Here is a 57,671-nt window from a genome sequence, read left to right on the forward strand (position 1 = left end):
GAGATCGGCCTCGATGTCGATCGGCCCATCCGGCGTGTTCGCGCGCACGCCCGCCATGGTGTCGCCGCGGCGGATCAGGTCGACGGCTTCCGTATTCATCATCACCTTGAGCGATGCGAACCGTTTGCCGGCCTCGCGCAGGAAATTGAGGAAGTCCCATTGCGGCATGAAGGCGATGAAGGGATATTTCGTATGGAGCCGGCTGAGATCGGCGATGCGCACCTTTGTGCCGCCGAACAGGCCGTCCATCTTCTGCAAGCGCTGATGCGGCAGCTTCAGGAAGTCGTCGATCAGGCCGAGTTCGTCCATCACCTGGAGCGTCGAGGGATGCACCGTGTCGCCGCGAAAGTCGCGGAAGAAATCGGCATGCTTCTCCAGCACCGCGACGTCGATGCCGGCGCGTCCGAACAGATAGCCCAGCATCATGCCGGCCGGCCCGCCGCCGACGATGCAGCATCGGACTTTTGTCGTTCGGTTCGGCGCTTGATCCGATGTCATTGTTGCCACAACGTGCGCTGTCGCTCGGAGACGGGCTAAGCTTAGCTCAGTTCAGCTCGGCCGCAGTCGCAATTCGAGGTCACCTGAGGCTTGCGGCATCGGTGGGCCGCCGAAGGTCCGGTTCCACCAGCCCTAGCGCGGACCCGATCCACAAGGAACCTCTTGGAGCCGTAGCCATACGGATTTTCCCGCTATCCGGACTTGCCTAAGATTCGACTTAAATCATTGGCGAGATCATAAGTTGTATCGCCATAAAAGATCGCGTCGCTCAATGAACGCGGCATTCGAACGAACCAGGTGGGGAAATGCCAATGGCCGAGGCGTTGCAGATCAATTTCGCATTGTGGGGCATGATCGTCTGCGCGGCGATCAAGATCAGTCAGTTCCTGGCGGTAGGTTAGCCGAACACCATCCAGCTGATCGCGGCAAGCGCAGCGCGGGTGATGACGTAGAGCCAGCAGATCATCGCGACGTCGACTGCGGTTAGATAGGCGCCAGCAAAGGCACGCTCGCGCATCGGCGTCTTGCTGCCAGCGAATTTCTCGGCGTCGATGTCCGCGCCCAAGCTGGCCTGATTAGCAGTACCCGACATGTCTCACCTCCGGCGACGGAGTATGGCGCAGGAATGTTGCGTCCAGCCGACAGCAACGTGGAAAGCGCGGGGGCGGTAGCCTGGCAAAAGCGAGATGCCCTGAAATATCTGGCGCGCATTCCGCTGCCGGAACTTGCAAAAAACATAACCTTGCAGGTTCTTCCCAGCCCCGCCACCATTCTAAGGTTGCGCGCGTCACGACGCGGCCGATGATCGGGCGGCGCTAATTGTTGCTGCGGTTCGCGGTGCGAAAACTCTTGATCTCCGAGACGCTGCCGTCGCGGTAGGTCAGCTCCACCGAGACGAACTGCGTGGCGGGGGCGAGCTTCATGTAGAGCGGCATGCCGGCGCTGATCGCGCTGGGGTCACGCATGTCGCAATTCGGCATCTTCAGCACCTGATTGGGCACGGCGGTGTCGATGCCGATGCGCACCTCGCGGATCGCGCAGCGATACGAGACCAGATGCGTGTAGTAGACCAGCAGCCCGTTGAACTCGCGGAACGACAGCCAGCTCGTCGAGGTCATGTCGAGGATCTTGCGCTGGTCGCGGATCAGCGCGGCCTCGGGATCGAACTTGATCGGGAACGGGCCCTGCATGTCGCCGGACTGGTCGACATAGCGGACCTCGATGGTGCCAGCCTGCGCATCCGGCGGCAGCTCGATCGAGGGGTTCGGCATCCGCTTGCGCGTGCGCGGATCGAGCGTGTCGATGAAGCCGGTCTCGCGGAAATCGCCCTGGCCGGCCATCCGCCAGGAAATGCCGAGCGTCGGATCGGCGAAGGAGAACACCACGCTCCAGCCGCCATTGTGGCGCGAGAAGCTCGCGATCGGCGCGTTGGTGGTTTCCTCCTTCGGCACGCGCGGCACCGACACCGGCGGCAGCGCGGCGACCTTCTGCGGCGGCTGCTCGGCGGGGCGCGCGGCGGCGTCCTTGGCCAAGCCGCTGAGGAAAACGTCGTCGACCATCTGGTCGAAATAAACCGGCACCTGCTTGTGCCTGACGGTGTCGGCCATCTCGCTGACCAGGCGGCGGGTGCGCTGAGCCACCTGCACGAGGTTCTCGCCGGGCTGGAGCAGCTCCTTGGCGAAGGTGCGCGTGAACACCGAATTGGGGTTGGCGTCGTCGTTGGACAGACGGTCGAGCGCGGTCTGGCGGGGACCTGCCGAGAACACCGAGAACACGCCTTCGGGCAGCTGCGTCATCGGCGCCAGCCCGCCGCCGCCGGCGACAGCGCGTGTGCCGGCGCGTTCGAACGGATTGTTGCGGCAAGCGTCGAACACCAGGATCGAGGTGCGCGCTTTCTTGTTCTGGAGCCGCTCGACGATGCGGTCGGCGAGGACGGAAGCGTCGCGCACCAGCTCTTCCTGACCTTCGGTCGCCGCCGGCACGTCGGTCGGCAGCAGATAGTTCTGGCCCGCGATCTCGAAGCCGTGGCCAGCGTAGAAGAAGAACGCGGTGTCGCCAGGCTCGATCGCCCGGTCGAAGGCGAGCAGCGTCTCGGAGAATTGCTGACGGTTCTGGTTCTCGGCGACCATCACCTGGAAGCCGAGCTGCTTCAGCGTATCGCCCATGGTGCGGGCGTCGTTGACCGCCTTGAGCAGCTTCGGGACGTTGCGGTAGTCGTTGTTGCCGACGACGAGCGCGACGCGCTTCTCGGCATGCGCGGGCAGCGCCAAGCTGCTCAGGCTCACCGCCAGACCAAGGGCCGCCAGAATTCTGAAAAGCCGACGCGTCATCGAATAAATCTCGTTGCAGAACGGCCGGTCCCCGGCTCCCTCGAACGCTCGTTCATTGAAGCCTCCGCCGCTGATGTGATAGTCGGCCGAGCCATACCGGCGGTTCAAGGGCGCCCGGCTTCGAGCGCCCCGGTTCCGTCATCTGGCCTATGGCAGATTCGGCCGGAATCTGCTTTTTCTAGGGCGTCGCGCTGCAAGCGGGGGCTGCCGTGTATCGCTGGTGTACTGACGAAGTCGAACCGCATGACCGCTTCGACTATTGGCGCGAGGTGCGGGCCAAGGGATTGTTCGGCGTCACCGCCGAGCTCGAGCGCGAACGGCGTGCGGACTTCTTCGGCGAATTCTCGCTGCGCCAGCTCGGCGGCGCCGGGCTCGTCGAGCTGAAGGCCTCGCCCTACACGGTCGAGCGCAGCGCATCCGACATCGCCTACGCCCCTGGCGATTCCATCTGCGTCTACCAGCAACTCGGCAGCGGCGGCTGGTTCGGCGGCATGCGCGCCAGCGAGTTCGCGATTGCCAATGGCAGCTTCGCCACCAGCCATACCGACCTCCCCTACCGCACCACGCCGCTCGGCACCGGAGGCTTCCACCTGCGAATCGTGAAGATCCCGATGAGCAGCATCCCGGCCCAGGACAGGCGCATGCGCGAGCTCGCGCCGAAGACCTTCAACGACCACGCTTTGGCGCCCTTGCTCGCGGCCTGCTTCACCGATCTCGGCGAGGCCGCCGCGGACGAGAGCGCGACCGACGCGACCTCCCTCGTCCAGGCCCTCGCGCATCTGGCACTGATCGAGCGTGGCATCGTGCGGTCCGGCAGCCGCCGCGGACAGGCCGCGCTGCGAACCGCCCGCCTCTCGCAGGCGCGGCACCTGATCGCGCGCCATCTGCAAAACCCCGATCTGACGCCGGCCATGGTGTCCGACCAGCTCGGCGTGTCCGTGCGCCACCTGCACATGCTGTTCGAGGCGGCCGAGAAGAGCTTCTCGCAGACCGTGACCGACGAGCGTCTGAAGCAGAGCCGCCGCCTGATGCGCGAGGCGCCGGAACGGCTGATCGCCGACATCGCGACCTCCTGCGGCTTCGAGAGCCTTGCAACCTATTACCGGGTCTTCAACGCCGCCTACGGCATGGCTCCGGGCGACTTCCGGGCCCAGGGGCCGGAGGGGCGCTAAGCGCGGGTCCTGGCGGTTCCGGCCGGGGCGGAAAACCCCAGACGCACCCGGTATTTGGCTAAAAACCTCAGGTTTTTTAGGGTCTTCCCGCGCCCGCTCCATTGACTTTGGCTGATTCCTGCCTATGTTCCGGGGCGACGCGGCTCAGGTCGAAGACCGATTCCTGATCCTGGCGCTTTGTTCGCGTGAGTCAGCACCCCCAGCTTCTTTGAGAGCGCGCCGTTTCGGGGTGGAGCGCGACAGCCTTATTACCCTCGATTCCGAACGGCGGTTTCGACCAGAGGCTCAATGTCCTTTTCAAATCTCGGACTGTCCGAAAAAGTCCTCGCCGCAGTGGCGGCCACCGGTTACACCAACCCCACCCCCATTCAGGAACAGGCGATCCCCCACGTCCTCGCACGCAAGGACGTGCTCGGCATCGCCCAGACCGGCACCGGCAAGACCGCGGCCTTCGTGCTGCCGATGCTCACCATCCTCGAAAAGGGCCGTGCCCGGGCGCGCATGCCGCGCACGCTGATCCTGGAGCCGACCCGCGAACTCGCGGCGCAAGTGAAGGAAAACTTCGACCGCTACGGCGCCGGCCAGAAACTCAACGTTGCGCTGCTGATCGGCGGCGTCTCGTTCGGCGACCAGGATGCCAAGCTGATGCGCGGCGTCGACGTGCTGATCGCCACCCCCGGCCGCCTGCTCGACCACACCGAGCGCGGCGGCCTGCTGCTCACCGGCGTCGAGCTGCTCGTCATCGACGAAGCCGACCGCATGCTGGACATGGGCTTCATTCCCGACATCGAGCGCATCTGCAAGCTCGTCCCCTTCACGCGGCAGACCCTGTTCTTCACCGCGACCATGCCGCCGGAAATCCGGCGCATCACCGAGGCCTTCCTGCACAATCCGCAGAAGGTCGAAGTCTCCCGCCCCGCCACCACTGCCGTGACCGTGACGCAGGCCCAGGTGCCCGCCGGACGCGAGGCGCACGAGAAGCGTGAGCTGCTGCGCCGCCTGCTGCGCGAGGCCAAGGACCTCAAGAACGCGATCATCTTCTGCAATCGCAAACGCGAGGTCGCGATCGTCCACAAGTCGCTTCAGAAGCACGGCTTCAGTGTCGGCGCGCTGCACGGCGACATGGACCAGCCGGCCCGCATGGCCGCGCTCGACCAGTTCCGCAAGGGCGAGCTGCCGCTGCTCGTCGCCTCCGACGTCGCGGCGCGCGGCCTCGACATTCCCGAGGTCAGCCACGTCTTCAATTTCGACGTCCCCCACCACGCCGACGATTATGTTCACCGCATCGGCCGCACCGGCCGCGCCGGCCGCACCGGCACCGCGATCTCGATCGTGACGCCGCTCGACCAGAAGTCGATGGCGGCGATCGAGAAGCTGATCGGCCAGAGCATTCCGCGCGCCGAGGGCGACTACGAAGTCCACACTGAGGCGACGGACGCGACCGAGCGTCCGCGCGAGCAGCGCGGCCGTGAGCGTTCACGCGGCGGACGCGGCAAGCAGCGGGGTCGCGACCGTGAGCGCAGCCAGGAGCCGCGCGAGGCGCGTGGCGAGGCACGGCACGCCTCCGAAGCACGGCATTCCCCCGAACCGCGAAACGGATCCGAGCCGAGGCATGCGCCCGAGCCGCGCCGCGGTTCGCGCCAACAGGCCCCGACCTCGCATGTGCCGTCGATCGGCCGGCCCGAGCCGCGCCGCCAGCGCGAGGTCGACACCGAGCCGGGCGATCACTCGCATCTTCCGGCATTCCTGTTGCGGCCGGTTCGCTCGCCCGCCGGCGCTTGAGGCGCGATGCTTCAGGTTGGTTGAGACAGACGTCTACACACTTTTTCAGATGCATTCGTGAACGTATATTTACGGGTCGTTCACGATCGTCCGTTAGCCTACGAACATAATTTAAGCATTGCAGCGATCGGCGGCGTACCGATCGCCGTGGGGAATGTTCCGTGGTCAAGGTGCTCGACGAACACGAACGCACGATGGCGTTCGCCGAGGTAGCGCTCGGTCAGATCCGATCGCTTCGGCAGACGGCAATCCCCCGCAATTACGAGATCTGGTACGTCTACGCCACCGGCTACAACGCGCCGCTCAACAAGATCATCAACGAGACGCTGGCGCGCAACGGCAAGCTGACCGAAGCCGATCTCGAGCAGATCTACGAGACCTATCTCTCCCACATCAAGACCACCGACCGCATCGACAAGGTCGGCGCGCGCGTCATCGGCGAGATCGACGACGTGATGAAAGTGCTGGGCGAAGCGCTCGGAATGACCGGCTCCTACGACGCCAGCCTGTCGGGCGCGACCGCGAAGCTGGCTTCGGCCAAGAACCGCGACCAGATCAAGGCGATCGTCGAGACGCTGCTGCGCTCGACCAGCGAGATGCGCGAGACCAACAAGGTGCTGGAAGACCGGCTGACGCTGTCGAAGAACGAGATCAGCAACCTCCAGCAGAGCCTGGAAGCGATCCGCGCCGAGAGCCTGACCGATCCGCTCACGGGTCTCGGCAACCGCAAATATTTCGACCGCATGATCGGCATGGCCGTGCAGAGCGCGCTGGCGAGCGGCGAGCCGCTGTCGCTGCTGCTGTTCGACATCGACCACTTCAAGTCGTTCAACGATTCCTACGGCCATCTCACCGGTGACCAGGTGCTGCGGCTGGTCGGGCTGTCCTTGAAGCAGACCATCAAGGGCCAGGACATCACCGCGCGCTATGGCGGCGAGGAATTCGCGGTCGTGCTGCCCAACACGGCGCTGCGCCAGGCCCTGACCGTGGCCGATCACATCCGCCGCGCGGTGATGGCGAAGGAATTGAAGAAGAAGTCCACTGGCGAGATCCTCGGCCGCGTCACGATCTCCGTCGGCGTCTCCATGCTCAAGGAAGGCGACGACACCGACGCGCTGATCGAGCGCGCGGATGCCTGCCTCTACGCCGCCAAGCGCAACGGGCGCAACCGCGTGATCTGCGAAGCCGATCCGGAGTTCGCGGTCGAGAGCCACAGCCGCGTGGCCTGAGGCGGCTCGTCGCGCGCTTGACTTTCCAATCTGCCGAACGACATCTTCCTCGCTGCCTGAGCATCGAGGATTTGTCGTCGTGCCCCACAATCCGCATGACTTTCACACGCCGCAGCCGTCCTACACCAAGGACGAGCTGCTGAGATCGAGCGAAGGCGGCTATTTCGGTCCGGGCAACGCGCAACTGCCGGCTCCGCCGATGCTCATGATGGACCGCATCACCGAGATCAGCCTGGACGGCGGCACATACGGCAAGGGCCACATCGTCGGCGAGCTCGACATCGTCCCGGGCCACTGGTTCTTCGACTGCCACTATCGCGGTGACGCGATGATGCCGGGAAGTCTCGGCCTGGACGCGATGTGGCAGATGATCGGCTACTGGCTCGGCTGGTCGGGCTCACCGGGCAAGGGCCGCGCCATCGGTGTCGGCGAAGTCGAGGTCACGGGAGCCATCACGCCGCAGACGCGCTCCGTGCGCTACGAGGTCGCCATGCGCATGGTCCGGCGCGGCAAGCTGGTGCTGGGCATTGCCGATGGCCGTGTGCTCGCCGACGGCGTCTGCGTCTTCGTGGCGAAGGATATGCGGGTCGGGCTGACCAAGGCCGTGGATTAGTCCTCAGGTCCCGTAGGGTGGGCAAAGGCGCGTAGCGCCGTGCCCACGATCTCGGCGTAATTATTTCGAGCGGTGGGCACGCTTCGCTTTGCCCACCCTACGCACTGTCTTCTTGGCGGCCTTCTTCGCAACCAGCTTCTTCGGCGCGACCTTCTTCACAGGCTTCACCACCGCTTTCTTCCCCTTCGGCCGCTTCTTCACCTTGGCACGCTGGGCGGCGGCGAGCGCCGCCCTTGCCCATTGTGCAAGCTCGGCGGAATCGTCGAACAGGCGCGCCGGCAGCTCCCAATAGGAGTTGACCGTCACGGTCTTGGCGCGGGTCGAGTACTGGAACGGCTTTGATCCCTCGGCCTCAAACTCCGGAATGGTCACCTCGTCGGCGCGGAAGAACAGGCCGGCGCGCAAGGACAGCGCGAAGTTGGTGCCGTCGGCGGAAATGCCGTAGCCGGAAAACATCTTTCGGATGGTGACGGGGCCGAAATCGGCGAACAGGTCGATCAGGAATTCGCGGTCCATGGCCCAGCTCTCTGCCCGAGGTCGTCCCCGCCTAGTGCGCAATTGCGCACGGGGAGCGGGGACCCATACTCCGAGGCAGGAGTTTAGCGAAGACTGGAAGTTACGCCACGCGGTACGGACACCTCCCACGATTGAGGCATCACGCCGTATGGGTCCTGGCTTTCGCCAGGACGACGGCTGAGTAAACCGCGAAAGCCGGGCTTACCCGTCGATCTTCGCCGGGCGCAGCTCGACCGACTCGCCGCAGCCGCAGGCAGAGATCTGGTTGGGGTTGTTGAAGACGAACTGGGCCTGCATCTTGTCGGCCTTGTAGTCCATCTCGGTGCCGAGCAGGAACAGCACAGCCTTGGGGTCGACCAGGATCTTGACGCCCTTGTCCTCGACCACCTCGTCGGTCGGGCGGATCTCATGGGCGTATTCGACCGTGTAGGACTGGCCGGCGCAGCCGCCGTTCTTCACGCCGACGCGCAAGCCCACGATCTCGGAATCGGCGCGCTGGGTCAGCTCGGTGATGCGCTGGGCAGCGGCATCGGTCAGTCGCATCACCTGCGGGCGGGGCCGCCGGGGCTTGGGTGTCGAAGCTGGTATCGCCTGGGTCATGTTATTTATGTGGTCCGTTGCAGAGCGAATTCAATGCGAGCCGAGACCGTCACCACATGTTGAGCACGAGGCGGGCCTCGTCGCTCATGCGTTCGGGCGACCAGGCCGGCTCCCAGACCACCTTGACGTCGACCACGCCGACGCCGGGGACGCTGGCAACCGCGTTCTCGACCATGGTCGGCAGCTCGCCGGCGGCCGGACAGTTCGGCGTCGTCAGCGTCATCAGCACGTCGACCGAGCGGTCGTCCTTGATCTCGACCTTGTAGATCAGGCCGAGCTCGTAGATGTCGGCCGGGATTTCCGGATCGAACACGGTCTTGAGGCCGGCGATGATCTCGGTGGTCAGGCGCTCGGTCTCCTCCGGCGGCAGCGCCGAGAGGGTCTCCATCGGATTGGCTTTGATTTCGGCCGTGTCACTCATGCGAACAAATCCCGCGCCTTGAGCAGCGCCTGTGCCAGATGATCGACTTCTTCCCGCGTATTATACATGCCGAACGAGGCCCGGCAGGTGGCAGTCACATTGAACCGCTCTAAAAGCGGCATCACGCAATGGGTGCCGGCCCGCACCGCGATGCCCTGGCGGTCGATCACGGTCGCGACGTCATGGGCGTGTGCGCCCTTGAGCTCGAACGAGATCACCGGGCCCTTGCCGCGGGCCGTTCCGATCAGCCGCAGCGAATTGATCTCGCGCAGCTTCTCCTGGGCGTAGGCAGTCAGGTCGGCTTCGTGCGCGGCGATGCGCTCCTTGCCGATCGAATTGACGTAATCGATGGCGGCGCCAAGCCCGACGGCCTCGACGATCGCGGGCGTACCCGCCTCGAACTTGTGCGGGGGATCGCCATAGGTGACGACATCACGCGAGACCTCGCGGATCATCTCGCCACCACCATTGTAAGGGCGCATCGCGACGAGGTGGTCGTACTTGGCCCAGAGCACGCCGATGCCGGTCGGCCCGTACACCTTGTGGCCCGTGAAGACGTAGAAGTCGCAGCCGAGATCCTGGACGTCGACGGGCAGATGCACCGCACCCTGGCTGCCGTCGACCAGCACGGGAATGCCGCGCGCGTGGGCGATTTTGACGACGTCCTTGATCGGCACGATGGTGCCGAGCGCATTCGACATCTGCGTGATCGCGACCAGCTTGGTCTTCGACGTCAGCAGCTTCTCGAACTCGTCGATGAGGAAATTGCCCTCGTCGTCGACCGGCGCCCACTTGATCACGGCACCCTGCCGCTCCCTGAGGAAATGCCAGGGAACGATGTTGGAGTGGTGCTCCATGATCGAAAGGACGATCTCGTCGCCGTCCTTGATGTTCGGGCCACCCCACGACGACGCCACCAGATTGATCGCCTCGGTCGCGTTGCGGGTGAAGATCACTTCCTCAGTCCGGGACGCGTTGATGAACTGCGCCACCTTGGCGCGGCCGCCCTCATAGGCTTCGGTCGCAGCGTTGGCGAGGTAATGCAGGCCGCGATGCACGTTGGCGTATTCGCTCGTATAGGCCTGCGTCATCCGGTCGAGCACGGACTTCGGCTTCTGCGCCGAGGCCGCGTTGTCGAGATAGACCAGCTTCTTGCCGTAGACCTGCATGGCCAGCGCCGGAAAGTCCTCGCGCACGCGCGCAACGTCATAGGCGCCGTTCTTGACTGCGGGATGGGTGCTCATGACCGCCGCTCCAGCCAGCGCTCGGCGATGCCGATCACGTGCTCGCGCAATCCGTCATCGGCGATCTGCTCGATCGCCTCACCGACGAAGGCCTGGATCAGCAGCGCCTGGGCCTGCTTCTCCGGCAGGCCGCGGGCCTTCAGATAGAACAGCAGGCTGTCGTCCAGCGCGCCGGCGGTCGCGCCGTGGCCGCAGGAGACATCGTCGGCAAAGATCTCGAGCTCGGGCTTGTTGTCGGCCTCGGCTTCGTCCGAGAGCAGCAGTGCGCGAGTCATCATCTTGCCGTCGGTCTTCTGCGCGTCGGGACGAACGATGATGCGGCCCTGGAACACCGAATGGGCGCGATCGTCGATCACGGCACGGAAGACCTCGCGGCTGACGCAGTTCGGCACGGCATGATCAACCACCAGCGTGGTGTCGCCATGTTCGGTCTTCTGCAACAGGTTCACGCCATTGGCGGAGAGCTCGCTGCCCTCGCCTGCCAGCGTGATGAAGCCCTGCAGGCGGCTGACGGCCGCGCCTGTGGTCATGTTGAAGAAATTCAGCTTCACATTCGCACCGACCGTGACGAACTGCGAGGTCACGTTCACCGCATCAGGCGCATCGTCCATCAGGCGGATATGCGCGACGTCGGCGTCATCGCCGATCCAGAGGATCACCGCATCGTTGACCTGATAGCTGCTCGCCTTCCCGGCTGCGACGAAGCTCTCGACGACTGTGGCGCGCACGCCTTTGCCGATCCTCAGATGCGAGCGGGTGAACGCGGACGCACGAGCCGCGGTCGCGATGTGGATGACCTGGATAGGCGCAGACAGCTGCGTACCGTCGGCCACCGAGACCACGACGCCATCCGTCGCCATGGCCGCATTGAGCGAGATCACGGCATCGGTCGCGGCAGTCTGGAGGAGGTCACCGGCCGCAGGATTGGCCTCGTTCGCCAGGACCTCGCGCAACGTCTTGAGGCTCACTTCGGACGCGAGCGCCTTGACGTCGGAGAGATCGGCAATAAACACGCCATCGACCAGCACCAGCTTGCGGGCGCCCGCGATCGCGTGCGCCTTCACAGCCTCGGCGGCGCGCTTCAGTGCGGCGGCATCGGGGCTCGCCGCTAGCGGCAGCACCTCGCCGACCAGAGCGCGCAAATCGGTGTATTTCCATTCCTCGATCCGGCGATGCGGCAGGCCGAGACGCTCATAGGTCTCGAACGCCTCGCGGCGCACCGCAACGACCGCCGGCGAACCCGGCAAGCGGCCTTCGGCGCTGGCGAAGAGATCGCTCACCGCACGGCCGTTCCCGGTCTTTGCCACAGCAACGTTCATCACAAAAATCCTTACGCGTCCTCGAACTGGGCGTAGCCGGACGCCTCCAGCTCCAGCGCCAGATCCTTGGCACCGCTCTTCACGACCCGACCGCGCGACATCACGTGCACGAAATCAGGCACGATGTAGTTCAGAAGCCGCTGATAGTGGGTGATGACGACCATCGCGCGCCCCGGCGAGCGCAGCGCGTTGACGCCGTCGGCGGCGATGCGCAGCGCGTCGATGTCGAGGCCGGAATCCATCTCGTCGAGGATGCACAGGCTCGGCTCGAACAGCGCCATCTGAAGCACCTCGTTGCGCTTCTTCTCGCCGCCGGAGAAGCCGACATTGACGCCGCGCTTGAGCATGTCCTGCGGGATGTTCAGCGACTTCGAGACCTCGCGCACCTTCTTCAGGAAGTCCGGGGTGGAATATTCGCTCTCGCCGCGCGCCTTGCGCTGAGCATTCAGCGCGGTGCGCAGGAAGGTCATGGTGGCGACGCCGGGGATTTCGACCGGATACTGGAACGCCAGGAAAACGCCCTTGGCGGCGCGTTCCTCGGGAGCCATCTCCAGGAGATCCTCGCCCTTGAACAGGATCTGGCCGTCGGTGACCTCGTAGCCGGGCTTGCCGGCGATGACGTGCGAGAGCGTCGACTTGCCGGAGCCGTTCGGCCCCATGATCGCGTGCACCTCGCCCTCGTTCACGGTCAGCGTCAGCCCGTGGAGGATCTCACGCTCCTCGACACGAACCTTGAGGTCTTTCACTTCAAGCAAAGCCATCTTGGTATCCAGTCTATTCAATTGATTTTGGAGCGCCGCAGCGCGCCGCGAGGATCGGCGATCAGCCGACCGACCCTTCAAGCGAGATCGAGATCAGCTTCTGCGCTTCCACCGCGAATTCCATCGGCAGTTGCTGCAGCACGTCCTTGACGAAGCCGTTGACGACGAGGCCGACGGCCTCTTCCTGCGATAGGCCGCGCTGGATGCAGTAGAACAGCACGTCCTCGGAGATCTTCGAGGTCGTTGCTTCGTGCTCGAACGTTGCCGACGAGTTCTTGGCCTCGATGTACGGCACGGTGTGCGCGCCGCATTTGTCGCCGATCAGCAGCGAATCGCAGGCGGTGAAGTTGCGCGCGCCGGTCGCTTTCCGGTGCGCGGTGACGAGACCGCGATAGGTATTCTGCGACTTGCCCGCGGCGATGCCCTTGGAGATGATGCGGCTCGAGGTGTTCTTGCCGAGATGGATCATCTTGGTGCCCGAATCGACCTGCTGGAAGCCGTTCGAGATCGCGATCGAGTAGAACTCGCCGCTCGAATTGTCGCCACGCAGGATACAGCTCGGGTACTTCCAGGTGATCGCCGAGCCGGTTTCGACCTGGGTCCAGGAGATCTTGGAACGATCACCGCGGCAGTCGCCACGCTTGGTGACGAAGTTGTAGATGCCGCCCTTGCCTTCCGAATTGCCGGGATACCAGTTCTGCACCGTCGAATATTTGATCTCGGCGTCATCGAGCGCCACGAGCTCGACCACGGCCGCGTGCAGCTGATTCTCGTCGCGCTGCGGCGCAGTGCAGCCCTCGAGATAGGAGACGTAGGAGCCCTTGTCGGCGATGATCAGCGTGCGCTCGAACTGGCCGGTGTTGCGCTCGTTGATGCGGAAATAGGTCGACAGCTCCATCGGGCAGCGCACGCCCGGCGGCACGTAGACGAACGAGCCGTCGGAGAACACCGCCGAGTTCAGCGTTGCGTAGAAATTGTCCGAGGTCGGAACCACCGATCCCAGATATTTCTGCACCAGCTCGGGATGCTCGCGGATCGCCTCCGAGATCGGCATGAAGATCACGCCGGCCTTCTTCAGCTCCGCCTTGAACGTGGTCGCAACCGAGACCGAATCGAAGACCGCGTCGACCGCGATCTTGCGGCGGGCGGGATCTTCCTCGCCCACCTTGGGCTCGACGCCTTCGAGCATGGCGACTTCCCGCAAGGGGATGCCGAGCTTCTCGTAGGTCTTCAGGATCTCCGGATCGATCTCGTCGAGCGAGGTCACCGTCTTCTTCGGCTTCGGCGCCGCGTAATAGTAGATGTCCTGGAAGTCGATCTTGGGATACTCGACGCGCGCCCAGGTCGGCTCGGTCATGGTCAGCCAGCGCCGATAGGCCTCCAGCCGCCACTGGAGCATCCAGGCGGGCTCGTTCTTTTTCTGCGAGATGAATTTTACGATCTCTTCCGACAGCCCCTTGGGGGCCTTCTCGGAGTCGATCAGGGTCTCAAACCCATAACGATACTGGTCGACGTCGATGCGCTTCACGCGCTCGACCGTCTCTTGTACGGCTGGCATTCCATCCTCCGCTCGCGGTTTCAAGGACCGCGGTGGATCAAACTCGGACGAGTATTACGATGTTTTCTGGCCGAAAGCACGCGCTTAGAACCGTTCAAGCCGTGTTTCGTCGCTTACGCTCTAAGTAGGGTATTACCCAGCTTTCGCCAAGCCTCTAACGCCCTATTGATGTCATCTGGTTCTGTGGACCAGCCCAGACTGAGACGCACCGCTCCCTGGGCGACGGTGGCATCATACCCCATCGCCGACAGCACGTGCGACGGCTGGACCTTGCCCGAGGAGCAGGCCGAGCCGGAGGACACGGCGACCCCTTCGAGGTCGAAGCCGATCACGGCAGTCTCGGCCTTCAGGCCGGGTGCGGTAAAAAGAACCGTGTTCGGCAATCGCTCCACGTCGTCCGCGAAGATGGTGCCTCCGGCGACGCCGCGAAGTCCATTTTCCAAGCAATTCCTGAGGGTTATCATCCGCTCCACATCTTCCGGGAGAGTCTGAAGCGCCGCCCTCACCGCTGCACCGAACCCGGCAATGCCTGCGACATTCTCGGTTCCCGCGCGGCGGTTCAGCTCCTGGCCGCCGCCCCGCAGCACCGGCTCCAGCCCGGCGATTCCCTCAGCGACAACCAGTGCGCCGACGCCCTTGGGACCGCCGATCTTGTGCGCAGAAAAGGTCGCAAGGTCCGCGCCTACCGCGTTAATATTGAAAGCAATTTTGCCGAGCGCCTGGATCGCGTCGACATGCAGGAGGCCGCCGACCTCGCGGACGATCCGCGCGGCTTCGGTGACCGGCTGGACCGCGCCGGTCTCGTTATTGGCCGCCATGATCGAGACCAGCGCCGGCGGACCGTCGCCAAGCAGTGCCTTCAGGTGATCGAGATCGATTACGCCCGAGCGCGTGACCCGGATCTGACCGATCCTGTCGGCCGGGAACCGGCCGCCTGCCAGCACCGAGGCATGCTCGATAGAAGAGACCAGCAGCCGTTCGACAGGGCCGCCAGAGGGACCGCGCAGGCCTGGCGACAGCGCCAGCGCATTGGCCTCGGTTCCAGCGGATGTGAAGACAACGTTCCGCGGCAGCGCACCGGTGGCCGCCGCAAGCGCGGCGCGGGCCTCCTCGACCAGCCGTCGCGCCTCGCGCCCCTCGGCATGAACCGAGGATGGATTGCCGACCAGGTCCCAGGCAGCGAGCATCGCGTTCCGCGCTTCAGTGCGGAGCGGTGTGGTCGCATTCCAGTCGAGATAGACGCGGCGCGGCATTGAGTATTATGTTACCTTGCATTGCGGGACCTGGTCGGCCCGCCTCGCTGCCCGACATGGGCCGCCGCCGCTTACTTGGCAACCGTGATTCCGAAACCGCGGCCGGCGATGACGCCGCCATGACGCGCTAACACCTTGCGCCCATTGAGTGATGTTCAAGATGCTTGCTTTTTGCCCCGCAGCCTATGTTAGAACGCGGCCGTCGAGTCACCGCGCGCCATTCGCGCATCACCGCGAGGCGCACGCCTTCTCATCCTTCATTCGCGCTTTCGTCGGCATCAAAGTCGACGAAGCCACAATCGGTTGATTGCCGAGGAACCTCGCTCCAGCACATCAATCAAGAGATCATCGATGCCTGAAGTCATTTTCGCCGGCCCCGCTGGCCGTCTCGAAGGCCGCTATCACCCGGCCAAGCAGAAGAACGCGCCGATCGCGATGATCCTGCATCCGCATCCGCAGTTTCACGGCACGATGAATCATCAGATCGTGTACCAGTGCTACTACGCCTTCGCGCATCGCGGCTTCTCGGTGCTGCGCTTCAATTTCCGCGGCGTCGGCCGCAGCCAGGGCTCGTTCGACCATGGCACCGGCGAACTGTCCGATGCCGCCGCCGCGCTCGACTGGGCGCAGACCATCAATCCCGAAGCGCGTGCCTGCTGGGTCGCTGGCTTCTCGTTCGGCGCCTGGATCGGCATGCAGCTTCTGATGCGCCGCCCCGAGGTCGAGGGTTTCATCTCGATCGCGCCGCCGGCCAATCTCTACGACTTCTCGTTCCTCGCGCCCTGTCCCTCGTCCGGCCTGATCGTGCATGGCGAGAAGGACGCGGTGGTGCCGCCGAAGGACGTCAACACCCTGGTCGAGAAGCTGAAGACGCAGAAGGGCATCGTGATCGACCAGCAGATCATCCCCGGCGCCAACCACTTCTTCGACGCCAAGCTCGAGCCGCTGATGGAGACCATTACGGCCTATCTCGACATGCGTCTCGCCAACGTCCGGTAAGACTCTTATTTGAGCATGATCTATTCGGAAAACCGCTTCACACTTTTCCGGATCATGCTCTGATGGCCGCGTTCGTAGCCCTGCTGCGCGCGGTCAATGTCGGAGGCACCGGCAAGCTGCCGATGACCGAGCTCAAGGCAATGTGCGAAGAGCTCGGTTTTGGAGCCGTGCGCACCTACATCGCCAGCGGCAATGTGGTCTTCACCAGCCGCAAATCGGAATCCGCAATCAAGGCCGCGCTGGAAAAGCGCTTGCACGCCTTCGCCGGCGCGCCGGTCGGCGTGCTCGTGCGCAGCGCTGCCGAGATGGCAGAGGTTCTGGCTGGTAACCCGTTCTCCAATGGCGCCCAACCGCACGGTAGCGATCTTCCTCGACAAGGCGCCGCCCGCGGACACGCTCGCCGGAATTCGCGGTCAGAAAGACGAAGAGGTCGAGCTCGGCCGCCGCGAGATCTACGTGCATTACGGCGACGGCATGGGGACGTCAAAACTCGCGATCCCCGCCGCCAAGACCGGCACCGCGCGCAACATGAACACCATCGCCACCCTGGCGAAGATGGCCGCCGAGCTTTAGGCCAGCTTGAGCGCGGTAATCCCCATCAGTACCAGCACGATACCTACGAGCTTCATCACGCTGAGCGTTTCCCCGAACAGCACGACTCCCATCAGGAACGTGCCGGCAGCCCCGATTCCGGTCCACACCGAATAGGCGACGCCGACCTCTAGCACCTTCAGCGCGCGCCCGAGCAGGAACACGAAGGCTGCGAGCAGCACGAGCGAAGCGATGCTCCACCCCGCCCGCGTGTAGCCTTCTGCGTACTTCATCGAGATCGCCCAGCCCACGTCGAGTGCGCCGGCGATCACCAGCATCAGCCAGGCGAGGGATGACGACACGGCTCAGGCCGCGAGCTTGAGGAGATGCGCATCGTGCCGGACGAGGAAGGCGCGTAGCAGTTGCGGATAGTCCGCCCCGACCGCGGTACGGACGCTCGGGCGCTTCGCGAGCTCGGCGCGCCAGGCGCGGACCTTCGGCACATCCTTGAAGATGCCATGCTCGGTCAGTTCGTCGAACAGATCGAAATAGCGAAAGACCGGCGCGAACACCGCATCGACCAGGCTAAACGCCTCGCCGGCGAAATAAGGCCCGGCGCCGAGCGCGGCTTCCACGCGCGCGAACTTCGCGACAAGCGCCTGACGCTTGCTTTCGAAGGTCGCCGGAACCGTCGTGGTCTCGAGGCCCCAGAGATCACCGAGGATCGCCGAGCCGAACTCCATCCAGGCGCGATGCTCGGCACGCTTCAAGGCATCGGCCGGATGCAGCTTGGCGCCGGTTTGCGTCTCCTCGATGTATTCGCAGATCACGTTGCTCTCGAACAAGGCCACCTCGCCCTTGTCCGTCGTCACCACCAGCACCGGCACCTTGCCGAGCGGCGAGATCTTCAAGAACCAGTCGGGCTTGTTGGCGAGATCGATGTCGATCCGCTCGAACGGAACGCCCTTCTCCTTCAGCGCGATCACGGCGCGCTGCACATAGGGACAAAGCTTGTGGCTGATCAGTTTCAGTGAAGCGGTCATGGCAACGATCCCGGGCGGTTAAATGCAACTGCATCCAAGATAGATGCATTTGCATTCTCCTGTCAAGATCAATGCATTTGCATTAATCGGCTGTAACCTTTGCCCACTCAGGGCCGCGCGATCACCCCGCCCGTCATGGGCATCGGAACGCCCGTGGTGGCCGGATAAGACAGTGGCAGACCCTTGAGGCCGCGGACGGCGAGGAAGCCGAAGGCCTGCGCCTCGATGGCGTCGGAGGCCCAGCCGAGGGTCTCGGCGGCCTCGACCGTGGCGGAGCCCACCCTCTCCCGCAGCATCCGCAACATGGTGAGGTTGCGGGCGCCGCCGCCGCAGACGATCCAGCTCCGCGGCCGCCGCGGCAGCAGCGGGATGACACGGGCGATCGCGGCAGCGGTGAAGGCCGTGAGCGTCGCCGCGCCGTCGGCCGGCGCGACCTCGCCGAGCTTGAGGGTGGCGAAATCGTTTCGATCGAGCGATTTCGGCGGCGGGCTTGTGAAGAACGGCAGCTCCAGCGCCCGTGCGATCCAGGCGTCGTCGACCTTGCCGAGCGCAGCGAACTTGCCCTCCGCGTCGAACGCCTGGTTCATGGTGCGGTACATGAAATCGTCGAGCAGCGCATTGCCGGGCCCGGTGTCGCAGGCGATCAGCGTGTCGTTGCCGTCGATATAGGTGACATTGGAGACCCCGCCGATATTGACCACGACGATCGGCCCTTCGCGCTCCAGCGAATTGGCGAGCGCGCGGTGGTAGACCGGCACGAACGGCGCACCCTGCCCGCCCGCCTCGACGTCGGCAGCGCGGAAATCATGCATCACGGGGATATGGATCGCCCTGGCGAGCGCCGGCCCGTCGCCGATCTGAACCGTCATCCGCTTCTCGGGCCGGTGCAGCACGGTCTGGCCGTGGAAGCCGACGATGTCGATGTCCTCCGGTCGCATCCGATTCTGGGCGACGAAGGCGGCGACCGCCTCGGCATGGGCCAGCGTCACCGCGCGCTCGGCCTCGGCCAGGACGCCGGGGCGGGCATCGCGCCGCGGCAGGTGCACGGCCTCGGACAGCGCCTGGCGCAGCAGATTGCGCTCCGCCGGGCTATAGGGCCGGTAGCTGGACGGTCCGAATGCCTTCACCTGTTTTCCGTCGGTCTCGATCAGCGCGACATCCACCCCGTCCAGCGAGGTGCCGCTCATCAAGCCGAGTGCCGTCAACATCATCTCAAGCGGGCCTCGACGTCCCCTGCCCCGACGCCTGACTTGTATCAAACAAGTACATCTTATAATGCCACAGCGCGCATTTTTGCGGCAGCCCGGCTGACGCTGGTTCCGCAACTTGCCGCAATGATCGTAAAATAAGAATGATCAGGCACGCCGACAGATGACTGCATTTAAATCGGATTTCCTCAACACCCTGCAAGAGCGTGGATTCATCCACCAATGCTCCGATTTCGAGGGGCTGGACGCGCTCGCCGCCAAGGGCGAGGCGACCACCTATGTCGGCTACGATTGCACCGCCCGCTCGCTGCACATCGGCAACTACCTGACCATGATGATGCTGTACTGGCTCCAGCAGTCCGGCAACAAGCCGATCACGCTGATGGGCGGCGGCACCACCATGGTGGGAGATCCCTCCGGCAAGGACGAAACGCGCGCGATGCGCACCGTCGCCGAGATCGAGGCCAACAAGGAATCGATCCGCGGCGTGTTCGCAAAGGTACTGCGCTATGGCGAGGGCAAGAGCGACGCCATCATGCTCGACAATGCGGAGTGGCTGACCAAGCTGAACTGGATCGAGATGCTGCGCGACGTCGGCCGGCACTTCTCGGTCAACCGCATGCTGACCATGGACTCCGTGCGGCTGCGCCTCGAGCGCGAGCAGGAGATGAGCTTCATCGAGTTCAACTACATGGTCTGCCAGGCCTACGACTTCGTCGAGCTCGCCAAGCGCACCGGCTGCCGTCTCCAGATGGGCGGCTCGGACCAGTGGGGCAACATCATCATGGGCGTCGATCTCGGCCGCCGCATGGGCACCCACCAACTGTTCGCGCTGACGACCCCGCTCTTGACCACCGCCTCCGGCGCCAAGATGGGCAAGACCGCGCAAGGCGCGGTGTGGCTCAATGCCGACCAGTTCTCGCCCTATGATTTCTGGCAGTATTGGCGCAACACCGAGGATGCCGACGTCGGCAAGTTCCTGAAGCTGTTCACGACGCTGCCGATGAGCGAGATCAAAAAGCTCGAGGCGCTCGGCGGCTCCGAGATCAACGAGGCCAAGAAGGTGCTCGCGACCGAAGCGACCGCGCTGCTGCACGGCCGCGACGCCGCGAACGAGGCGGCCGAGACCGCACGCCGCACTTTCGAGGAAGGCGCGCTGGCCGAAAGTCTGCCGACGGTGGAAATTCCGCGCGGCGAATTGGACGCCGGCCTCGGTGTGCTCAATGCCTTCGTCAAGGCGGGCCTGGTTGCCTCCAACGGCGAGGCGCGGCGCCAGATCAAGGGCGGCGGCCTGCGCGTCAACGACGAGCCCGTGACCGACGAGAAGATGGCGCTGTCGGCCGGCAATCTGACGCCGGAAGGCGTGATCAAGCTGTCCTTCGGCAAGAAGAAGCACGTCTTGATCAGGCCTGCATAGGCTTATGAGCTTTTGATGCTTGTCAGGGCGCGCCGAAGCGCGCTCCCTGACGGGCAATGGATCAGAACACGCCCAAGCAAGCGACGGCGGAAACCAGCAAGGATAGCGTTGCGACAACGCCGCAAGGCGCCGTGCGCATCGCGCTCACCGTGCTGGCGCTCTGCTTCACGCTCGCGGTTCTCGGCCGCGGGCTCGGCGACAGCTTCACGGTGTTCCTGAAGCCAATCTCGGAAAGCTTCGGCTGGGATCGCGGGCAGATCGTGTCGGTCTATTCCCTCACCTGGCTCGCAAGCGGCCTCACCGCCCCCTTCGTCGGCCGCCTGTTCGACCATTCCGGACCGCGCATCGTCTATGCGCTCGGCCTGCTGCTGCTCGGTGCGGCGTTCCTGATCGCGGCGCACGCCCAGCATCTCTGGCAGTTCCAGCTCTCGATCGGCCTGTGCGTCGGCATCGGCGTCGCTTTCATCGGCATCGTGCCGAACTCGATCCTGCTCGGCCGCTGGTTCGGGCCGCGTCTGCCGACCGCGATGTCGGTGGTGTATTCGGCGATGGGCGGCGGCGTGCTGGCGCTGCTGCCGGCCTCGCAGCTCCTGATCGACCACATCGGCTGGCGCGACACCTACCAGTTGTTCGGTTTCGCAGCGTTGGGCCTGCTGGTGCCGCTGTTGCTGCTGCCGTGGCGCATGTTCGCCGCGGGCTCGCCGCATGTCGTGAAGAAGACCGATCCGAACTTTGTCGACAATGGCTGGACGCTGCTCGGCGCCATGCGCCATCACGCCTTCTGGGCGCTGTTCTCGACCTTCTTCTTCACCGCCGTCGGCATGTATGCGATTGCCGCCCAGATCGTGGCCTATCTGATCGATGCCGGTTTCCCGCCGCTCCAGGCCGCGACAGCCTGGGGTTTTTCCGGCGTCGTGCTGGTGTTTGGAATGCTCGGCGTGTCCGCGCTCGACGGGCTGATCGGGCGCCGGCCCTCGGTGCTGCTGAGCTACGCGATCTCGATCCTCGGCATCGTCCTGCTCTGGCTGTTGCAGTACACTCCGAACATCCTACTGCTGACCGGCTTCGTCGTCTGCTTCGGCAGCATGATGGGCTCGCGCGGCCCGCTGATCAGCGCAACCGCGATGCGGATCTTCCAGGGCAAGCGCGTCGGCACCATCTACGGCACCATCTCGATCGGCAGCGGGCTCGGCTCGGCGTTCGGCTCCTGGAGCGGCGGCCTGATCCACGATGCGACGCACGGCTACAACGCGTTGCTCGCCTTCGCACTTGCGAGCGTGGTGCTCGGGATGATCCCGTTCCTGATCGTGCCCGCCTTGCGGCGCTAGGTTTCGCAGGAGTAACCTAAGCGCATTCGTGTCACCGGAAAATTACGGACGGATGCGATACGAACACGCGCAAAAAATGCGGGCCGCACCTGGCTGAAAGCACATCCTGTGGTGTTTTGTCCGACATGACAAAAATGTCAGCGCAAATTGGGCTTGGGCGCTTGCAGGCTGGAACCGAATGCGGTCCAAGTCGCGCATTGGATGGAGGGCACAAACCAATGGACTTTCCCTATCTCGTTCGCTTTCAACCGGTTCTCTTGAGCCTGTTTCGCTTCATCACCGGCTTGCTGCTGTTCCAGTACGGCGTCGCCAAGCTGTTCAAGTTTCCGGTGCTTCCCTACTTCGCGAACATCCCGCCGCTGATCTATGTGGCCGGTACGCTCGAGCTCGTGCTCGGCGCGCTGCTCATGATCGGCCTGTTCACGCGCCTCAGCGCTTTCATCCTCGCGGGTGAGATGGCCTTCGCTTACTTCATGGGCCACATGTTCAAGGGCGAGACGCCGGTGTTCCTGCCGCTGCTCAATGGCGGCACCGCGGCGATCCTGTTCTGCTTCGCCTGCCTCTATCTCTCGTCGGCCGGCGGCGGCTCGGTCAGCGCCGATGCGGCGATGGGCAAGAAATAACGGCCCGATCGGCGACACGTTCGCGCGGCGCTGACGGACGTGCAGTCGAGGCGCAAATAAACGACGGCACCGGCAGCTTCGCCGGTGCCGCCTACCGCGAGCCCAGCACGTTCCAGATCAGAACGAGGGCCGCGACCAGCAGCACGGACATGATGAGGCGGTGAGCGAATCGGTTCATTGCCACTCCGGCTAAGCCCAATCAGGACCAAAGTCTGAGAACGACGTCCTCCCGCAAAAAAGCGGGAGCGCGGCGATGCATGGCGATTTACCTGCACACTTGCGCATAAGGCGGCAAATGCCGTCCGCGCGATGGGCCGTCGCATGCCTACGTTCATGATTGGTAAGAACTTCATGCTACCGATGCGAGCAATAACAACCGTTCCGTAGAGGCCGCGATGAAGCTGCTCAGTCACCTGAAGATCCGCACCAAGCTGACCAGCATGGTCTGCCTCGCGGCACTCACGGTCACGGCCATCATCGGGGTCTCGGCGGTGCTCAGCAAGAGCCGCATGATGGAGGACCGTGTCCAGCAGATGCGGACTGCGGTGGAACTCCTCTACAACTACGCACAATCGCTCCAGGACGAGGTCACTGCCGGCAAGCTGACGCAGGCCGAGGCGAAAGCCCAGTTCCACCAGCGCGGCCGCCGCATGAGCTTCAACGGCGGCCAGGGCTATCCTGTCGTCTACAATCCCGACACCTCGCTGTTCGTAAACGGCGCCAACCAGCAGCTCGAAGGCAAGATCACAGGTGCCATCGACTCCAATGGCGTCCTGATCGCCGACGCGATCATGAACACCGCCAATCAGAATGCCCAGGGCGGCGTGGCCTCCTACCTGTATCCTCGTCCCGGCCAGACCGAGCCGGTCCGCAAGACCGTGTTCACGCGCAAATTCGCGCCCTGGAACGTCACCATCAGCTACGGCCTTTATGTCGACGACATCGACGCCGACGTCCGTGCCTTGACGCTGGAGCTTGCCGCGATCGGCATCGGCCTGATGCTGCTGATGGCGACCTTGTCCTGGCTGATCGCTCGCGACGTGCTCGGCGCGCTCGACCGCCAGAAGAACCGCATGCAGGAGATCGCCGACGGCGCCATCGACAAGCCGGTCGAGGAGACCGATCGCGGCGATGAGATCGGCCGCATGGCCGAGACGCTCGAAGTGCTGAGACAGACCGCGCTGACGGCACGGAATCTGGAGGCCGAGCAGGTCGCCGCCAAGAGCCGCGGCGAGCAGGAGAAGCGCGAGGCCCTGATCGCGCTCGCCGACCGCTTCGATGCCTCCGTCGGCCAGCTCGTCGGCCTGATGGCCTCGGGCTCCGGCGAACTCGAGACCACCGCCAAGTCGATGTCGTCAACGGCCGAGGGCACCAACCGCCGCGCCGCCGTGGTCGGCTCGGCCGCGACTGAAGCCAGCCAGCGCGTCCAGACCGTCGCGGCCGCCGCCGAGGAGCTCTCCTCCTCCATCACCGAGATCAGCCGTCAGGTCGCGCAATCCGCCGAAGTGACCGGCCGCGCCGTCGACAGCGCGCGCCGCACCGACACCATCGTGCGCGCGCTCTCGGACGGTGCCCAGCAGATCGAGCACGTCGCCGAGCTGATCTCCAGCATCGCGGCACAGACCAATCTGCTCGCGCTCAATGCCACCATCGAGGCGGCGCGCGCCGGTGACGCCGGCCGCGGCTTTGCCGTCGTCGCCTCCGAGGTCAAGTCGCTGGCGAGCCAGACCGCGGAGGCCACCCGCGAGATCGGCGACAAGATCGCCCAGATCCAGGGCGCCACCAGGGAAGCCGTCGACGCCATCGGCGGCATCACCGCCACCATCGAGGAGGTCAGCCGCATCGCCACCTCGATTGGCGCTGCCATCGAGGAGCAAGGCGCCGCCACCGCCGAGATCGCCCGCAGTGTCTCCCAGACCGCGGAGGCGACCAAGGAGGTCACCACCAATATCGGCGGCGTCTCTACGGCAGCCAACGAGACCGGCAACGCCGCCGGCATGGTGCTCGCGGCGGCCAGCAATCTCTCCAAGCAGGCCGAGCAGCTCTCGGGTGAAGTCGGAACGTTCCTCGCAGGCGTGCGCGCGGCGTAAGCTGCGCGACTTCTGTACTGGTCCGAGCGCGACGACGCCTCGGCGAATCGATGCGTCGATCGCACCACCTGAGCACGCACGCGATCCAGCTTTTCTTGGACACGTCGCCGCAGGCGTTGACCTTGCGCCTGCATATGTGTGTCCACGGCTGCGCGAATTGCATCGCGCCTGAACGCGTCATCTCATGCGTTCACGAATGGTAAGAATTTCCTGATACCGCTGCGCGAGAACAAACATTCTACAACCGTTCTCGAGGCCGTCATGACGCTGCTCAGTCACCTGAAGATCCGCACCAAGCTCACCAGCATGGTTGCACTCGCAGCGCTCACCGTGACCGCCCTCATTGTCGCCTCAAGCTATCTCAGCAAGACTCGCATGCTCGACGATCGCGCGCGCCAGATGCAGACCGCGGTCGACCTGCTGCACGGCTTCGCGCAGTCGCTCCAGGACGAGGTCACCGCCGGCAAGATGACGCTCGCCGACGCGCAAGCCGAGTTCAAGCTGCGCGGCCGGCGGATGAAGTTTGGCGGCGGCCAGGGTTATCCCGTCGTCTACACCGCCGACTCAACCGTCATGATGAACGGCGGTGCGCCTCAGCTCGAAGGCAAGAACAACGGCATCAAGGATGCCAATGGCATCGTGATCGGCGATGCCACGGTGAACGTGGCCAAGCAAGCACCTGAAGGCGCCATCCTGTCCTATCTCTTCCCGCGTCCGGGCGAAACCGTTCCGGTTCGCAAGCTGGTATTCGCTCGCCACTTTGCGCCCTGGAACGTCGCGATTGCCTACGGCCTTTATGTCGACGACATCGACGCCGACGTCCGTGCCTTGACGCTGGAGCTTGCCGCGATCGGCATCGGCCTGATGCTGCTGATGGCGACCTTGTCCTGGCTGATCGCACGCGACGTGCTCGGTGCGCTCGACCGCCAGAAGAACCGCATGCAGGAGATCGCCGACGGCGCCATCGACAAGCCGGTCGAGGAGACCGATCGCGGCGATGAGATCGGCCGCATGGCCGAGACGCTCGAAGTGCTGAGACAGACCGCGCTGACGGCACGGAATCTGGAGGCCGAGCAGGTCGCCGCCAAGAGCCGCAGCGAGCAGGAGAAGCGCGAAGCCCTGATCGCGCTCGCCGACCGTTTCGATGCTTCCGTCGGCCAGCTCGTCGGCCTGATGGCCTCGGGCTCCGGCGAGCTCGAGACCACCGCCAAGTCGATGTCGTCCACCGCCGAGGGCACCAACCGCCGCGCCGCCGTGGTCGGCTCGGCCGCGACTGAAGCCAGCCAGCGCGTCCAGACCGTCGCGGCCGCCGCCGAGGAGCTCTCCTCCTCCATCACCGAGATCAGCCGTCAGGTCGCGCAATCCGCCGAAGTGACGGGCCGCGCCGTGGACAGCGCCCGCCGCACCGACACCATCGTGCGCGCGCTCTCGGACGGTGCCCAGCAGATCGAGCACGTCGCCGAGCTGATTTCCAGCATCGCGGCACAGACCAATCTGCTCGCGCTCAATGCCACCATCGAGGCGGCGCGCGCCGGTGACGCCGGCCGCGGCTTTGCCGTCGTCGCCTCCGAGGTGAAGTCGCTGGCGAGCCAGACCGCGGAGGCCACCCGCGAGATCGGCGACAAGATCGCGCAGATCCAGGGCGCCACCAGGGAAGCCGTCGACGCCATCGGCGGCATCACCGCCACCATCGAGGAGGTCAGCCGCATCGCCACCTCGATTGGAGCTGCCATCGAGGAGCAAGGCGCCGCCACCGCCGAGATCGCCCGCAGCGTCTCACAGACCGCGGAGGCGACCAAGGAGGTCACCACCAATATCGGCGGCGTCTCTACGGCAGCCAACGAGACCGGCAACGCCGCCGGCATGGTGCTCGCGGCGGCCAGCAACCTCTCCAAACAGGCCGAGCAGCTCTCCGGGGAAGTCGGCACGTTCCTGGCCGGCGTGCGCGCGGCGTAGCGCGCCACTCAGAACACGAGACATTTGGCACGAAAGCGTCGCCACATTCGTCATGGCCGGGCTTGTCCCGGCCATCCACGTTTTGGCCGAGCTGCACGAAGAACGTGGATGCCCGGGACAAGCCCGGGCATGACGAGCACTTGGGAAAGTAGGTGGCTTACCGCCGCGTGAGGCTGCAACCGTTCGAGAGCTGCCGCGTCGATCCGGTCGAGCCGTCGTTCGATTGCGACGGGAATTCCTCGAACGGCGAGTTCTGCTTGCCGGTGTTGAACTCCATGATCTTCCGCGTCACGCCGGGAAAGATCGCGGAGATCGGATTGACGCGCATGACGGGGGCGGCCGGCGTACCGACGACCTCGTAGGTCACGCCGATCAGTCCCTCCTTGTCGCCGGCCCCCAGGATCAACCCCAGCACCGGAATCTGTCCGAACATGTTGTTCAACCCGTACATCGGCACGAAGGTGCCGCTCATGCACACCTGGTTGCCGGGGTAGTCGATCGAGCCTTCGATGGTGGCGCCGATCATCGGGCCCTTGACCACGCCGTCGCGGATCGTAAGCGCACCGTTCTGCCGGGTGAATTCGGCGCGGAGCGCACTGAACGAGACGCCATTCCCGGTGCCGTTGGGCGCACCGGCGGCGACGCGCTCGAGCTGCGCCTCGCCCTTCACCGTGAAGTCGCGCACGTTGATGAGGCCCTCGCGCGAGGTGTTCGGCTCCGACGTCGGCGGCTCCATCGCCACCACCATCTGGCCGCCGACCGCCTTGGTGTAGGTGTCGGTGAAGCGCAGCAGCGCGCCGGCATTGTTGGTCTGGAGGTAGATCACCTCGCGGTTGCCCTGGGCGCGGCCACCGCGCAGGTCGGCCGCGACCGGCGAGTCGTTGCCGATCTTGCCGCTCAGCGTGACCGCCTTGATGGCCCCGCTGCGCTTCGACATCTTGGCATCGACGCTGCGCATCGCCTCGCCGTTGAAACCCATGACGGCGCCGAGTTTCAGGTCAATGTCGAAATCGACGTTCTTCAGCTTGTTCTTGGAATCGTCCTTGGAATTGCCTGAGATCGCCGATTTCAGGAAGCCGCGGCCGTCGAAGATGTCGCCGCGCATCGTGCCCTTGACCACGCCGTCCTGGCTCCGCTCGACCTTCAGCGATGCCTTGTCGCCGTCGGACGGCGAGTAGGTCGGGAAATTCGCATTCATGAGGTCGCCGTTGGGATCGAGCTCGAGCGAGCCCTTGATCGAAGCGCCGCCGCCATCAATGACGATGTCCTCGAAACGGGTCGACTGCGCCGTCGGCACCACTTTGAAGCTGGCCTTGCCCGACTTGCCCGGCAGCTTGACCCAACCGGGCAGGATGTTGTCGAGCTTGACCGACGTCAGGTCGGCCTCGACGCCGAGCTTGGTGGTCTGGTCGGGACCGCCGGCAATCTTGCCCGACACCTTGATCGGCAGCGAGCCGCTGACGGCCGGGCTCAGATCGAAGCCGAGGCGCGCCCGGCTCGCATCATCCAGCGTCGCCTGCAAGCGGACGTCCGCGTCGCCCTCGGCCGGCTTGCGGTAGTCGAGCGAGGCCGTCTGCCCGTTGATCTTGACGTCGCCCTTGACCTGATAGCCCTGGTTGTTGGCGGTGATCTTGAGGTTGTTGGCCTCCAGCTTCTGGTTCATCACCAGCTTGTCGGCGGAGAAGCCGTTGAGATCGGCGGTGACGGCATAGACGGTGTCGGCCTTGGTCAGCTCGCCCTTGACCGGCAAGCCGAGCTGAATGTTCGCCGTGAACGTCCCCTTGCTGGTGTTGGGATCGACGACCGTCGCGGACAGGTCGCTGAGGCGATCATTGGCGAGCATTTCGGCCGCCGCCGGCACCGGACCGTCGACGCGGAACCTGGTGCGCGACGGCGAAGGCTTGGGCGCCATGTCGGGCACCTCGAAGACGAAATCGGAGATCGTGACCTTGCGGCCCGCAGGCGTATCGGCAATGCCCTGCCCGATATTCACGGTCGCGGTGCGCCCGGTGACGCGCGCCTTCAGATCGGCGTCGTGCACGACAGGCATGCCGTCCACGGGGCGGACCGCGACGCCGCTCGCCACGATGTTGACCGAGAGGCCGTCGTCCGGAATCGGCGGGCCCTTGCGCGGCAGGTTCCTGGTCGGCGAATTGATGCCGATCTCGATGCGCTGAAGCGTGCCGTGCTCGATCCGCTCGATCACCCATTCGCGCAGCTCGGGCACCACGAGCGTCGGCCACATCCGCTTGAGCGCGGAGGCCGACATCGGCGTGCCGGCAAAGCCCAGCGTCAGCCGCGGCTCGCCGGAATAGTCGATGGCGCCGGTGCCGGCGACGCCGATCTCGCCATTGCTGATGTCGGCTTGCGTCAGCAGCATGCGCTTGTGGTCGGTGTCGAAGCGAAAGCCGATCGCAATGCGGTTGAAGACCAGCGGCGGCTCGTTGTCGATGCCGCCGAGCAGGATCGACCCGCCGCTGAAGCCAAGCTGCCAGTCGTTGACGGTGCCGTTCGGCGGCTCGAGATGGGCCAGCAGGGTCAGACGGTTCGCGCCCGAGAGGATCTTGAAAGGTGCGACCAGCACCCGCCGATTGGCGTCCCACTCGATGTTGATCTCGGCCTGGTCGATCGCCATCGGGTAGTCGGGCGTATCGGTGTCGATGATGTTGCCGGTGCCGACCGCGATCTTGCCGCGGAAGAAGGTCGGCACACCGTCGCGGCCGAGCTCGCCTTTGAGCTCGCCGGTCAGCGGCAGATCGGCGGTGTAGGTGAGGTCCTTGACCCGCAGCGCCAGCAGGATGTTGGAGGTCGAGACCTTGTCGGCCTTGATGTCGATCGAGCGCACGCCGTTCTCGGCGGGGCCGATCGTGGCCCGCAGCATCCACGGACGCGCGCCCTCCTCGCCGAGGCTGAGCGTGACGCCGCCACGGCTCGGCCGGCGCAGGCTCAGCGTGATGTTCTCAAAGGTCCATTTGCTGCCGCGCTGCTGATCGTCGACGATCAGGTTGCCGTTCTTCAGGCCGATCTCGTTGAGGTTCTGACCGTCGAGGCCGGTCATGCTCAGGCTGTCGAGCCAGTCGAGGCCCTGAAGGATGCCACTCTGCGCGGTCGCCTGAGGGACCGATTGCGATGCGGCTTGGGATGGGTCTTGGCCCGCAGGCGCGGTCGCAAAGGGCGGCGGCGGAACGCCATTGCGCGGGAAGGTCGGCGGCAGGCCCGCGTCCTTCTTGGACGCAACACCGGTTGCGAGCGGTTTGGCGGTGTCGCCGGCGGAGACGGTGACGGTGCCGTCCGGCGCAATGCGGATCGCGAGCTCGGCGTCCACGAGGTTGAGGCTCTCGGCGCGCAAATGGCCCATCAGGAGACCGGCGCCCGACAGCTTCACCTCGGCCTTCGGCGCGGTGGCAACGATGGCATGATCGTGGTCGCGGACGACGATGTCGCGGATGCGGACGGCGATGCGGACCCGGCCGGCCCGCTCGATCTGGGTGCCGCCGACCTCGACCGTATTGCCGTGACCGATATTGTCCTCGATCGCCGCAGCCAGCCAGGGCGTTGCGATGTCGAGATTGATCGGACCGGCGCCAAGCCGCCACCACAGCGCGCCGAAACAGCCGACGAAGACGACGACGAGGGTGCCTACGACGACGGCGATCCGGCGAAGCCAGCGTCCACGCGGCAGCGCCCGTCGAACCGACGAGAAGCTGTCACCGAACCGAAAGCGCGAACTGGAGCGCGACAGCAGGCGGCGCGCGCGATGGCCCGCCTCCTCCTCCTGATCCTGATCCCAATCGGCCTCGTCCCATTCCGGCGGCTCTTGATAGCCGCCGCGCCGATCGAAGTCCCGATTGTGATCCTGGGGCGACGTATTCCTTGCCATTGCCTCTCGATACAGGCGCCCATCATAGGATTGAGCGCCGCCCGGACCGCAGCCGTCGACGGGGATCGAAGCGCCCCGCCCCGGCGTTGCCGCCATACCTCGAATATTCCTGCTGTTCGTCATTTCGCCCCGGGAGCGCGTTCAACGAGCAGTGGGGTGGTGCGTGGAAATCCTTGTAACCATATTCCGGCGCCGTCAGACTTGCCCAGCCAAGGGCACGAATCCGGCGTGCCGGACGAGAGCTGCAATACCGCTTTGGTTGACCCGCCGAAAGCGTCGAAAGGAAGGCGTATGTCCAAGAAATCCCGAAAGAAATCGTCCAAAACGCCCTCCGGCAGTCCGACGGCCAAAAAGAAGACCCTGAAAACGCGGGCATCCAGTCAAACAAAGCTCGCCAAAACCCGGCGGGCACCGGCCAGCAAATCAACCGCGAGCATAGCAAAGACAGCATCGCATGGGGCCGCATCGAAACAGTTAAATTCCTCCAGATCGGCCGCGGCGGCGAAGGTGGCCCTGGCAGAGGGCGCGAAAGCCCCCGCCTTCCGCCTGCCCCGCGACGGCGGCGATGTGGTCACGCTGTCCGACTATGCCGGCAGCAAGCTCGTCCTGTTCTTCTACCCCCGCGCCGACACGCCCGGCTGCACCAGGGAGGCGATCGACTTCACCCGGCTTGCCGACGACTTCGCCAAGGCGGGCACGGCCGTGCTCGGCATCTCCGCCGATCCGTTAAAGGCCCAGGAGAAGTTCCGCGACAAGCACAAGCTTGGCGTTCCTCTCATCTCGGATGAGAGGCACGAGATGCTCGAGGCCTATGGCGCCTGGGGCGAAAAATCCATGTATGGCAAGAGCTTCCTCGGAATTCTTCGGACCACGATTTTGGTCGGAAGCGACGGCAAGATCGCCAGGATCTGGCGCAATGTCCGGGTCGACGGCCATGCCGATCAAGTGCTCGAAGCGGCAAGAAGTCTTTAACCAGCCCGTTAAGTTCTAACGGTTCCGTTTCCGGAAAATTAACCATGACCGGCCCAGATTGCTGCGGCAATTGAGCCGCAAGGAACCCATCCGACCGGCGCGGGAGTGCCGATGTCGAAAAGTTCTGCCCAATACTCGCAGTACCCCCAGCATCATCCTCACGACCACGGACGGGCCTTCCAGCGCCGTCCTGCCGCCGCAGTGGCGGCGGCGATTCCGCTTCCCGCGACCGACGACGCCTACACCATCGTGCATCACGGCAAGCAGGTCCGGCTCGGGCCCGTGGTGTTCTGGATTGTCGTCGGTACCGTCGTGCTGCTCGGCCTGTGGTCGGCGGCAACCGCCACCTATTTTGCGTTTCGCGACGACGTCCTGACCCGCCTGATCGCCCGCCAGGCCGAGATGCAATACGCCTATGAGGACCGCATCGCCGAGCTGCGCGCTAAGGTCGACCGCACCACCAGCCGGCAATTGCTCGACCAGGAACAGTTCGACCAAAAGCTCGACCAGATCATGAAGCGCCAGACGGCGCTGGAGTCCCGTGCAACGGCGCTCGGCGCCATGCCCGACGTGACCGGATCGATCCCGCGCTCGGCGCCGCAGCGCGGCGATGCCGGTCAGAGCTCGACGCAGGGCACATCCAAACCCTCGCCGATCAGCGACACCGTGATCTTCGTGGCGCCGCCTGATCGCGAGGCGCGGCTCGAGTCGCGCGCGCCGACCGTGGCGGCTGCGCCGACCAGCCAGTTCGCCAAGAACCAGGGCTTTGACAACGTCCTGGTCCGGCTCACGAGCTCTCTCGACCAGGTCGAGCGTCGCCAGATGGCGGCGCTCAGCGCCGTCGAGGACGGCATGGATTCGCGGATGCGCCGGATGCGCGGGGTCGTCAGCGATCTCGGTTTGAACCTCGCCAATCTCGAAGCCGCCGTGCCGCGCTCCGCGATGGGCGGGCCCTTCGTACCCGTCAAACTGACCGGCAATGTCGGGCCGTTCGAGAAGCAGCTCTCTCGCATCAACACCACCCGCGCCGAGATGGACCGGCTCAATCGCACGCTGGCGCTGGTGCCCTATCGCAAGCCCGTCATCGGCGAGGTCGAGTTCACCTCCGGCTTCGGCGTGCGCAGCGATCCCTTCCTCGGCCGACCCGCGATGCATACCGGGCTCGACTTCCGCGCTGCGACGGGCGATCCCGTCCGCGCCACCGCCTATGGTAAGGTGGTCTCCGCCGGCTGGTCCGGCGGTTATGGCCGCATGATCGAGGTCGATCACGGCAATGGGCTTTCGACCCGCTACGGCCATCTCTCCGAGATCAGCGTCAAGGTCGGCGAGATCGTCAAGATCGGCCAGGTCGTCGGTCTCGTCGGCTCGACCGGCCGTTCCACCGGTCCGCATCTGCATTACGAAACCCGCATCGACGGCGAAGCGGTCGACCCGCAGAAATTCCTGCGCGCCGGCGTGCGCCTCAGCGCGGGCTAAAGCACGATCCGGACCCGAAGGGCCGCCCGAGCGCAAAGTGCGCAGCGGTTTTCCCTCGCGACAAACGCGGAACGCGTTTGCGCGGAGATCATGCCCAGCATGGTGCTGCAGGCAAAGACCGAACGCAACGAGATCAGCCGGCCGTGACTACTGGCTGCGCTCGTGGCCGACCTCGCCGGTGATGACCTCGCCGAACAGCTCCCAGGCCTGCCCGTTGAAGCGCATCAGCTGCATCTGCTCGATCGGGAAATAATCGTCCGGCGAGGTGTTGACCATGATGCCCGGCAGCATCAGGTCGGTGTGAAAACCCTTCAGGTTCGCGGCCTGCTTGATGACGTTCTCGCGCGTGAGATTGTCGCCGCACTGCTTCAGCACCTGCGCCATCGCCTCGGCCTGCACATAGCCATAGACGTTGTTGGCATTGGCCTTGTCGCCATCGGCGTAATACTTGTCCATGAACGCGCGCCAGTTCACCACGGCGGGATCCTTGTCCCAGGTCGGATCGGTCGGATCCTTCAGATAGACCGTCGAGATGATGTCCCTGGAATACTCCAGCCCGGCCGGCTTCAGCACCGATGCGACCGAGGTCGCAGTGTTGGCCAGGAAAAATTTCGGCTTCCAGCCGAGCTCGCCCACTTTCCGGATCGCCTGTGCCGAACCTTTCGGCGCGGCCCATGAGAAGAAGATGTCGGCGCCGGAATCGTGCAGGGCCACGATCTGCGAGTCGATCGAGGGATCGCTCACCTCGTAGGATTTGTCGGCGATGATCATGCCGGCCTTGTCACCGAGCCCGTCCTTCAGGCCCTTGAACTGGTCCTTGCCGGCATCGTCGTTCTGCCAGAACACCGCGATCTTGCTGTTCGGAAAATGGTCGCGGATTATTTTGCGTAGATCCTCCCCTCGCTCTGGTAGTTGGGCTGGAAGCCCATGGTCCAGGGGAAGTTCTTGGGATCGCCGAATTTGGTGCCGCCCGAGGCGACGAACAGCTGCGGCACCTTCTTCGCATTCATGTATTTCATGATCGCGGAATTGGAGGGCGTGCCGAGCGGCTGGAAGATCAACAGCACCTCATCGCTCTCGACCAGCTTGCGCGCCTGCTCGATCGCCTTCGGCGGCGAATAGGCGTCGTCATAGCTGATGAAGTTGACCTTGCGGCCGTTGATGCCGCCCTGCTCGTTGATCATCTTGAAGAATGCGGCTTCGGTCTTGCCGATCACCCCATACGACGACGCCGGCCCGCTATAGGGCATGATGTTGCCGATCTTGATTTCGGTGTCGCTGGCGCCGGGATCGTATTTCTTCTGCGCCGAGGCCGGCGTCGCGGCGATCACGCCGGCGACGAGAATGGCGAGGGCAGCAAGGTTTTCGCGACGACCCGGCATTGGTCTCTCCCCTGTTTTGTAGTCTTGTTTTGCTGGGAGTGTCGCAAGCAGGCTTGACGCTGGCAAGCGATACGATTTTCCGCGGCATGAAACGCTGGATCGGGAACTTAAGCGATATGACGCAGCAGGCCGAGCGCGCGTCCGTCAATCACCAGCAACGCGCTGCCGATGATGATCGCGCCCGCGATCTCCCGCGCAGAGATCGGCTCGCCCAGCACCAGCCATCCCAGCAGGATGGCGGTGACGGGAATGAGCAGCGTCACCAGCATCACATTGGTTGCCCCCGAGCGCTGAATGATTTGAAAGAAGACGATGTAAGCGAGCGCCGTTGAAAGCGCGGCGAGACCAAGAATCGCCAGCCAGGTCGCGACGCCCGGCATTGCCAGATGCCATGGCTGCTCCACCGCGCCGGCAACGACCGCCATCATCACCGTGGACGCCATCAGCTGAAACGTCGCCGTTCCAAGCGGCGGCGAGTCCTTGAGCAGCCGCCGCGCCGCCAGCGCCGCGAAGCCGTAACTGAGGGCACCTGCGAGGCAAAGCAGGATGCCGAGCCCCTGCCCCGGTCTCGTCTCGATGCCCCATCCGCGCAGGATGACCACTCCGACGACGCCCAGCGCCACGCCGGCCACCCGTCGCATCTGCAAGGCCTCCTCGCCGGCCGCTGCCATCACGATCACCGTGAATAGCGGCGTCGTGGCATTCAGGATCGAGGCGAGTCCGCTCGGAATGAAGGTCTGGCCAATCACGATCAGCGAGAACGGAATGACATTGTTGAGCAGCCCGATCGCGATGAACGGCTTCCAGCCGGCGGTGTCCTTGGGAAAACTGATGCCCTGCATGCGAAGGAGTGGCAGCAGAATGGCTGCCCCAAGCGCGACGCGCAAAAACACCAGCGTCAGCGGCGGCAACTCCCGCAGCGCCGCGCCGTTGAAGAAGAACGAGCCGCCCCAGAGGATCGAGAGCACTGCGAGCAGCGACCAGTCTCGCGCGTCGATCCGGTTGTCGTTCGGGGGCATACGTCTCGCCTCAGTGGCCGAGCCTGTCGCCTAGAGCATGATCCGGAAAAGTGCGCAGCGGTTTTCCGAAAAGATCATGCGCAAACAACAAACTAAAGCGCGATGACGATTCATCCTGATCTCATCGTGCTTTAGGACGGCACAGCCAACTTTCCCACCCGATTTCCGAGAACGTTATGAGGTCCGTCGCGTCCGGGCATCGCCGGCGATGTCGGCGACCACCGCGCCGATCACCAAAGCTCCGCCAATGAGCGCGTGCACGGCCGGCACTTCGCGAAACGCAGCCCAGATCCAGAACGGCATCAGCGGCGTTTCCAGAGTCGCGATCAGCGAGGCTTGCCCTGACGGCAAGAGGCGCGAGCCGAGCATGTAGAAGGTCAGGCCGAGCGCGACCTGGAGGCACCCGAACATCGCGAGGATCGCAAGGCCGTTGCTGCCGACATGGGCGATGTCGTGGGCGAACGGCAGGCTGACGAGGCTTCCCAGGAAGTTCGAAAGCGCAGCCGCCGCCACCATCGACGTCTCGCGGTGGCGCCGGACCACCACCGTCATGGCGGAGATGGCGATCACCATCAGGCAGCTCAGGGCCAGGCCGCCAATATCAGCGCCGGCTTGCACGCCGCCGACCGTGATGACGACGCCGGCAAAGGCGATCAGGCTCGCAATGAGCGTGCGCCACGTCGCGGCTTCGCCAAGCCAAAGCCAGGCCAGCGCCGCGGCGACAAAGGGCTGGGTTGCGATCAGTACCGCGACATTCATCACCTTGGTCATCTGAAGTGCGGGGATGAACGAGACCATGCCGATGGTGGACAAGGAGGCGACGAGCAAACCACCCCTCCCCGGCACCACCAATTGCCACAGAGCCGCACGGCCCTGCATCGCGACGAGAAACACGCTGATCAGGCTGCCCGCGAACACGCCGCGCCAAAACAGAATGGTCCAGGGGGCGAACGGCAGCAGGCGGGTGAAGAACGGTGCCGTGCTCCAGGCAACCGCAGCGGCGATGACGAGGGCAATGCCGAGACCGCGTTCCGAACGAGGCTGCCCCATGTCGATGTGTCCGGCTAGGACGGCTTCTTCGGCCGCGACACCAGCTCGATCATCCTGCCCTCGTCGTCATCCGGCATGGCGGCCTTCGCCTGCGCGTAGGACTCGACCGCGGCGCGTGACACCAGCGGCTTGTCGGCAAGCAGGCTTTCCGCGAGCCTCACCGCGTAGGCTGCATCCTTGTGCCGCAGCGCTGCGGTGAAGGTCGCCCCGGAGAAATCGCGGGCGACCATGCGCCTGGAGTGACGCTGCACCTGGGGGCTCGCGGCGACGCCCGCCTGGATCGAGTCCAGCACGAGGTTCATGTCGAGCCCGGCCTGCTCGGCGATCGCCAGCCCTTCTGCGAGCCCGGCGATCTGGATCGCGCCCATGAGATTGTTGATCAGCTTGTAGACCGTGCCGGAGCCGACCGCGCCGAAATGACGGATGGTCGAGCCGATCGGTTCGAGGAACGGCCGCGCGCGTTCGAGATCAGCCGCGTCCGCACCGACAAGCAACGTCAGCTTCCCGGCGGCCGCCGCGTCCGGCAATCCCGTCACGGGGCAATCGATATAGATCAGCCCGCGCGCATTGAACTCGCGGCCCATCTCGCGGGCGTGGTCATAGGAGACGGTGGAGCATTCGATCGCGATGGTGCCGGCCTTCGCCGTCTTGGCCGCGCCGTCAGGACCGAGCCAGACCGCGCGCGAGGCCTCGTCGTCGGCAACCATGGTCACGACTGCGTCGGCATCGATCGCGGCATCCTCCGGCGAGGTCGCCCAGTGCGCACCGCGCGCGATCAAATCTTCCGCCTTGGCCTTGCTGCGATTCCAAAGCGTCACCGTGAAGCCGGCATCGAGATAGCGGCCGGCCATGCCATGGCCCATCCGCCCAAGCCCGATGAAGGCGACGCGGGTCATCGCTAATCCACGTCCTCGATTTCGCCGCTCGTGGTGCCGAAGGCGCGCTGCGCCAGCGTCGCGGCCATGAACTCGTCGAGATCGCCGCCGAGCACGCCCGATGTGTCGGAGGTCTGCACGCCCGTGCGCAGGTCCTTCACCATCTGGTAGGGCTGGAGCACGTAGGAGCGGATCTGGTGACCCCAGCCGATGTCGGTCTTGGCGGCTTGGTCGGCGGCGGCCTTCTCCTCGCGCTTCTTCAGCTCGATTTCATAAAGGCGGGCGCGCAGCATGTCCCAGGCCTGCGCGCGGTTCTTGTGCTGGGAGCGGCCGGCCTGGCAGACCACGGCGACGCCGGTCGGAATGTGCGTCAGGCGCACCGCGGATTCGGTCTTGTTGACGTGCTGGCCGCCGGCGCCGCCCGAGCGCATGGTGTCGACGCGGACGTCGGATTCCTTGATGTCGATTTTGATGCTGTCGTCGATGACGGGAAACACCTGCACGCTCGAAAACGAGGTGTGCCGCCGCGCGTTGGAATCGAACGGCGAGATGCGCACCAGGCGGTGCACGCCGGCTTCCGTCTTCAGCCAGCCATAGGCGTTGTGGCCGGAGACCTGGATGGTCGCGGACTTGATGCCGGCCTCTTCGCCCTCGGACTCCTCTAGCACCTCGACCTTAAAGCCGTGGGTGTCCGCCCAGCGCGTGTACATGCGCAGCAGCATCTGCGCCCAGTCCTGGCTCTCGGTGCCGCCGGCGCCGGCATGGACCTCGAGATAGGAATCGAAGCGGTCGGCCTCGCCCGAGAGCAGCGCCTCGAGCTCGCGCCGCGCGACTTCCTTCTTGAGGTTCTTCAGCGCCACTTCGGCCTCGGCCACGACGCCGTCATCGCCCTCGGCCTCGCCGAGCTCGATCATGCCGATGTCGTCTTCGAGCTCCTGCTCGACCTTGCCGATACCGGAGAGCGAATCCTCAAGCGAGGTGCGCTCCTGCATCAGCTTCTGGGCTTTCTGGGGATCGTTCCAGAGGTTGGGATCTTCTGCGAGCTTGTTCAGCTCAGCGAGGCGCGCCGTCGATTTCTCGACGTCAAAGATGCCTCCTCAGCAGCCCGACTGACTGCTTGATCTCTTCTACCAACCGTTCGATTTCGGCGCGCATGTGGCTCTCTGGTCTCGCGGAATCCCGCGTGCATTTCGAGATGGGGATGTAGCGGCGGCGGCTGCAAAGCGCAACCGCCGGAACCGCGATCGTCAGCCTTATCCGCGGCTACCACAGCCCGCCGGTGCCCGGCCGCATGAGGAAGCCGGAATCCGGCTGCTGCTGCTGCGAGGCCGGCATGCCGCCGCGCGCGTCGGCGTCGGCCACACCGATGACCGCATAATTATCCGGCGGCGCCGTGCCCGGCTTGAAGGCTTCGAGGATGGTTCCGCCGGTCTCGCCGGGGCCGGCGCGCATGCCGGTCTTGGCGACGACGCGCACCAGCTTGATGCCGGCCGGCACCTTGAACGGAACGGCGGGCTTGTCGGCGAGCGCGAGCTTGAGGAAATCGCGCGCGATGGGCGCGGCCAGATGGCCGCCGGTCGCGGCGTTGCCCTTACCGAGCGCGCGCGGCTTGTCGTAGCCCATATAGATGGCGACGGCGACGTCGGGCGAGAAGCCGACGAACCAGGCGTCCTTGGCCTCGTTGGTCGTGCCGGTCTTGCCGGCGATCGGCTTGCCGACCTCCTTGACCACGGTCGCGGTACCGGCCTGCACCACGCCTTCCATCAGCTCGGTGATCTGATAGGCGGTCATGGAATCCAGCACCTGCTCGCGGCGGTCGATCAGCTGCGGCTCGGGCTGGTTCTTCCAGCCGCCGGGTGCGTCGCAGCCGCGGCATTCGCGCTGGTCGTGCTTGAAGATGGTGTGGCCGTAACGGTCCTGGATACGGTCGATCAGGGTCGGCTTCACGCGGCGGCCGCCATTGGCGAGCATCGAATAGGCGGTCACCATTCGCATCGCAGTGGTCTCGCCGGCGCCGAGCGCGTAGGACAGATAGTTCGGCAGCTCGTCATAGACGCCGAAGCGGCGGGCATATTCGCCGATCAGGGGCATGCCGATGTCCTGCGCAAGGCGCACCGTCACGGTGTTGAGCGACTGCCGTAGCGCGTTGCGCAGCGTCACCGGCCCCTGGAACTTGCCCGAGGAGAAGTTCTCCGGCCGCCACACGCCGGCGCCCTGGCCCTGGTCGATTTCGATGGGCGCGTCGAGCACGACGGTCGAGGGCGTGTAGCCGTTGTCGAGCGCGGCCGAATAGACGATCGGCTTGAACGACGAGCCCGGCTGCCGGTAGGCCTGCGTGGCACGGTTGAACTGGCTCTGGTCGAACGAGAAGCCGCCGACCATCGCGAGCACGCGGCCGGTCCAGGGATCCATCACCACCATCGCGCCGGACACTTCGGGGATCTGGCGCAAACGGTACTGGCCTTCGACCGGCTGTCCTTCCTTGCTGTAGAGCGGATCGGCATAGATCACATCGCCGGGCGCCAGCACCTGCGCCACGGACGTCGGCGTCTTGCCCTTGGCATTGCCCTGGGCCGCCCTCGCCCAGCGCACGCCGTCGAGGGTGACGAGGCCGGTCTCGCGTTGCTTGCTCACGGCGCCGCCGAGCTCACGGCTCGGCTGGAAGCCGATGCGCGCCGACTGATCGCTGGTCTCCAGCACCACCGCCATGCGCCACGGCGAGATGTCGGACAGCGACTTGATCTCGGCGAGCTTCACGCCCCAGTCGCCGGAGATATCGAGCTTGCTCATGGCGCCGCGATAGCCCTGCTGCTCGTCATAGTTCACGAGACCCGAGACCATGGTCTTGCGCGCCATGACCTGGATCTTCGGATCGAGCGTGGTGCGGACCGAGAGACCGCCCTCGTAGAGTTTCTTCTCGCCGTAACGCTCGAAGATGTCGCGGCGGACTTCTTCGGCAAAGTATTCACCGGCGAAGGTGTGGGCGCCGCCCGAACGGTTGGTGACGGCCAGCGGCTCCTTGCGCGCCTTGTCAGCGTCGGCCTGCTTGATCCAGCCGTTCTCCAGCAGACGGTCGATGACGTAGTTGCGGCGCTCGACGGCGCGATCACGGTTGCGGACCGGGTGCAGCGTCGCCGGCATCTTCGGCAGGGCCGCCAGATAGGAGGCTTCCGCCACGGTCAGCTCGTTCACCGACTTGTCGAAATAGACCAGCGAGGCAGCCGCGATGCCGTAGGCGCCGAGGCCGAGATAGATCTCGTTCAGGTACAGTTCGAGGATCTTGTCCTTCGAATAGGTCTTCTCGATGCGCATCGCCAGCAAGGCTTCCTTGATCTTGCGCGAGAAGGAGACCTCATTGGTCAGCAGGAAGTTCTTGGCGACCTGCTGGGTGATCGTGGAAGCACCCTGCGGACGGCGGTTGGAGCCGAAGTTCTGCAGATAGAGCACGCCGGCGCGCGCCATGCCGGTGTAATCGATGCCGCCATGCTCGTAGAAATTCTTGTCCTCGGCCGCGAGGAAGGCGTTGATCACGAGCTTCGGCACCGCCTGGATCGGCAGATACAGCCGCCGCTCCTTGGCGTATTCGCCGAGCAGAGAACCGTCGACCGCATGCACGCGGGTCATCACCGGCGGCTCGTAATCCTGAAGCTGAGAGTAGTCGGGCAAGTCCTTGGAGAAATGCCAGATCAGGCCTGCCACGGCTCCGACACCGACAAGGAACACCACCGTTCCCGCGGCGAACAGGAAGCCCATGAACCGCACCAGCAAGCGCATTATCTGTTTATCCGTTCAAACCCTGGATCAGTCCAGTATCAGCCCCATAGGACCTAAAAACTGGCACCTAAAACTGGTGCCAACCTCACGTCGCGAATTCACCGGCCTACGCAATCACATGAAGGCCGAGCCTAAAGACGCTTGCCGAGCGGGATTCTCTCCGATTCCGGAACCCCCTGCGGCATTTTTATAAAGCGCCCGCTGTGGCCAAACTAGGGCTTTTGCGGCGGGACGGAAAAACCCTTTCAATTCGAGGGACCTGCCGTGGCCAGTCGCTTGGCCAGGAACCCGTCGATCGCCTGTGCCATCGCGCCTACAGCCTTGGAGCGCCAGCCCTCGGACACCAGGTGCCCGAGATCGCCCTTGTTGGAGACGTAGCCGATCTCGACCAGGACGGACGGGACGTCGGGTGCTTTCAGGACCCGGAATCCGGCCGACTTTAGGGGATGCTTGTGCATCCGTACGCTCGACTTCATTTCGCTCATCAATAGGCGGGCGAAACGGTTTGAAAACGTGCGGGTTTCCCGCTGGGTGAGGTCGATCAGGATGTCGGCGACATCGGTCGGCTCTTCCGCCAGATTGAACCCCGCGATGGCATCCGCCCGGTTTTCCGCATCCGCCAGCCGCTGCGCCTCGGCGTCGGAGGCCTTGTCGGACAGCGTGTAGATGGTGGCGCCCTGCGCGTCACCCTCGGCCTTGGGCAGCGCGTCGGCGTGGATCGAGACGAACAAGGCCGCTTTCAGGTTACGGGCGATTTTGGTTCGGTCATTGAGCGGGATGAACGTGTCGTCGTCCCGCGTCATCACCACACGATATTTACCGGCCTTTTCGAGCCTGTCGCGGAGCGCCAGGCCGAAGGCCAGCACCAGATTCTTCTCGCTCTCGCCGCTCGACTGGGTGCCGTTGTCGATGCCGCCATGGCCGGGATCGATCACGACCACCGGACGGCCATCGGCCTTCTGCTGCGCCGTTTCCGGCGCGGGGGCAGCCGGAACCGTCGCCGGCGGCGCATCGGCGATCGCGGGCCGCAGCTCCGGACGCTTTTCCGCAGGAATCGTCGGCACGAAAGCGGTGCGGTCGACCTCCTCGAGCTCGAGCACGAGCCGCGCCGGCTGACCGTTGGCCGCCTCCAGCACGTAGGAATTGGCGATCTTGGCGGGTCCCGTCAGGTCGAACACGATTCGCGAGCCGCCGGGCATGACGAGGCCGTAACGGAAGGCCTTGACCAGCCCCCGCCCCCCAGTCCCGGTGCCGGCGGGCAGCTGAAAATTGAGCTGGGGCACGTCGACCACGACCCGATACGGGTCGGCCAGGGTCACGGTGCGGAAGGTGACGGTCTGATCGAGGTCGAGGACGAAGCGGGTCTGCTTGGCATCACCGGCGAGGCGCGCGGCCGAGGCGATCGGAAAATTCGCCGCTGCTATAGCGGGTTGCGGCTGGCTTTCCGCCGCCCTCAGACGCCAGGAATCAGCGCCCGCCAATAGTGCAGTGCACAGCAGCGCGCCACCCAGCAAAACCCTTTGATTTGTGCGGCTCGCCACCGATTCCGTGCCTCCGAGCGGCCCTTTTAACGCAATAGAACCACAGGGTTAATCGAACCTTAATGACAAAAATGCGAAACTCGCCGACTGTGACCGCCGTGCGACGCTCCCTTGCACGGTTGGCCCATTCCACGTATGTACGGAATGCTGACGGCCGATATTTCCGGTTGTGTCGCATTCAGCCTCCCGGTGCAGCGCCGGAGCTCCCAAGGTTTTGGGAATTCCTGCGTTTTCCGTTCCCCTCTAAGACCAGCGCGGTGCGCGGCAGCGAGGTGGAATGGGCTAAAGCCCCGGTGGCGGACGGTCCCTGGTTACCTCAGCGTGTCCGGGACGGTTCTGACAGCGGCGTGACCATTTACCCGGTCCCTTAATCCCAAGGGAGCGGTTCGTAATCCCAAGGCGAGCGCGCTCGCGCCATGCCTGGCCAGCAGCAACTGATTGAGGGGCGGCCCCGCCGCCCAATGCTTCATACGGGCCGACGCTTGATGCGCCAGACTGTGCCGACGAATTCTGAAGGACCGTTCGCGACGCTGCGGAGTGACAATCCCGCGCGCCGCCTCGGTCCCGAAGCTTCCGGTTCGGCAAGGCGCGAGAGACGGCGTTTCGGCCTTCCCCTCACCCCCGAATCAGGTGGACCGTCGCGTCACCCGGCAGCGCAATTCGCGCCCACGGTCGATCGCGCCCGCCGCCGCCAAGAGTTAAGACATGCCCAACAAGATGTTGATCGATGCCACCCACCCGGAAGAGACCCGGGTCGTCGTGGTCCGCGGCAATCGCGTCGAAGAGTTTGATTTCGAGACCGCGCAACGCAAGCAACTGCGCGGGAATATCTATCTCGCAAAGGTCACAAGGGTCGAACCCTCGCTCCAGGCCGCTTTCGTCGAGTATGGCGGCAACCGCCACGGCTTCCTCGCCTTCAGCGAAATCCATCCCGACTACTACCAGATCCCGGTCGCCGACCGGCAGGCGCTGATCGAGGCCGAGGAACAGGCCCATCGCGAGGCCGAGGAAGAGAGCGAGAACCGCTCCCACGGCCGCCGCCGCTCGCGCCATCGCAACGCCCGTCGCCGCGGCCACGGCGAGCGCGTCCGCAGCGACATCGTCGAAGGCCTCGAGGCCGGTGCCGATCCCGCGGCACAGCCGGTCGAGGGCGAAGCCCTGCACACCGAGGGCGCATCGCACGAGGGCGAGCACCTGCACGCAGACGCGGAGCATCACGGCGAGCACGAGGGCCACGAGCATCACGACCATGGCGATCATGATCACCACGACCATGACCATGAAGCCCATGGGCACGACGACCACCATCATGCCCATGATGACGATCACGCGCACGATCATGACGACCACCATCATGACGACGAGCACGACCATCACGGCCATGATTATGCCGCCGAGACGCCAGCGCTCGGCGCCGAGCCCGTGGTCGCAACCGAGACCGCTCCCGAGCCGCAGGAAGCCCAGACCTTCGAAGCTCACGCGTCCGAAGCACATGCCGAGGCTCTGGCCGAAGCCGTGACGGCCGCCACGGAACCGGCCGATGCCGTCTACGCCGCCGGCGATGTCGCCGAGGCACCGCACGCGGAGGCCGCGGACGGTGAAGACGACGAGGACGAGGACGGCGAGGAAGCCGAAGAGGAAGTCGTCGAATCCGTCGGCGGCGACGACGTGCTGGAGGAAGTGCCCGAACGCACCTTCCGCCCGCGCCGTCAGTACAAGATCCAGGAAGTCATCAAGCGCCGCCAGGTCATGCTGGTGCAGGTGGTCAAGGAAGAGCGCGGCAACAAGGGCGCTGCGCTGACCACCTACCTCTCGCTCGCCGGCCGCTACGCCGTGCTGATGCCGAACACCGCGCGCGGCGGCGGCATCAGCCGCAAGATCACCAGCGCCCAGGACCGCTCGCGCCTGAAGGAAGTGGTGCAGGACCTCGACGTGCCCGAGGGCATGGGCATCATCCTGCGGACCGCGGGCGCCTCCCGCACCAAGCCGGAGATCAAGCGCGACTTCGAGTACCTGATCCGGATGTGGGAGACGGTGCGTGACCTGACGCTGAAGTCGCAGGCCCCGACCCTCGTCTACGAGGAAGGCTCGCTGATCAAGCGCTCGCTGCGCGACCTCTACAACAAGGAGATCGACGAGATTCAGGTCGCCGGCGAATCCGGCTACCGCGAAGCGCGCGACTTCATGAAGATGCTGATGCCCGCCAATGTCAGCGCGGTGAAGCAGTATCGCGACGGCCAGCCACTGTTCTCACGGATGGGCGTCGAAAGCCAACTGGATGCGATGTTCTCGCCGACCGTGCAGCTTCGCTCCGGCGGCTATGTCGTGATCAACCAGACCGAGGCGCTGGTCTCGATCGACGTCAACTCCGGCCGCTCGACCCGCGAGCACCATATCGAGGACACCGCGCTCAAGACCAATCTGGAGGCGGCCGAAGAGGTCGCCCGCCAGCTCCGCCTGCGCGACCTCGCCGGCCTGATCGTCATCGACTTCATCGACATGGACGAGAAGCGCAACAACCGTGCGGTCGAGCGCAAGCTGTCCGATTGCCTGAGGCAGGATCGCGCCCGCATCCAGGTCGGCCGCATCTCGCATTTCGGCCTGCTCGAGATGTCGCGCCAGCGCATCCGCGCCAGCGTGCTGGAATCTTCGACCGACCCGTGCCCGCATTGCGGCGGCACCGGCCATGTCCGCTCGGTGTCCTCGGTGGCGCTCCAGCTGCTGCGCGGCCTCGAAGAGATCCTGATGAAGGGCGCGACCCATAATCTCGTGGTCCGCACCCGCACCGACGTCGCGCTCTATGTGCTGAACCACAAGCGCGGCCATCTGCGCGACCTCGAAAACAGCTTCAAGGTCACGCTGTCGATCATCGCCGATCCCAGCGTCAGCGGCCCGCAGGCCTATCTGATCGACCGCGGCGAGCAGGTGCATACGCTCGAAGCCGCGAAGGCGCTGCTCGCAGCGCAGGCAGCCGCGAGCCCGCCGCCGCTGGCTGAAGACGCCTATGACGACGAGGAGTTCGATCCGGAGCTGGAATCCGAGGTCGAAACCGAGGAGAGCGAAGGTCTCACTGAAGAACAGGCTGCCGGCGAGGCCGGCTCCGAGCAGGACGGCCAGCGCCGCAAGCGCCGCCGTCGCCGGCGCGGCCGCGGTGGCCAGCGCGACGGCGAGCTGCGCGAGGACAGCCCGCCCACCCTTCCCGAGGCGGCCGTGGCTGCCGGCGAAGGCGAGGACGATTCCGAATCCGAGCAGGACGGCGAGGAAGGCGAGGAGCAGGCGGCCCGTGGCGAGCAGCAGGGCGGCGGCGAGCGCCGGCGCCGGCGTGGTCGCCGCGGCGGACGCCGTCGGCGTGGCGGTGGCGAGGAAGGTCTCGCCGGCTCCATCGGCGACGAGCTCGCGGCCAATGTGCCGCCGGAAGCGAGCGACGCAGTCGCCGATTTCGACAGCTTCGGCAACGAAGCTGCGCCCTCGATCGCACAGGCCGAGCACGTTGCCGAGCCGCAAGCTGCTCAGCCTGAACCGCTTGTCGAGGTGCAGCCCGAGGTGCCGGCCCAGCAGGAACCCGCTCCGAGTACAGCGGCCGAAGAGTCCGCCGACGACAAGGCCGCGCGACGTCGCTCCACGGTCCGGGAGAAGGTGAGCTTCCTGACGAGCAGCCAGAGCGAGCCCACAACGCCGGTTGCGCAGGCGAGCGAACCGGTCGCTCCGCCCGCGCCGGCCCCTGAGCCCGCGCCGGAAACGACGATCGAGACTCCGGCCGCGCCGCGCCGCGCCGGCTGGTGGTCACGGCGCTTCGGCGGCGGCGAGTAACAGGAACATCCAGATGAAACCGCCCGGCCAAACCGGGCGGTTTTGATTTGGCGAGGTCAGTGTCGATGCAAAGTGCGATCGTTCTCGGCGGCGGCATGATTGGAGTCAGCGCCGCGCTGCACCTGCGGCAGCGCGGCTGGGCTGTCACGCTCGTCGACCGCAGGGAGCCCGGCCGCGAGACCAGCTACGGCAATGCCGGGATGATCCAGGCCGAAGCGGTGCGCCCCTATCCGATGCCGCGCGACCTCGCCTCGCTGCTCAAGATCGCGACCGGCCGCACCAACGACGTGCGCTACAGCCTGTCGTCGCTTCATCTCCATATCGAGCCCCTGCTCCGCTATTGGTGGCATTCCGCGCCGAAGCGGCACCGCGAGGCCATCGACGCCTGGGCGCGGCTGATCGCCTACGCGACGAGCGAGCACGACATCCTCATTCGCGAGGCGCACGCGGACAATCTCATTCGTCGCGCCGGATACCGGCATCTGCATCGTGACGCAGCTTCGTTCGATCAGGCCGTTAAGGCCGCGGAAGACGACGCGCGCGAATTCGGCGTGAGGTTTCGCGCGCTCTCGGGAGCCGAGCTCGCCAAGGCCGAGCCGATCCTGCGCGACGACCTCCCCGGCGCAATCCACTGGCTCGACACCTGGACCGTGTCCGATCCCGGCGCGCTGGTCACCGCCTATGCCGAGCTGTTCGAGCGCCTCGGCGGCAACATTGTGCTCGGAGACGCCCAGAGCCTGCAGCAGACCGCGACCGGCTGGTCGGTCAATACCGACAAGGGACGCATCGACGCCCCCCACGCCGTCGTGACGCTCGGACCATGGTCGCCCGATCTGCTGCACAAGTTCGGCTACCGCATTCCGCTGGTGCGCAAGCGCGGCTACCACATGCACTATGCCGGCGGCGCGTCGCTCGATTTGCCGCTCGTCGACAAGGGCCGCGGCTATGCCATGGGACCGATGGCCAAGGGTATCCGCATCACCACCGGCGCGGAATTGACCGGCATGGATGCGCTCGCAACGCCGGTGCAGCTCGCCAGCGCCGAGGCCTCCGCGCGCGAGCTGATCGATCTCGGCCAGCGCGTCGAGCCGGATCCGTGGTTCGGCACGCGGCCCTGCACACCCGACATGCTGCCGGTGCTCGGGCAGGCTCCGCGCCATCCCGGCCTCTGGATGAACTTTGGCCACGGCCACCAGGGCTTTACGCTCGGACCCGCGACCGGACGCCTGCTCGCGGAGATCATGAGCGGCGAGCCGCCGGCGATTGATCCCGCGCCTTACCGGCCGGAACGGTTCTAGCCCACTGCGTTCGCGGCAAGCACCGCGAAGCGCGGACGAAATCCGCATCAGCGGTTCGTGCCATTCGCGGGGCCGTCAGTCAGCGCGCGCGGTGAGCAGCTTTTTGATCCGTTCGGCGTCTTCCGCCGTCGCCGGGTTGTAGACGATCATGCTGAGATCGGAGCGGCCCTCGACGTTGAAGCTCGAATATTCGAACGACATCACGCCGTGAAGGGGATGCCGCAGCCGCTTGATGCCGTCACCGTGGTGGCGGACGTCATTGTCGCGCCACAGCGCCGCGAATTCCGGGCTGGTGCGGCAGAGTTCGTCGACGAAATCGGCGACATGCGAGACCGCGCCTGCGCGCGCGGCGTCGGCCCTGAACGCCGCCACCACGAAACGGGCCACGCTGTCCCAATCGTACTGCGCAGCGCGCACACGCGGATCGCAGAAGATGAAGCGCAGGATGTTGCGCTGGCCCGGCGGGATCGCACCATAGTCCGTCAGCACGACGCTTGCGGCGCGATTCCAGGCAACAACGTCCCAGGTCGCGGTCCGCACTAAGGCCGGGCTGAATTCGAGCGCGTCGAGCACGCGCTGAAGCCGCGGCGAGACGCCTTCAGTGGCCTGGTAACGCACCTCGGGCGGCCGGCCGAGCCCGATCAGGAACAGATGCTCGCGCTCGACATCGGTCAGCATCAAGGCGCGGGCGATGCGACGAGCACGTCGGCCGAGGGCGCCCCGCCCCGACCCTGCTCCAGCCATGTGTACCAGGTCGGGCTGATATTGGCGCGCTGCGCCACCTCCTCGCGGCGTAGCCCGGGCGTGCGCCTGCGGCTGCCGGAAAAGCCGAACGCTGTGGCATCGAGCCGGGTGCGGCGGTCCTTCAGGTAGGCGCCGAGCAGGTTTTCAGCGGTGGCGGTCTCGCTCATCCTGTTAGCCATTATACCCTGATAAAGTCACTACTTTACCCGGATAATCCTAGCGCGGATGGTCGTCTCCACCAACCCTCGACCGCTCTCTGGAGATTGCTCATGCATGTTTTCGTCACCGGCGCCACCGGTTTCGTCGGCTCCGCCGTCGTTGCCGACCTGATCGCCGCCGGCCACCGCGTCACCGGCCTTGCCCGGAACCGTGAAGGTGCAGCCGCCGTCGCTGCGATGGGCGCCGAGGTCCATCGCGGCTCGCTGGAGGACCATGCCTCCTTGCGCAGCGGCGCGGCTGCTTCCGACGGCGTGCTTCACCTTGCCTTCAACCACGACTTCTCGAAGTTCGCCGAGAATTGCGAGCTCGACCGCCGCGCCATCCTCGCGCTTGGCGAGGAGCTGAAGGGCTCCGAACGTCCGCTCATCGTCACCTCGGGCGTGGCGTTGCTCGCGCCCGGACGCGTTGCGACCGAGGACGATGCGGCGGCGCGCCACTTCCCACGCGTCTCGGAAGCCACGGCCGAAGAGCTCGCCGAACGCGGCGTGCGCGCCGGCATCGTGCGGCTGCCGCCCACGACCCATGGCGAGGGGGACCACGGTTTTGTGCCACGCCTGATCGCGATCGCGCGCGAGAAAGGCACTGCCGCCTATCTCGGCGATGGCAGCAACCGCTGGCCAGCCGCGCAGCGCTTCGATGCCGCGCGCGTCTACCGGCTCGCGCTGGAGCGAGGCGCATCTAGCGGCCGCTATCACGCCATCGCCGAGGAAGGCGTGCCGTTCAAGGTGATCGCGGAGGTGATCGGCAAGAGGCTCGGCGTGCCCGTGGTCTCGAAGACGCCGGATGAAGCGGCGGCCCATTTCGGCTGGTTCGCGCGGTTCGCCGGCATCGACGTTCCGACCTCCAGCGCGAAGACCCGCGCCGCACTCGGCTGGGAGCCGAAAGAGAAAGGGCTGATCGAGGATCTCGACCAGCCCTATTACTTCAAGGTTTGACGGCGCGCAGCGCCATCGCGCTCAACTGGCAGATCAGTCCGTCGTGACGGCCGTTTCCATGTCGGTCGGATCGATCTGCCGGGCGAGGTTCGCGTTGAGCTTGTCGCGGTCGAGCTCGCCTTCCCACCAGGCGACGATCACGCAGGCAACGCCGTTGCCGCACAGATTGGTCAGCGCGCGGCATTCGCTCATGAACTTGTCGATGCCGAGCACGATCGCCATGCCCGGCACCAGGCGCGGATCGACCACCGCCAGCGTCGCGGCCAGCGTGATGAAGCCCGCGCCGGTGATGCCGGAGGCGCCCTTCGAGGTCAGCATCGCCACCACCAGGATGGTGAGCTGCTGGCCGAAGGTGAGATCGAAGCCGAGCGCCTGGGCGATGAAGAGCGTCGCCAGCGTCATGTAGATGTTGGTGCCGTCGAGGTTGAACGAATAGCCCGTAGGCACCACGAGGCCGACCACCGACTTCGAGCAGCCGAGCCGTTCCAGCTTCTCCATCAAGGACGGCAGCGCGCTTTCGGACGACGAGGTGCCGAGCACGATCAAGAGCTCGTCCTTGATGTAGGCCAGGAACCTGAAGATCGAGAAGCCCGCAATCCGCGCGATGATGCCGAGCACCACGAACACGAACAGCGCCGCGGTCAGGTAGAACGTCGCGATCAGGCCGACCAGGTTGAGGATTGCGCCCGTGCCGAACTTGCCGATGGTGTAGGCCATCGCGCCGAAGGCGCCGATGGGAGCTGCGCGCATCACGATGGAGATGACGCCGAACACGGCATGCGCGGCGTCGTCGATGAAGCTGCGGATAGTGTGGCCGCGCTCACCAAGGCTCATGATGGCGAAGCCGAACAACACCGAGAACAGCAGCACCTGGAGGATCTCGCCCTGCGCGAAGGCGCCGACCACGGTGTCGGGAATGATGTGCAGGACGAAGTCGACCGACCTCTGCGCCTCGGCCTGCTTGGCGTAGTTGGCAACCGCCTGCGCGTTGGCGGCGGCATTGCCGAAGCCCGCGCCCGGCCTGACGACATTGCCGACAATGAGGCCGATCACCAGCGCGAAGGTCGAGACCACCTCGAAATAGACCAGCGCCTTGACGCCGATGCGGCCGACCTTCTTGGCGTCCTGGATGTGCGCAATGCCGGATACGACGGTGCAGAAGATGATCGGCGCGATCACCATCTTGATCAGCTTGATGAAGCCGTCGCCCATCGCTTTGATCCACTCATTGGTGGCGAGCGACGGCCAGAGCCAGCCGACGATGGCGCCGAGCACGATGGCGATCAGCACCTGGACGTAGAGAACCTTGTACCACGGCTTGGATGCGGTCGGCGCGACCGGCGCCCCCGCCATCGTTGTTGTCGTCATTGTTTCACTCCCCCTCAAAAATCAGAGCCAGCCAAGATCAACTTGGCCGGCTCTGTCAATTGGAACTGCTCGTTTTGGCGCGCTTTACCCGCGGCGATCGACGAGCCGGCGTGCCGCCGGCATCAGCGTCGCGCCCAGCGCGTTCTTGACCAGTGAGGCCGCGATGAACGGCGCAAGGCCGACCTGCCAGGCCTTCGCGGCGCCGAGACCGAGGCCAAAGGCGAGCCAACCGAACCCGGCCGCCAGTATGACGATATGACCGACGGCCATGGCCGCAAACAGCAGCACGACGCTGCGATCCCAGCCGCGCTCGGCGAGCCAGCCGGTGACGAAGGCGGCGCCGATGAAGCCGAACAGATAGCCGGCGGTCGGGCCGACCAGCGGTGCAATTCCACCGACCGGGCCGGCGAACACCGGCAGCCCCATCGCGCCTTCGGCGAGGTAGGCAATCATGGTTGCGCTGCCAAGACGCCAGCCATAGGCGGCGCCGATCATCAGCACGACCAGCGTCTGCAGGGTCATGGGCACGTAGGGCAGCGGCAGGTTCACCTTGGCTGACAGCGCCATCAGGGCGGTGCCGAGCGCGATCAGCACGACGGCGCGCAATGCGCCGACGCTTTCGCCCGGCCGGGTCGGCCACATCAAGGCGGCGAGAGGAGAATGCGTGGCAGTGGTCGGGATCGAACGGTCAGACAAGTTGAACTCCGCAAAAGGCTGTCGAAAACTGGCGCGATCATTTAAGCCACTCAGCAATCCGGTCAACTGCCTCCCGCATCTCGTCCGGCGAGCGCGCATAGGAAAAACGAATGAATGAGCGGCCGTGGATGGGATCGAAATCGAGCCCTGGCGTCGTGGCAACGTTCGCCTGCTCCAGCATCTGCTTGGCGAACTCGAAACTGTCGGAGGTGAAGTCCGAGACGTCGGCATAGAGGTAGAAGGCGCCGTCGGCCGGCAGGAACTTGCGTAGGCCCGCCTTGGGCAATCCCTCGATCAGGATGCGCCGGTTCTCCTGATAGCCGTGCTTGATCTCCTCCATCTCCGCTGCGCCGTCGAACGCCGCCTCTGCCGCGATCTGCGACAGCGCCGGCACCGAGATCGACAGGTTCTGCTGGAGACGCTCGATCGGGCGCGCCAGGATCTCCGGCACCACCATCCAGCCGACGCGCCAGCCGGTCATGCAAAAATACTTCGATAACGAGTTGATCACGAGTGCGTGCTCCGACAGCGCCGCCGCGGTCACCGCAGGAAACGCATAGTCGAGCCCGTGATAGATCTCGTCGGAGATGAAGCGGATGCCGGCGCCTTCCGCCGCCGCGATCAGGCTGGCGAGCGCCTCGCGGGACATCATCGTGCCCGTCGGATTGGCGGGACTGCCGACCAGCACGCCCTTCAGCGGCGCCTTGCGATGGGCGGCGAGCAATGCCTCCCCGGTCAGCGCATGGCGCGTCTCGTCCGTGGTCTCGATCAGCACCGGCTCGCAGCCGAGCGCGGTGAGGATGTGGCGGTACGGCGGATAGCCCGGCACCGTCACGGCGACGCGGTCGCCCGGCTCGAACATCGACAGGAACGCCAGGATGAACCCGCCGGACGAGCCGGTCGTCACCACGATCCTGTCAGGGCTGACGTCACAGCCATAGGCGTCGCGATAATGCCGCGCGATGCGGGCGCGCAACGACGGGATGCCGAGCGCCGAAGTATAGTCGATCCGCCCCGCTTCCAGCGCCGCATGGGCGGCCGCGATCGCCGTCTTTGGCGCGCCGGCCGCGGGCTGGCCGACCTCCATGTGGATGACATGGCCGCCGGCGGCCTCGATTCGGGCCGCCGCGGCCATCACGTCCATCACCATGAACGGGGGAACATCGCTGCGGCGGGAGGGCTCGAGCCACTGCCCCAACCGGTTCCTCAATGTCGCATCGTGCATCGATTTCTGCTATTTCGCTGGCGGACCGGTCCGTCCGGTCCGGGAAACGGGGCGCTTGCGCCCCAGACTGGCCGCATTGTACGGCTCATAAGGGGGTACGGCTCACAAGGGCATATCGCGTATCCGGTCCGCCGCCAATCGCCAAAAACCAATCACCAAACTGCTTTGCTAGACCGTTTGACCCAGACCGCCTGATGTTGCTCCAGATCGCATTGCGCAGGAAGGCCTCCGCCCTCACCGCCATCGTCACGGCCGCAGCGATCGCGCTGTTGCCGGTCCCGGCCGCGCACGCGCAGGCCAAGGGGCCGCAGGTCCTGCGCGACACCGAGACCGAGCAGCTCCTGCGCGAATATACCCGCCCGATCCTGCGCGTCGCCGGTCTGGAGAAGCAGAACATCCAGATGGTGATCCTCAACGAAGCCTCGTTCAACGCGTTCGTCGCGGACGGCCGCCGCATCTTCGTCAATTACGGCGCGATCCTCCAGTCGGAGACGCCGAACCAGATCATCGGCGTGCTCGCGCACGAGACCGGGCATCTGGCCGGCGGCCATCTGTCCAAGCTGCGCGAGCAGCTCGCCACCGCGCAGACCCAGATGATCATCGCGATGCTGCTCGGCGCCGGCGCAATCGCCGCGGGCAGCACCCGCGGCAGCAGCAGCGCCGGCAATAACGGTCTTGCCAATGCCGGCGCGGCGGCAATCGCCGGCCCGCAGGAGATGATCCGCCGCTCGCTCTTGTCCTACCAGCGCCAGCAGGAGGAGAACGCCGACCGCGCCGGCGTGAAATTCCTGACCGCGACCCAGCAGTCGCCCAAGGGCATGTACGAGACCTTCAAGCGCTTCACCAGCGAGAGTCTGTTCGCCGCGCGCGGCGCCGACCCCTATCTGCAGTCGCACCCGATGCCCGCCGAGCGCGTCGCCGCGCTCCAGGAGTTCGCCAGCTCCAGCCCCTATTGGGACAAGAAGGACGATCCGGCGCTCCAGCTCCGCCACGACATGGTGCGCGCCAAGATCTCCGCCTTCATGGAGCGCCCGGAGACGGTGTATCGCCGCTATCCGCAGACCAACGACAGCCTCCCGGCGCGCTATGCCCGCGCCATCAGCACCTATCTGCACGGCGATCTGCGCAGCGCGCTCGCCCAGATCGACGCGCTGATCCAGGTCCAGCCCAACAACCCGTACTTCTACGAGGTGCGCGGCCAGGCCCTGCTCGAGAGCGGCAAGCCGGCCGACGCCATCGCTCCCCTGCGCAAGGCTGTCGCACTCTCCAACAACGCCCCCCTCATCGAGATGTTACTTGGGCAGGCTCTGGTTGGAACCGATAATAAGGCCTACACGGACGATGCCGTTCGGATTCTCCGTGCCGCGGTGGCACGGGAGCCCGAGGCCCCGCTCGGTTACACCCAGCTCGCGATGGCCTATGGCCGGAAGGGCGACTATGCCGAGGCCGATCTCGCTTCGGCGCAGGCCGCTTACCTGCGCGGCGACAACAAGACCGCCCGCGAGCTTGCCACGCGCGCGAAAACCCGTTTCGCCGTCGGCACGCCCGGATGGGTCAAGGCCGACGACATCGTGGCGTCAAAGCCGCCGCGCAACTAGGTCGAACGCAACTAGGTCAAACTAAGTAAGACGACGCCTGCTACCACGACGTCACGACACCACAATCAGTCCGCCGGGACGTTTTCCGAAACCTGCTTTGGATAAGAGGATTTGCCTATGCCTTCGCTGCGCCTGCTTGCTCCCGCGCTGTTTGCGCTCGCCATGTTCGGCGCAGCCGCGCCCGCGTCGGCCGACAGCTTCTCCGATGCCCAGCGCACCGACATCGAGGCGATCATCAAGAACTACCTCGTCACCCATCCCGAGGTGCTCGAGGAGGCCATGACCGAGCTCAGCAAGCGGCAGGCCGATGCCGAAACCAAGAAGCACGAGGCCAGCATCGCACAGAATTCGGATGCGATCTTCAACTCGCCGCGCCAGGTCGTGCTCGGCAACAAGGACGGCGACGTCACCTTCGTCGAGTTCTTCGATTACAATTGCGGCTACTGCAAGCGCGCCATGGGCGACATGCTCGACCTCATGAAGAGCGATCCGAAGCTGAAGGTCGTGCTGAAGGAATTTCCGGTGCTGAGCCAGGGCTCGGTCGAAGCGGCGCAGGTCGCGGTCGCCGTGCGCATGCAGGATCCCACCGGCAAGAAATATCTCGACTTCCACCAGAAGCTGCTCGGCGGCCGCGGCGCGGCCGACAAGGCGCGCGCGATGCAGGCGGCCAAGGAAGCCGGGCTCGACACCGCAAAAATCGAGAAAGACATCGCCAGCCCCGAAGTGCGCGCCACCATCGAGGAGAACTTCAAGCTTGCGGAGGCGATGGGCATGAACGGCACGCCGAGCTACGTGATCGGCAAGCAGATCGTGATCGGCGCCGTCGGCCTCGAAGGCCTCAAGGAGAAGATCGGCGTCGCCCGCTGCGGCAAGGCGACTTGCTGACAAAGCGATCGCGCGTCTCACAACTCACGCATGCGTCGAGGCCGGCTGAAAAGCCGGCCTTTTTCGTTGGCCGATAGCGGCGCGAATCCGGCGCGCGCATTCATCTCGCGTTTAGGAAACAAATGCCCCGGAACAGGCGAAGTTCCGGAACAACTCAAATCTCCTTTCGTTGTCGGCGCGGGCAATGACGCAAATGAACACGTGAGGAGAATTCGATGTTGAACCGCTTTATGATCTCGGTTGCCACACTCGCGCTGGTCGCGGGCACCGGTCTGGCGAACGCACAGGACAAGGGCCGCGACGCTGGCGGCGCTGGCTCGCAACAGCAGATGCAGCATTCACAGCCGTCTGGCGGCGCCGCAGAGCGCGGCTCGATGGGCAAGGAATCTACCCATGAGAAGGGCACCGTCGGCCAGGCCGGCGGCGCTATGAAGCAGGGCGGAGCCGAAGAGAAGTCGGGTGCAATGGAGAAGTCCGGCACCGCCGAAAAGTCAGGCGGAATGGACAAGTCCGGCGCGATGAACAAGAACGCGGCCGACGAGAAGGCTGGAGCGAAGGGTGAGCACGCCCAAGGTGCGCAGGATAAGGCCGCGCAGGACAAGTCGAAGAGCATGAGCTCCGAGTCCTCGACCACCAAGTCCGACTCCACCAAATCGGGCACTAAGGACATGAAGGCCGAGGACAACAAGGCCGGCGGCGCCGCCAAGAGCAACAATGCCGAGAGCCGTCCGGCTGCGACCGACAAGTCCCAGACCACGACCGGCGCCGCTTCGGCGACCGCGACCGCCGCGCCGCCGCCCGAGAAGCGGACCGAGATCTCGACGGCGATCAAGTCGACCAAGATCGAGGAGACCACGAACGTCAACTTCAACATCTCGGTCGGCGCCGCGGTCCCAGCGTCCGTCCGCTTCCATCCGCTGCCGCCCCGGATCGTCGAGATCTACCCGGAGTGGCGCGGTTATGAAGTGATCTTCGTGCACGGCCAGTACGTGATCGTCCGTCCGCAGACGCGCGAGATCGTGTACATCATCGAAGGCTAAGGCCGGACAGCGGCAAGCTCAGGGGGCGGGCAGCGATGCCCGCCCCCTTTGCATTCGGCCGGCAGCCATGCTTTGGACTGGTTAACAAGCAATTTCCGTAGTTTCCGCACAGGTTTTTGCGCAACGGATGAGGTGCCTGAACCCGCCTCGGAGGTCCTTCAAGGCTTCCCCTCACGCGCTTTGTTACCTATAACCCCCGCCACGCCGAAGCACCTCTTTTCCGGGATTTGAATGGCTGAACCTGCAACCGACACGATCCTCGTCCTGAACGGGCCGAACCTCAACATGCTGGGGACGCGCGAGCCCGAAAAGTATGGCCATGCGACGCTGGCCGACGTCGAGGCGCTGTGCCGGGAGACGGCAGCACACTTCGGCCTCAAGGCCGACTGCCGGCAGTCCAACCGCGAAGGCGAGCTGATCGACTTCATCCACGAGGCGCATGCGCGCAAGATGAAGGGCATCATCATCAATGCCGGCGGCTATTCGCACACCTCGATCGCCCTGCACGACGCGCTGCTCGCGGTGCAGATCCCGACGGTCGAGGTGCATGTGACCAACATCCACGCCCGCGAGAGCTTCCGTCACCATTCCTACACCGCGCGCGCGGCCTTCGCCTCGCTGTGCGGTTTCGGCATCGAGGGCTACCGCCTCGCCATCCAGGGCCTTGCCGCCAAGCTCGGCATCAAGCCCAACGCCTGACGCTCCCTCATCACACAGAACATTCGGATCAAACAACATGGCGCGCCAGCCAGACGACAAAGCAGCCGCAAAGTTTTCCAGCGAGGATTCCGCGCTCGTCCGCGAGCTCGCTCTTCTGCTCGATGAGACCAGCCTCACCGAGATCGAGATCGAACGCGCGGGCCTGCGCCTGCGCGTCGCCCGCAACATCAGCGTCGCCGCGACCATGCCGATGCCGATCGCGGCCGCTTCCGCCGCGCTGCCGATGGCGGCAAGCGTCGCCGCTGCGCCCGCTGCGGCCGCAGCCGACCTGTCGAAGCATCCGGGTGCGGTGACCTCGCCGATGGTCGGCACCGCCTATTGGGCGCCGGAGCCAGGCGCAAAGCCGTTCATCGAGGTCGGCAACAAGGTCTCGGTCGGCCAGACCCTGCTGATCATCGAAGCCATGAAGACCATGAACCAGATCCCCTCGCCGCGATCAGGCACGGTGACGCAGATCCTCGTCGAAGACGGCCAGCCGGTCGAGTACGGCGAGCCGCTGGTCATTATTGAATAAGCGAATGGCGAATGGCGAATAGCGAATGGTGCCCGTCTTGCCCCTCGCTATTCGCTACTCCCTATTCGCCCGCTGAGGCACCATGTTCGACAAGATCCTCATAGCCAATCGCGGCGAGATCGCACTTCGCATCCTCAGGGCCTGCAAGGAGCTCGGGAT

The 57,671-nt window shown here is 65.2% G+C and carries 45 protein-coding genes and 3 pseudogenes (2 of these 48 cut by a window edge); 22 read left to right on the forward strand and 26 right to left on the reverse strand.

The features are described from left to right. The 3 genes from AAFG16_RS27120 to AAFG16_RS27130 form a co-directional block, all read right to left on the reverse strand. Positions 1–498, reverse strand: the 5' portion of a protein-coding gene (locus AAFG16_RS27120) for an FAD-dependent oxidoreductase (RefSeq protein ID WP_342730215.1). The gene continues 750 nt to the left of window position 1, outside the view; the window shows 498 of its 1,248 coding nt (coding positions 1–498); the start codon lies at positions 496–498; its stop codon lies off the left edge, out of view. A gap of 397 nt (positions 499–895) precedes the next feature. After that, a complete protein-coding gene (locus AAFG16_RS27125) occupies positions 896–1,090 on the reverse strand; it encodes a hypothetical protein (protein WP_342730217.1) in 195 nt (64 codons plus the stop codon). Between the two features lie 223 nt (positions 1,091–1,313). Beyond that, positions 1,314–2,828, reverse strand: coding sequence for a caspase family protein (locus AAFG16_RS27130; protein WP_342730219.1), 1,515 nt, complete (start codon positions 2,826–2,828; stop codon positions 1,314–1,316). A gap of 209 nt (positions 2,829–3,037) precedes the next feature. Between AAFG16_RS27130 and AAFG16_RS27135 the strand changes: the two genes are divergently transcribed. From AAFG16_RS27135 to fabA, 4 genes are all read left to right on the forward strand, one after another. Beyond that, the gene (locus AAFG16_RS27135; RefSeq protein ID WP_342730221.1) at positions 3,038–4,000 is read left to right on the forward strand and encodes a helix-turn-helix domain-containing protein; all 963 of its coding nucleotides are present in this window, start codon (positions 3,038–3,040) and stop codon (positions 3,998–4,000) included. A 288-nt stretch (positions 4,001–4,288) separates the two neighbouring features. Beyond that, a complete protein-coding gene (locus tag AAFG16_RS27140) occupies positions 4,289–5,782 on the forward strand; it encodes a DEAD/DEAH box helicase (RefSeq protein WP_342730223.1) in 1,494 nt (497 codons plus the stop codon). A 161-nt stretch (positions 5,783–5,943) separates the two neighbouring features. Then, positions 5,944–7,011: a GGDEF domain-containing protein gene (locus AAFG16_RS27145; RefSeq protein ID WP_342730225.1), complete on the forward strand. Its 1,068-nt coding sequence runs from the start codon at positions 5,944–5,946 to the stop codon at positions 7,009–7,011. A 79-nt stretch (positions 7,012–7,090) separates the two neighbouring features. Next, positions 7,091–7,624, forward strand: a complete 534-nt coding sequence (gene fabA / locus AAFG16_RS27150) for a bifunctional 3-hydroxydecanoyl-ACP dehydratase/trans-2-decenoyl-ACP isomerase (protein ID WP_342730227.1) — start codon at positions 7,091–7,093, stop codon at positions 7,622–7,624. A gap of 60 nt (positions 7,625–7,684) precedes the next feature. On the opposite strand, the gene AAFG16_RS27155 is transcribed toward fabA, so the two are convergent. The 8 genes from AAFG16_RS27155 to AAFG16_RS27190 form a co-directional block, all read right to left on the reverse strand. Continuing rightward, on the reverse strand, positions 7,685–8,140 hold the full coding sequence (locus tag AAFG16_RS27155) for a TfoX/Sxy family protein (RefSeq protein ID WP_342730229.1): 456 nt from the start codon (positions 8,138–8,140) through the stop codon (positions 7,685–7,687). A gap of 201 nt (positions 8,141–8,341) precedes the next feature. Further along, a complete protein-coding gene (locus AAFG16_RS27160) occupies positions 8,342–8,740 on the reverse strand; it encodes an iron-sulfur cluster assembly accessory protein (protein ID WP_342730231.1) in 399 nt (132 codons plus the stop codon). A gap of 49 nt (positions 8,741–8,789) precedes the next feature. Beyond that, complete coding sequence (locus AAFG16_RS27165; RefSeq protein ID WP_027557857.1) at positions 8,790–9,161, reverse strand: SUF system Fe-S cluster assembly protein; 372 nt, start codon at positions 9,159–9,161, stop codon at positions 8,790–8,792. After that, entirely contained in the window at positions 9,158–10,405 is a 1,248-nt protein-coding gene (locus AAFG16_RS27170) for a cysteine desulfurase (RefSeq protein WP_283079436.1), read from the reverse strand. The genes AAFG16_RS27165 and AAFG16_RS27170 overlap by 4 nt, the downstream gene beginning before the upstream one ends. After that, positions 10,402–11,724: a Fe-S cluster assembly protein SufD gene (gene sufD, locus AAFG16_RS27175; RefSeq protein WP_342730237.1), complete on the reverse strand. Its 1,323-nt coding sequence runs from the start codon at positions 11,722–11,724 to the stop codon at positions 10,402–10,404. Before sufD ends, AAFG16_RS27170 begins: the two co-directional genes overlap by 4 nt. Positions 11,725–11,735: 11 nt before the next feature. After that, positions 11,736–12,485, reverse strand: a complete 750-nt coding sequence (sufC, locus tag AAFG16_RS27180) for a Fe-S cluster assembly ATPase SufC (protein ID WP_283079438.1) — start codon at positions 12,483–12,485, stop codon at positions 11,736–11,738. Positions 12,486–12,546: 61 nt separating this feature from the next. Then, entirely contained in the window at positions 12,547–14,043 is a 1,497-nt protein-coding gene (gene sufB / locus AAFG16_RS27185; protein ID WP_028146302.1) for a Fe-S cluster assembly protein SufB, read from the reverse strand. Between the two features lie 113 nt (positions 14,044–14,156). After that, complete coding sequence (locus AAFG16_RS27190) at positions 14,157–15,296, reverse strand: cysteine desulfurase family protein (protein ID WP_342730242.1); 1,140 nt, start codon at positions 15,294–15,296, stop codon at positions 14,157–14,159. A gap of 351 nt (positions 15,297–15,647) precedes the next feature. Here AAFG16_RS27190 and AAFG16_RS27195 point away from each other — a divergent pair, with 351 nt between their 5' ends. Together AAFG16_RS27195 and AAFG16_RS27200 are read left to right on the forward strand one after the other, a co-directional pair. Further along, positions 15,648–16,295, forward strand: a complete 648-nt coding sequence (locus tag AAFG16_RS27195; RefSeq protein ID WP_018641706.1) for an alpha/beta hydrolase — start codon at positions 15,648–15,650, stop codon at positions 16,293–16,295. Positions 16,296–16,357: 62 nt separating this feature from the next. Continuing rightward, a pseudogene (locus AAFG16_RS27200) lies at positions 16,358–16,868 on the forward strand (DUF1697 domain-containing protein). Here AAFG16_RS27200 and AAFG16_RS27205 read toward each other — a convergent pair. The 3 genes from AAFG16_RS27205 to AAFG16_RS27215 all read right to left on the reverse strand — a co-directional run bounded on the left by AAFG16_RS27205 (position 16,865) and on the right by AAFG16_RS27215 (position 19,080). Then, positions 16,865–17,188, reverse strand: a complete 324-nt coding sequence (locus AAFG16_RS27205) for a multidrug efflux SMR transporter (protein ID WP_342730244.1) — start codon at positions 17,186–17,188, stop codon at positions 16,865–16,867. The pseudogene AAFG16_RS27200 and the gene AAFG16_RS27205 overlap by 4 nt on opposite strands. A gap of 3 nt (positions 17,189–17,191) precedes the next feature. After that, a complete protein-coding gene (locus AAFG16_RS27210; RefSeq protein WP_342730246.1) occupies positions 17,192–17,869 on the reverse strand; it encodes a glutathione S-transferase family protein in 678 nt (225 codons plus the stop codon). A gap of 107 nt (positions 17,870–17,976) precedes the next feature. Further along, positions 17,977–19,080 carry an anhydro-N-acetylmuramic acid kinase gene (locus tag AAFG16_RS27215; protein WP_342730248.1) on the reverse strand — a complete coding sequence of 368 codons (1,104 nt, stop codon included), beginning with the start codon at positions 19,078–19,080 and terminating at the stop codon, positions 17,977–17,979. A gap of 160 nt (positions 19,081–19,240) precedes the next feature. Here AAFG16_RS27215 and tyrS point away from each other — a divergent pair, with 160 nt between their 5' ends. The 5 genes from tyrS to AAFG16_RS27240 all read left to right on the forward strand — a co-directional run bounded on the left by tyrS (position 19,241) and on the right by AAFG16_RS27240 (position 26,491). Further along, the gene (gene tyrS / locus AAFG16_RS27220) at positions 19,241–20,494 is read left to right on the forward strand and encodes a tyrosine--tRNA ligase (RefSeq protein WP_027557830.1); all 1,254 of its coding nucleotides are present in this window, start codon (positions 19,241–19,243) and stop codon (positions 20,492–20,494) included. A 56-nt stretch (positions 20,495–20,550) separates the two neighbouring features. Further along, positions 20,551–21,822 carry an MFS transporter gene (locus AAFG16_RS27225; RefSeq protein ID WP_342730250.1) on the forward strand — a complete coding sequence of 424 codons (1,272 nt, stop codon included), beginning with the start codon at positions 20,551–20,553 and terminating at the stop codon, positions 21,820–21,822. A 218-nt stretch (positions 21,823–22,040) separates the two neighbouring features. Next, the gene (locus AAFG16_RS27230) at positions 22,041–22,445 is read left to right on the forward strand and encodes a DoxX family protein (RefSeq protein WP_283079444.1); all 405 of its coding nucleotides are present in this window, start codon (positions 22,041–22,043) and stop codon (positions 22,443–22,445) included. 395 nt (positions 22,446–22,840) lie between these two features. Further along, positions 22,841–24,535, forward strand: a complete 1,695-nt coding sequence (locus AAFG16_RS27235) for a methyl-accepting chemotaxis protein (RefSeq protein ID WP_342730253.1) — start codon at positions 22,841–22,843, stop codon at positions 24,533–24,535. A 261-nt stretch (positions 24,536–24,796) separates the two neighbouring features. Beyond that, a complete protein-coding gene (locus AAFG16_RS27240) occupies positions 24,797–26,491 on the forward strand; it encodes a methyl-accepting chemotaxis protein (RefSeq protein WP_342730255.1) in 1,695 nt (564 codons plus the stop codon). A gap of 157 nt (positions 26,492–26,648) precedes the next feature. Here the strand turns inward: AAFG16_RS27240 and AAFG16_RS27245 are convergent, their stop codons facing one another. Further along, on the reverse strand, positions 26,649–30,467 hold the full coding sequence (locus AAFG16_RS27245; RefSeq protein WP_342730257.1) for a DUF3971 domain-containing protein: 3,819 nt from the start codon (positions 30,465–30,467) through the stop codon (positions 26,649–26,651). Positions 30,468–30,662: 195 nt separating this feature from the next. On the opposite strand from AAFG16_RS27245, the gene AAFG16_RS27250 reads away from it, so the two are divergent. Further along, positions 30,663–31,343: a peroxiredoxin gene (locus tag AAFG16_RS27250; RefSeq protein ID WP_342740980.1), complete on the forward strand. Its 681-nt coding sequence runs from the start codon at positions 30,663–30,665 to the stop codon at positions 31,341–31,343. 111 nt (positions 31,344–31,454) lie between these two features. After that, complete coding sequence (locus tag AAFG16_RS27255; protein WP_342730259.1) at positions 31,455–32,819, forward strand: peptidoglycan DD-metalloendopeptidase family protein; 1,365 nt, start codon at positions 31,455–31,457, stop codon at positions 32,817–32,819. A 147-nt stretch (positions 32,820–32,966) separates the two neighbouring features. Here the strand turns inward: AAFG16_RS27255 and AAFG16_RS27260 are convergent. From AAFG16_RS27260 to AAFG16_RS27290, 7 genes and pseudogenes are all read right to left on the reverse strand, one after another. Beyond that, positions 32,967–34,201, reverse strand: a pseudogene (locus AAFG16_RS27260) (ABC transporter substrate-binding protein). 107 nt (positions 34,202–34,308) lie between these two features. Beyond that, entirely contained in the window at positions 34,309–35,220 is a 912-nt protein-coding gene (locus tag AAFG16_RS27265; protein WP_283079450.1) for a DMT family transporter, read from the reverse strand. Between the two features lie 174 nt (positions 35,221–35,394). Then, positions 35,395–36,270: a DMT family transporter gene (locus AAFG16_RS27270; protein ID WP_342730261.1), complete on the reverse strand. Its 876-nt coding sequence runs from the start codon at positions 36,268–36,270 to the stop codon at positions 35,395–35,397. Positions 36,271–36,284: 14 nt separating this feature from the next. Further along, positions 36,285–37,166 carry an NAD(P)-dependent oxidoreductase gene (locus tag AAFG16_RS27275; RefSeq protein WP_342730263.1) on the reverse strand — a complete coding sequence of 294 codons (882 nt, stop codon included), beginning with the start codon at positions 37,164–37,166 and terminating at the stop codon, positions 36,285–36,287. A gap of 2 nt (positions 37,167–37,168) precedes the next feature. Then, positions 37,169–38,300, reverse strand: a protein-coding gene (gene prfB / locus AAFG16_RS27280) for a peptide chain release factor 2 (protein ID WP_342730265.1) whose coding sequence is annotated in 2 segments (ribosomal slippage) — positions 37,169–38,230 and positions 38,232–38,300 — 1,131 coding nt in all. Because the reading frame shifts where the segments join, the coding sequence is not laid out codon by codon here. Positions 38,301–38,408: 108 nt separating this feature from the next. Beyond that, positions 38,409–40,919, reverse strand: coding sequence for a penicillin-binding protein 1A (locus tag AAFG16_RS27285; protein WP_342730267.1), 2,511 nt, complete (start codon positions 40,917–40,919; stop codon positions 38,409–38,411). A gap of 245 nt (positions 40,920–41,164) precedes the next feature. Further along, positions 41,165–42,460, reverse strand: coding sequence for an N-acetylmuramoyl-L-alanine amidase (locus AAFG16_RS27290; RefSeq protein ID WP_342730269.1), 1,296 nt, complete (start codon positions 42,458–42,460; stop codon positions 41,165–41,167). A gap of 705 nt (positions 42,461–43,165) precedes the next feature. On the opposite strand from AAFG16_RS27290, the gene AAFG16_RS27295 reads away from it, so the two are divergent. Both AAFG16_RS27295 and AAFG16_RS27300 read left to right on the forward strand, forming a co-directional pair. Next, positions 43,166–46,270, forward strand: a complete 3,105-nt coding sequence (locus tag AAFG16_RS27295) for an Rne/Rng family ribonuclease (RefSeq protein ID WP_342730271.1) — start codon at positions 43,166–43,168, stop codon at positions 46,268–46,270. A 65-nt stretch (positions 46,271–46,335) separates the two neighbouring features. After that, entirely contained in the window at positions 46,336–47,568 is a 1,233-nt protein-coding gene (locus AAFG16_RS27300) for an FAD-binding oxidoreductase (protein WP_283086980.1), read from the forward strand. A gap of 75 nt (positions 47,569–47,643) precedes the next feature. Here the strand turns inward: AAFG16_RS27300 and AAFG16_RS27305 are convergent. Further along, positions 47,644–48,479: pseudogene (locus AAFG16_RS27305) on the reverse strand (helix-turn-helix transcriptional regulator). A 102-nt stretch (positions 48,480–48,581) separates the two neighbouring features. Between AAFG16_RS27305 and AAFG16_RS27310 the strand changes: the two are divergent. Beyond that, complete coding sequence (locus AAFG16_RS27310) at positions 48,582–49,466, forward strand: SDR family oxidoreductase (RefSeq protein WP_342730273.1); 885 nt, start codon at positions 48,582–48,584, stop codon at positions 49,464–49,466. Between the two features lie 33 nt (positions 49,467–49,499). Here the strand turns inward: AAFG16_RS27310 and AAFG16_RS27315 are convergent, their stop codons facing one another. From AAFG16_RS27315 to AAFG16_RS27325, 3 genes are all read right to left on the reverse strand, one after another. Next, positions 49,500–50,834: a dicarboxylate/amino acid:cation symporter gene (locus AAFG16_RS27315; RefSeq protein WP_283079459.1), complete on the reverse strand. Its 1,335-nt coding sequence runs from the start codon at positions 50,832–50,834 to the stop codon at positions 49,500–49,502. Positions 50,835–50,918: 84 nt separating this feature from the next. Continuing rightward, on the reverse strand, positions 50,919–51,476 hold the full coding sequence (locus tag AAFG16_RS27320) for a biotin transporter BioY (protein WP_342740981.1): 558 nt from the start codon (positions 51,474–51,476) through the stop codon (positions 50,919–50,921). 91 nt (positions 51,477–51,567) lie between these two features. Further along, positions 51,568–52,755: an aminotransferase class I/II-fold pyridoxal phosphate-dependent enzyme gene (locus tag AAFG16_RS27325; RefSeq protein WP_342730275.1), complete on the reverse strand. Its 1,188-nt coding sequence runs from the start codon at positions 52,753–52,755 to the stop codon at positions 51,568–51,570. Positions 52,756–52,949: 194 nt separating this feature from the next. Between AAFG16_RS27325 and AAFG16_RS27330 the strand changes: the two genes are divergently transcribed. The 6 genes from AAFG16_RS27330 to accC form a co-directional block, all read left to right on the forward strand. Then, complete coding sequence (locus tag AAFG16_RS27330; RefSeq protein ID WP_283079461.1) at positions 52,950–54,353, forward strand: M48 family metalloprotease; 1,404 nt, start codon at positions 52,950–52,952, stop codon at positions 54,351–54,353. Positions 54,354–54,470: 117 nt separating this feature from the next. Then, positions 54,471–55,238 (forward strand): DsbA family protein, encoded by a 768-nt coding sequence (locus AAFG16_RS27335; RefSeq protein ID WP_283079462.1) that lies wholly within the window; start codon positions 54,471–54,473, stop codon positions 55,236–55,238. A 215-nt stretch (positions 55,239–55,453) separates the two neighbouring features. Next, entirely contained in the window at positions 55,454–56,278 is an 825-nt protein-coding gene (locus AAFG16_RS27340) for a DUF1236 domain-containing protein (protein ID WP_283079463.1), read from the forward strand. A 231-nt stretch (positions 56,279–56,509) separates the two neighbouring features. Then, positions 56,510–56,977: a type II 3-dehydroquinate dehydratase gene (gene aroQ / locus AAFG16_RS27345; RefSeq protein ID WP_283079464.1), complete on the forward strand. Its 468-nt coding sequence runs from the start codon at positions 56,510–56,512 to the stop codon at positions 56,975–56,977. Between the two features lie 37 nt (positions 56,978–57,014). After that, positions 57,015–57,512, forward strand: coding sequence for an acetyl-CoA carboxylase biotin carboxyl carrier protein (gene accB / locus AAFG16_RS27350; protein ID WP_283079465.1), 498 nt, complete (start codon positions 57,015–57,017; stop codon positions 57,510–57,512). A gap of 82 nt (positions 57,513–57,594) precedes the next feature. Further along, positions 57,595–57,671 carry the 5' portion of an acetyl-CoA carboxylase biotin carboxylase subunit gene (accC, locus tag AAFG16_RS27355; protein ID WP_283079466.1) on the forward strand. The gene runs 1,282 nt beyond the window's last position, so the window shows 77 of its 1,359 coding nt (coding positions 1–77); its start codon is at positions 57,595–57,597; the stop codon falls past the right edge of the window.

It is taken from the genome of Bradyrhizobium sp. B117 (assembly GCF_038969555.1).
Lineage (GTDB): Bacteria > Pseudomonadota > Alphaproteobacteria > Rhizobiales > Xanthobacteraceae > Bradyrhizobium.

Excerpts from the sequence above, each read along its gene's own strand:
- accB (WP_283079465.1), top strand. The coding sequence starts at position 57,015 with ATGGCGCGCCAGCCAGACGACAAAGCAGCCGCAAAGTTTTCCAGCGAG.
- sufD (WP_342730237.1), bottom strand. The coding sequence starts at position 11,724 with ATGAACGTTGCTGTGGCAAAGACCGGGAACGGCCGTGCGGTGAGCGAT.
- AAFG16_RS27330 (WP_283079461.1), top strand. The coding sequence starts at position 52,950 with ATGTTGCTCCAGATCGCATTGCGCAGGAAGGCCTCCGCCCTCACCGCC.
- AAFG16_RS27125 (WP_342730217.1), bottom strand. The coding sequence starts at position 1,090 with ATGTCGGGTACTGCTAATCAGGCCAGCTTGGGCGCGGACATCGACGCC.
- AAFG16_RS27235 (WP_342730253.1), top strand. The coding sequence starts at position 22,841 with ATGAAGCTGCTCAGTCACCTGAAGATCCGCACCAAGCTGACCAGCATG.
- AAFG16_RS27295 (WP_342730271.1), top strand. The coding sequence starts at position 43,166 with ATGCCCAACAAGATGTTGATCGATGCCACCCACCCGGAAGAGACCCGG.
- AAFG16_RS27165 (WP_027557857.1), bottom strand. The coding sequence starts at position 9,161 with ATGAGTGACACGGCCGAAATCAAAGCCAATCCGATGGAGACCCTCTCG.
- AAFG16_RS27250 (WP_342740980.1), top strand. The coding sequence starts at position 30,663 with ATGTCCAAGAAATCCCGAAAGAAATCGTCCAAAACGCCCTCCGGCAGT.
- AAFG16_RS27130 (WP_342730219.1), bottom strand. The coding sequence starts at position 2,828 with ATGACGCGTCGGCTTTTCAGAATTCTGGCGGCCCTTGGTCTGGCGGTG.
- AAFG16_RS27335 (WP_283079462.1), top strand. The coding sequence starts at position 54,471 with ATGCCTTCGCTGCGCCTGCTTGCTCCCGCGCTGTTTGCGCTCGCCATG.
- AAFG16_RS27310 (WP_342730273.1), top strand. The coding sequence starts at position 48,582 with ATGCATGTTTTCGTCACCGGCGCCACCGGTTTCGTCGGCTCCGCCGTC.
- AAFG16_RS27190 (WP_342730242.1), bottom strand. The coding sequence starts at position 15,296 with ATGCCGCGCCGCGTCTATCTCGACTGGAATGCGACCACACCGCTCCGC.
- AAFG16_RS27240 (WP_342730255.1), top strand. The coding sequence starts at position 24,797 with ATGACGCTGCTCAGTCACCTGAAGATCCGCACCAAGCTCACCAGCATG.
- AAFG16_RS27300 (WP_283086980.1), top strand. The coding sequence starts at position 46,336 with ATGCAAAGTGCGATCGTTCTCGGCGGCGGCATGATTGGAGTCAGCGCC.
- AAFG16_RS27340 (WP_283079463.1), top strand. The coding sequence starts at position 55,454 with ATGTTGAACCGCTTTATGATCTCGGTTGCCACACTCGCGCTGGTCGCG.
- AAFG16_RS27155 (WP_342730229.1), bottom strand. The coding sequence starts at position 8,140 with ATGGACCGCGAATTCCTGATCGACCTGTTCGCCGATTTCGGCCCCGTC.
- AAFG16_RS27285 (WP_342730267.1), bottom strand. The coding sequence starts at position 40,919 with ATGCGCTTGCTGGTGCGGTTCATGGGCTTCCTGTTCGCCGCGGGAACG.
- AAFG16_RS27230 (WP_283079444.1), top strand. The coding sequence starts at position 22,041 with ATGGACTTTCCCTATCTCGTTCGCTTTCAACCGGTTCTCTTGAGCCTG.
- AAFG16_RS27225 (WP_342730250.1), top strand. The coding sequence starts at position 20,551 with ATGGATCAGAACACGCCCAAGCAAGCGACGGCGGAAACCAGCAAGGAT.
- AAFG16_RS27215 (WP_342730248.1), bottom strand. The coding sequence starts at position 19,080 with ATGATGTTGACGGCACTCGGCTTGATGAGCGGCACCTCGCTGGACGGG.
- aroQ (WP_283079464.1), top strand. The coding sequence starts at position 56,510 with ATGGCTGAACCTGCAACCGACACGATCCTCGTCCTGAACGGGCCGAAC.
- sufB (WP_028146302.1), bottom strand. The coding sequence starts at position 14,043 with ATGCCAGCCGTACAAGAGACGGTCGAGCGCGTGAAGCGCATCGACGTC.
- AAFG16_RS27140 (WP_342730223.1), top strand. The coding sequence starts at position 4,289 with ATGTCCTTTTCAAATCTCGGACTGTCCGAAAAAGTCCTCGCCGCAGTG.
- tyrS (WP_027557830.1), top strand. The coding sequence starts at position 19,241 with ATGACTGCATTTAAATCGGATTTCCTCAACACCCTGCAAGAGCGTGGA.
- AAFG16_RS27255 (WP_342730259.1), top strand. The coding sequence starts at position 31,455 with ATGTCGAAAAGTTCTGCCCAATACTCGCAGTACCCCCAGCATCATCCT.
- AAFG16_RS27210 (WP_342730246.1), bottom strand. The coding sequence starts at position 17,869 with ATGACCGCTTCACTGAAACTGATCAGCCACAAGCTTTGTCCCTATGTG.
- AAFG16_RS27320 (WP_342740981.1), bottom strand. The coding sequence starts at position 51,476 with ATGTGGCCGACCCGGCCGGGCGAAAGCGTCGGCGCATTGCGCGCCGTC.
- AAFG16_RS27170 (WP_283079436.1), bottom strand. The coding sequence starts at position 10,405 with ATGAGCACCCATCCCGCAGTCAAGAACGGCGCCTATGACGTTGCGCGC.
- AAFG16_RS27270 (WP_342730261.1), bottom strand. The coding sequence starts at position 36,270 with ATGGGGCAGCCTCGTTCGGAACGCGGTCTCGGCATTGCCCTCGTCATC.
- AAFG16_RS27195 (WP_018641706.1), top strand. The coding sequence starts at position 15,648 with ATGCCTGAAGTCATTTTCGCCGGCCCCGCTGGCCGTCTCGAAGGCCGC.
- AAFG16_RS27275 (WP_342730263.1), bottom strand. The coding sequence starts at position 37,166 with ATGACCCGCGTCGCCTTCATCGGGCTTGGGCGGATGGGCCATGGCATG.
- AAFG16_RS27325 (WP_342730275.1), bottom strand. The coding sequence starts at position 52,755 with ATGCACGATGCGACATTGAGGAACCGGTTGGGGCAGTGGCTCGAGCCC.
- AAFG16_RS27245 (WP_342730257.1), bottom strand. The coding sequence starts at position 30,467 with ATGGCGGCAACGCCGGGGCGGGGCGCTTCGATCCCCGTCGACGGCTGC.
- sufC (WP_283079438.1), bottom strand. The coding sequence starts at position 12,485 with ATGGCTTTGCTTGAAGTGAAAGACCTCAAGGTTCGTGTCGAGGAGCGT.
- AAFG16_RS27160 (WP_342730231.1), bottom strand. The coding sequence starts at position 8,740 with ATGACCCAGGCGATACCAGCTTCGACACCCAAGCCCCGGCGGCCCCGC.
- AAFG16_RS27315 (WP_283079459.1), bottom strand. The coding sequence starts at position 50,834 with ATGACGACAACAACGATGGCGGGGGCGCCGGTCGCGCCGACCGCATCC.
- AAFG16_RS27265 (WP_283079450.1), bottom strand. The coding sequence starts at position 35,220 with ATGCCCCCGAACGACAACCGGATCGACGCGCGAGACTGGTCGCTGCTC.